The following is a 57,671-nucleotide window of genomic DNA, read 5'->3' on the forward strand; positions in this document are numbered from 1 at the left end:
GCGCTGCACACCGGAAAGGACCTCCCCGTCATTGTAACGCCTGGTCGTACCGTCAGTCGTATGCCTCACTCTTATCCAAGAGCGAAACCCTGTCAGGTCAATTAGGGGGCCACCTCACAAACCGACGCGGAGGTCCGCACAGGCCACGATCTCAAGAAAAACGGCCTCATCTACGGCCGCCTGGCGGCATCAGAGGCGAAGTGAAGCGGCAGGGAAACCATCATGGACCAGAAGCGCCCTACGCAGGTGATCGGTGCTCGCAGCCGCCGCTGCAGGACGGATGGCGGCAAGACGCCTGCCGCAAGATCGAACGGTCCGCGTGCGCCGGCTACGGATCCGATGCTGGACTCACGCGCCGATTGGCTGCAACAGCAGGAATAGCTTCGCCACGACCGGCGGACGGGCCGGCGTACAGCGCCGCGCAACGGGCCGCGCAACGGACAGTCGGTGCCACAAGCAAGGTGGTGAATGCGGATCGCCGCCTCTTTCGGGTCAGTCGCGCGACGGGGGCGGCGTCATGTGCGGCATCCCGCCCGCCGGTGTCGGCACGCCTTGTTCGCGCGTCTTGTCGCTCCGTTGCGCTGCATCCTGCCGATGACGATTACCGCAATCAGGACGACGATGTCGAGCACTACCAGGATTGCGGCGCACTCAGCCGACGTTTCCGCGATCTCCGATTGTCGCTCATTTGCAACATCATGATATTGTTGCGCTTTCATGTTTCCGCTCGGCGACTTTGGCGTTGAGGGGGGCATGTTTAGCGCGCTTTCGCACGTAATGGAGATCATACGGTGACGATCGGTTCCTCCGACCGACATGGCTCGAACGCCTGGCCATGCTGACGCTGACGCCCCAGCCGATCGTGGTTTCCGCCGACCGCGAGCGCGGTCTGAAACTGCTGGTGCGCGATGCGGTCTTCTCCGGGGGTGCCGGCGCGCTGACGTCGGGCGTCATCCTGACCGCTTTCGCCCTGCATCTCGGCGCGTCCAGTCTGATGATCGGGTTTCTCGCCAGCGCACCGTTCCTGACGCAGGTCCTGCAATTGCCCGCCATGGTGCTGGTCGAGCGCTGGCGGACCCGCAAGCGGATCGCGGTGCTGACCAGCCTGATCGGGCGGACGATGCTGGCGGTCATGGCCGGCGTCGCGTTCTTCGCTGGCAGCGGCGCGCTGCTGGTGTTTCTTGCCGCCCAGATCGTGCTGTGCGGCATGAGTGCGGTCGGCGCCTGCGCCTGGAATGCCTGGATGCGCGATCTGGCGCCGGAGGAGCGACTGGGTCAGGTGTTCGCCCGACGATCGCTGTGGCTGACCGCCATCGGTCTGGTGCTGGGTCTCGCCGCGGCACTGGCGCTGGAGGCGACGCCGCCTGCGTCCCCGGCCCGCAATTACGTGTTCGCGGGCATGTTCGCCGCGGGCTGTATCACCGGCCTGATCAGCGCTGCGGTGGTTGCGGCCATGCCCGAACCGCAGATGCCGCCCGCCGCCGGCCCGGCGTCGCTCCGCGACCTGCTTCGCTCGCCCTTCGCCGACGCCAACTTCAGACGGTTGCTGATGTTCGTGGCGAGTTCGCAATTCGCGATCAACTTCGCGACCCCCTTTTTCACGGTCTTCATCGTCCGCCAACTGCACTTCGACGTGAGCTTCGTCATGGTGCTCAACGCGGTCAGCCAGATCGCCAACATCGCCGCGGTCCGGCTGTGGGGCCGGTTGAGCGACCGGTATGCCAACAAATCCGTCCTGGCAGTGTGCACCCCCGTCTACATCCTCGCCATCGTGGCGATGACGGGGGCATCGCAGTTCGGCCCGCGCGAGGTCGTGCAACTCTGGCTGGTGTTGCTGCATGTCGTCATGGGGGCGTCGATCGCAGGACTGACGCTGGCCAGCACCAACATTGCGCTGAAGCTGTCGCCGAAGGGATCGGCCACCGCCTATGTCGCGGTCAGCGCGATGACGACCGCGGTCGCGGCGGGGATCGCACCGATCGTGGGGGGGCTGCTTGCCGAATTTTTCGGACGCCGCCGGTTCGAGCTCGTGGCGCGCTGGACCAGCCCCAACGGCATCGTCCGACTGCCGATCCTGCTTTCGCAATGGGATTTCTATTTCCTGATCGCCGGCGTTATCGGGTTGTACGCGATCCATCGGCTGTCGCTGGTCGCGGAGCACGGCGCGGTCGAACGGCGGGAGATGGTCGGCCGGGTGATCGAGGAGACCCGCCGCTCGATCCGCAACATCTCCAGCGTGGCGGGGCTGCGGGCAGCGACCGACCTGCCGGGTACTCTGCTGCGCGATGCCCGCCTGCGCGTCCGCCTGCGCCGTGCACAGGCCGCGACACACCAGCACAGGCGTTCGTAACGCAGTTTATTTCGCATGTCGTACAACAACTTAACGTCATCCGGCACGGAGGCTACGACTGATGGCGACGACAATCCGGAACGATACCAAAACCGATACGCGCCAGTCGGATGCGTCCGCCGTCGGCGCAAGCCTCCATGTCCTGTCGTTGCGCGCCGATCTGGCTGACGGGCTGAAACGGCTCGGCATGTTCACGACCGGCGAATTCGATGTCGAGGTGGGCGAAGGCAGCGATTCGATCTGGGCGGTGATCCGCCGCACGGGACGCGGCGGGCTGGCGATACGGGCGGCCTATGCCCCGGGCGGCTTCACCCGGGTGACACGGCGCAAGGTTCGGCACGGACAGGCGCTGCACCTGGAGGCGATCAGCGCGATCGGGCGCCACCGCATCGTGCTGGAGGGCAGCGGTGTCGATCTGCACCGGTTTCGCGTGCGGGTGTGGCTGACGCCGGACCGGCCGCTGCTGATCCCGTTCCTGCCCCGCGACCTGTACCCCATCGATGCCAACGACGATCCGCTCGGTGCGCTGGGCCGGGTCGAGGCGGCGCAGCGCGGACCCAACACCGGGCTGATCTACCTGACGCTCGACCAGCCGGCGTTCGGGCATATCCTTTATGTGCAGGATCTGACCGCGCTGAACGGCTATTTCCACGCGACCGGCACCGCGCCGATGGGCATGGTCGGCGGCGAATGGCCGGAACTCGGCTATCTGCCGCCGACGCCGCCGCAGAGCGGGACGCCGCCGGTCGATCCGTTGCCCGCCGACAAGGAGACCGCGATCGGCGACGCGATACTGGTGCTGCGCGACATCGCCGGATCGTCCGAACAGGAAAAGGCGCGCCGGTTCGTGCAAATGCTGGGTGTCGCCTATACGGCGATGCAACTGCCCACCGTCGTCTACCGTGACTGGTTGGCGCGCGCGGAGCGGACGCTGAAGGACCTCGACGCCGCGCCCGAGGCGACGTGCGAGGCCTATGGCCATCGCTACATCCGCCCGTACACCGCCGCGGAATATCCGGATTCGATGGTGCAGATGACGATCGTCGCGGCGCTGCACGATTATGCCCGCTGGACGGGCAAGCCGGTGCCGCTCGAAGCCGAACTGGCCAAGGGGATGGAGAAGTTCTTCGATGCCGACCTCGGCACGCTACGCCGTTATCTGCCCAATGTCGGCGACGACAAGAATGCCGACGCGGTCGATGCCTGGTATCTCTACCATCCGCTCCGCAACCTCGCGCAACTCGCGCTCGATGGCGAGGACTGGGCGCGCGACCTGTTCCTGCGTTCGGTGGAATTCGGCATCCGGGCGGCGCATCACTTCGCCTACGACTTTCCGATCCAGTACGACGTCCGCGACTTTTCGGTCGTCACCGCAAAGCGCGGCGACCAGACGCACGGTCAGACCGATGTCGGCGGCTTCTATGCCTATGTGATGATCCTCGCCTTCGAACTGACGGGCGAGGCGCGCTATCTGGACGAGGCGCGCGCCGCCATCGACGCAGCGATGGGGATGCGGTTCGAGCTCGAATATCAAGCGAACCTGACCGCGTGGGGTGCCACCGCCTGCATGCGGCTGTGGCGGATCACCGGCCGCTCCGAATATCGCGAGCAGGCCTATGTCTATCTCGCCAGCTTCTTCCATAATTGCGAGATTTGGGAATCCCAGATCGCCGCTGCCAAGCATTACAGCAACTTCTTCGGTGCGACCGCTCTGCACGATGCGCCCTACATGGCGCTATACGAATGTTTCGACAGCTTCGCCGCGTTCGAGCGCGTCCTGCATGACAGCGGGCCGGAACTGGACCCGGCAGCGCGGATGCTCATCACCGAATATTGCAAATACGTCCTGCACCGGGCGTGGTTCTATTATCCCGACGCATTGCCGAAGGTGTGTCTCGCGACCGAATGGCGCAACGGTCACGTCGATCGCGCACTCTCGTTTCCGGTCGAGGATCTCTACGCCGACGGACAGCCACCGGGGCAGGTCGGGCAGGAGGTCTACGGCGCCGGCGCACCGTTTATCTTGGCATCGCGAGCCTTCCACGTGCTCGAAGGGGCCGCGTTCCAGATTTATTGCAACCATCTGATCGTGACCGGCGAACGCACCGGCGAGCGCGCGCACAGCCTGACGCTGATCGGCGGCGATCAATGCACCGCACTGCTCGCGGTGGTGAGGCGGGGGCGGCGCGCCCTGCCCGCGTGCAAGCTGATGCTGGCCGATGGGGACAGCGTGCGGCCGTCGCAGGTGACGGACGACCGTATCGAATGGCTGGTCCCCGCCAATGCGCGGGCGATCCTGAACTGGAGCGACGCATGACGATGACGGGCAAGCGTATCCTGCTGACCGGCGGGACGACGGGCATCGGGCGGGCGATGCTGATCGCCTTCGCCCGCGCCGGCGCGCGGGTCGTGACGCTGGGCCGCGACGCCGCGGCGCTGGACGAGGCGCTGGAGGTCGCACGCGCGTGCGGCGGCGAGTTGCATGGACTGACCGCGGATCTCGCCAGGCGGGAGGATATCGCACGCATCTTCGACGCGGTCGACGAACGTCTGGGCGGACTCGACATCCTCGTGTCGAACGCGGCGCTGGGCGCGGATCCGATCGACGCCATGGCGGACGAGGCGTGGCGCTACGTCATCGATGTGAACCTCGTCGGCGCGCTCGCCTGCACGCGCGGCGCGCTCGACCGGCTCGGCAAGGGCGGGCAGATCGTCGTCATCGGCTCGATCAGCGCCGACATCCACGCGCCAGGCGAGAGCGTCTATTCCGCCACCAAGGCCGGATTGCAGGCGTTCGCCGAGACGCTGCGCAAGGAAGTGGAGGACCGCGACATCCGCGTCAGCCTGGTCGAACCCGGTACCGCCGGATCGGACATGCAGCAGGCCGATGCCGACGAACAGCGCGACAGGATCGCGCGCGCCGAAATGCTGCGGGCGGAGGACATAGCCGAGGCGGTGTCGTTCATCCTGACGCGGCCGACGCGGGTCGACATCGTGTCGCTGCGTATCGAGCCGCGGGTGCAGGCGCTTTCGTGACCCGGCGGATCGCGGGCTGCACCCGCTCTACCGGACGCCGCCTTTCCGGAGTGATCGACGCATGAAAGCCGCATTGAAGACCGCCGATGGCCGTTTCGCCATCGAAGAGGTCGAGGAACCCGCGCTGCCCGCCGCCGACTGGGCCAAGGTCCGCATCCGCGTCGCGGGCATCTGCGGCACCGACCTGCGCCACTGGAAAAAGCCGGAAGAGCAGCTGCGTTGCTGTATCATGGGCCATGAGATGGCCGGCGAGGTGGTCGAGGTCGGCGCGGATGTGACCCGCGTCAAGCCGGGGGACCGGGTGCTGGTCGAATCGGTGCTCGGTTGCGGCCGTTGCGACTGGTGTCGCGCGCGCCAGTATAATCGCTGCCCCGACCTCTATCCGACCCGCCGGGCCAGCGTGTCGCGCGCCTATGCCGAATATGTCGTCGGCCCGCAGCACAAGCTCTACCGGTTGCCCGACCATGTCGGCTTCGACGATGCGGCGCTGCTCGACACCTATGCGGTTTGCCTTCACGCGCAGCATCTGTCCGGCCTGACGATCAACGCAAAGGTCGCGATCGTCGGCGCCGGGCCTATCGGACTCGGCCAGATGATGCTGGCGAAGGCGAGCGGCGCAGACGTGCTGATCGTCGACACGGTGGCGCATTCTCTGGACGTCGCCCGCGAACTCGGCGCCGACCGGGCCGTCCTGTCGAGCGAGGCCGATCCCGTCGCTGCCGCCATGGACTTTTCGGGCGGTCGCGGCTGCGACGTGGTGTTCGAATGCGCCGGCGGCACCGCGATGCCCGTCACCCTGCCGCTGGCGACGAAACTGGTGCGGCGCGGCGGCAAAGTCATATTGGTCGGCGGGTTCGACGAGGGAGAAACCAGCATCGCGCTGGAATGGCAGCGCCTCCAGATGAGCGAGATCGCGCTGATCCCGAGCGCCAGCTTCGCCTTCCACGACATCTATCCCGAGCAGGAAGAAGTGCTCGAACTCGTCGCCCGCGGCAAGCTCCGGACGCAAAAGCTCATCACGCATCGTTTTCCTCTGGATCGGATCAACGACGCGTTCGACATCGCGCAAGACAAGGATCGCACCGGTGCGATATTCGTCGCCTTGATGATCTAGAACCGATCGACATTCAGCGTTCGGCGGACGTTTCTCTTTATATCGTCGCCCCGGAACACGTCCGGGGTGACGATGTCTCTTGGGCAGCCTTATCCATTCAAGTCCGAATGTCGATCAGCCCTAGGTCGGACCGGGCGGGTCACTGGTGCCGACCTCCTTCGGGAACGTGAATCCAACCGTCCCGCTCCGACGAGCGAAGGGGATGTCTGCCGACGTACGGCGCTTCGAAGCGGCGGCGAAAGGGAGATACCGGCTGCCCCGCCCTGTATGATGTTGCAAACGCATCGCAATAGCCTAGTAGCGCTGACGTCAACCAGTTCGGCGGGTCCCACATTGAAGACGTTCTATCGATCGGCATCGTTGCTTGCGCTCATCGCAGGCCAGCCGGCCTTTGCACAAGCGCAGGATCGGCCGTCCGAGACCTATCCGGAGATCGTCGTCACCGCGCAGCAGCAGCGCGCGCAGGTCACGAGTGAAGGCTCGCTCGGAGCGTTGGGGGAGCGGGGAGCGCTGGAGAGCCCGTTCAATGTTCGCAACTATACCTCGCAGCTGATCCTGGACCAACAGGCCGAGACGCTTGGAGACGTTCTGGAGAACGATCCGTCGGTGCGGACGACACAGGGGTTCGGAAACCAGTCCGAACTGTTCGTCATTCGTGGTTTTCCGCTGGCGGGCGACGACGTCGCGCTGGACGGGCTGTACGGCATCACGCCGCGCCAGCTCGTCTCGCCCGAATTGTACGACCGCGTGCAGGTGCTGAACGGATCCAGCGCCTTCCTGTTCGGCGCAGCGCCCGGCGGCAGTGGTCTGGGCGGCGGGATCAACCTGATCCCGAAGCGCGCGGACAGGACGCTGCTGCGGGCGACGGCAAGCTACGCCGGCGACAGCGTCTTTGGCGGCAATATCGATCTGGGTACGCGTTTCGGTGCCGATGATGCATTCGGTATCCGCGTCAACGGCGTCTATCGCGACGGAGACACCCCGATCGATGACGAGCGGCGCAGCGTGCGCGTCGCCGGAGCCGATTTCGACTTCCGTTCCGGACCTGGCCGCTTCTTCCTCGATGTCGGTTACGAAGACCAGCGCGTCTATCAACCGCGACCGCAGGTGCGCCTAGCCAACACCACGCTCGCGATCCCGCGGGTGCCGGGGGCGTATGCGAATTACGCGCAGCCCTGGGCGTTCACCAGGCTGCGCGATGTCTATGCGCTCGCGCGGGCCGAGGTGGACGTGGCGCCGGACTGGACCGTCTATCTCGCCGCCGGCCTGCGCGACGGGCGCGAGGACGGTGATTACGCGACGCCGACCGTCACCAATTCGGCAACGGGTGCAGCGACGCAGGCACGCCTGTTCGTCCCCCGCGAAGACAATAATGAAAGCGGCCAGATCGGCGTGCGTGGCAAGTTCACGGTTGCCGGTACCAGCCACGCGATCGGCGTCGGCGGGACGCTCAATCTCGCCGAGAACAGGAATGCCTTCGCGTCGGGTGGCTATCGTACCGCGACCGGCGGTATCAGCACGACCACGATCACCAACATCTACGCGCCTGTCGCCGTCGCGCGGCCGGTCGACCTGCCCGGCACCGGCGGCGATCTCGCCAACCCGCCGCGGGCGTCGCGAACGGAATTCGGCAGCCTGTTCGTATCCGACACGGTCGGGTTGTTCGACGACCGGGTGCTGGTGACGGGCGGCGTTCGCCAGCAGAACCTGACGGTGGAGGCGTTCAACCGCGTCACCTTCGGCCGGGCCAGCCGCTACGATCGATCGGCGACCACGCCGGTCGTCGGCATCGTCGTTCGTCCGACCGCGACCCTCTCGTTCTACGGCAACCGGATCGAGGGGCTGGTTCAGGGGCCGACGGCACCGGTCAACGGCACGATCACCAACCCCGGCGAGGTGTTCGAGCCCTATCGCACCACGCAATATGAGATCGGCGCCAAATTGCAGGTCCGCCGCCTGACCGCGACGCTGGCGCTATACCGGACGACGCAGCCCAACGGCTACAGCATCGCGACGCCGACGACGGCCAGTCCTGCCGCTACCACCTTCGTCGTCGACGGGCGGCAACGCAATCAGGGTATCGAACTGGGCTTCAATGGCGAGCCGGTCGACTGGCTGCGCGTCATCGGCGGGGGATCGATCAACGACGCCACGCTGCGACGCACCGCGGGCGGGCTGACCGATGGCAACGACGCGATCGGCGTGCCGGACTATCAGGTCAACCTGGGACTGGAGGTGATCCCGCCGTTCCTGCGTGCCGCGACGGTGACCGGTCGCGTCGTCCACACCGGCCGCCAGTACCTCGACGTGACCAATCGCCAGCGGCTGGACGACTGGACCCGGTTCGACCTGGGGCTGCGCTATATCCTCGTCGCCGACGACCATCCGGTCACGTTGCGCGTCAGCGCCGAGAACGTCGCGAACCGGCGCTATTGGACCTCGGCGTTCGGCGGCTATCTGTTGCAGGGGCAACCGCGCACCGCCAAGGCCTCCATCACGGTCGAATATTGATGCGCACGCGGACCGTGCGGACGTGGTGCTGGGTCCATAAATGGACCAGCCTCGTCTGCACGCTGTTCCTGTTCATGCTGTGCCTGACCGGCCTGCCGTTGATCTTCCACGACGAGATCGATGCGGCGTTCGACGATCGACCTCCGCTCGCGGCCTTGCCTGCGGGCACGCCGCAATTGCCACTCGACGCATTCGTGCGCACGGCAATGCGGATGTACCCCGGCGAACGGCCGCTGTTCATGAGCTTCGACGACGATCGGCCGGTCGCCAACGTCACCACCGGAAAGGTGGCGCAGCCAGGCCGCGGGAACCTCCACATCACCGCGATCGACCGGCGCACGGCGCAGCCGGTCGGCGCGCTGGACGAGGAAGCCGGGATCATGGCGATCATCCTGCGGTTGCACGTCGACATGTTCGCCGGTCTGCCGGGCAAGCTGTTCCTCGGCTTCATGGGGTTCCTGTTCTGCGTGTCGATCGTGTCGGGGATCGTGGTCTACGCGCCGTTCATGCGCAAACTGGCGTTCGGCGAGGTCCGCACGACCCGCAGTCGCCGCACCCGCTGGCTCGATCTGCACAACCTTCTCGGCATCGCTACCGCGATGTGGCTGGGTGTCGTCGGGTTGACCGGCGTCATCAATACGCTGTCGGAGACGCTGGTGGCGGTATGGCGCAGCGATCAGTTGACCGCGCTGACCAGACCCTATGAGAGGCAGCCGCCGCTGCCTGTGGCCGCATTCGGCCCGCTCGACGCTGCGGTCCGCACCGCCCGTGCCGCGGCGCCCGGCACCGATCCGCAGTTCGTGGCATTCCCCGGCACCCGCTTCAGCAGCGAACACCATTACGCGGTATGGCTGAAGGGGGCGACGCCGGCGACGCGCCAGCTGCTGACCCCGGCGTTGATCGATGCGCGCACCGGGCGGCTGACGGCGATGCGGTCGATGCCGTGGTACATGCTGGCGCTGCGCCTGTCGCAGCCACTGCATTTCGGCGACTATGGTGCCCTGCCGCTGAAGATCATCTGGGCGCTGCTGGACGTGATCGCTATCGTCGTCCTCGGTAGCGGTATCTATCTGTGGCTGGGCCGCGGGCGAAGGGCAGCGACGGCATGACGCGCCGGGGCGGCACGTTCGGCATCCCCGTCGCCGTGGCAGCGATCGGCCTGATCGCGCTGATCGCCGGATTGCTGGGTGACGGGGCTGTCGACTGGATCGCCTGGGCCGGTCTGACCCTGCCGCTGGCGCTGATCGCCATCGCCGTCGGCAGGACCGTCCGTCACTGACCCCCGGCCGCCCGCTGTTGCGCGGCCCGTTCCGTCAGCGTCCTGAGCGTCTCGTCGAACCGGCCCTCCCGTTCGGCCTGGCGTAGGAACTGCACCTCGTCGACTAGGATTTCGCGGGGCGTCGGTGTCTGTGCGAACTGTGCGGCGACCGCGTCCGCGAATGCCTCGAGCGGCATATAGCCCGGCCGGTTCGCCTGCCCCGGCGTCAGATCGGTCTGCACGCCCGGCGGCGCCAGCTCGATCACCTCGACCTTGCCCTCCAGCTGGGTGCGGAGCGATACGGTATAGGAATGCATCGCCGCCTTGCTGGCCGAATAGGTCGGTGCGGCGACCAGCGGCACATAGGCGAGGCCGGAGGTGACGGTAACGATCGCGGCATCGGGCTGCCGCGTCAGGTGATCGATCAGCGCGTCCGTCAGCCGGATCGGCCCGAGGATGTTGATGGCGAGGGTCGCGGCGGCGTCGGCGAGATCACGCGATGTCGTCAGATCCTCGAACGTCATGATGCCGGCATTGTTGAACAGGACGTTGAGCGACGGGAAGTCGGCAACGACCCGTTCCGCAAATGCCGCCACCGCGGCTTCGTCCTCGACGTCGAGGGTCATGGTGTGGATGCGCTCGCGCCCTGCGGCGGCGCGATCCAGCGCCTCCTGCCGGCGGCCGGCGATGATGACGGTGTCGCCGCGATCATGGAAGCGGTGCGCCAGCGCCTCGCCGATACCGCTGCCGCCGCCGGTCATCAGAATGGTATTGCCGCTGGTCTTCATCGCAGTCGCTCCGGGTCATGGTCGTGATCATGGCCCTCAATGATCGTCGACCGCGAACGTTCATCGCGGCGGACGACAGTTCGGCATAGGGTGGGGAACCGGATGGCGGCCACGCTCGCTTGCACCTCTCGGCGGTATAATCTTGTGTATTCGGTGACGTCAGCGAGTTGGCCTGTCTCCGCGATGCCTGCGACGGAGACGATCGGACCATGTTCATCCTGCTCGGTGCGGCCCTGGGGGCGGCGATGATACCCGGTCAAGCCACCCCGACGCGAAGGGAGATCACGCCAGGTACGATCGCGATCAGCACCGCCTCGACGCTGCCGGCGGAAACGAGTCGGGTGTTCGACGATGCGGTCCAGCAGGCGCTGTTGCGCCTGAGCTTCACGCCGCTGCCCGGACAGGGTCACGGACGCTATATCGCGCGGGTGGAGGTGACGCGTACGTCGCGTGGCGTCGTGGCCGCGGATATCCCGTCATCGTCCCCGCCGCTGGCGGCGCTGAACGGCAGCGTCAGCCTCGCGCTTCCGCCCGGCGGCGATCGGTTGAGCGATCTGGTGGTGACCGAGCTGACGGTCGTCATCTCGCGACGGACCGATGCGCAGATCGTCTGGTCGGGACGGGCCGTCACGGCTCGCGTCACCGGCACGCGTGCCGGTGCAATCGATCAGGTTGCCCGGACCTTGGCCGACGCCGTGCTGGCATCGTTCCCGCGTCAGGCCGGCAGCGCGATATCGGTGCCCTGAGCGGCATCGAGGATCGGCGTCAGCTCCAGTGGCGCACCGCACCGGTATCGACATGGACAAAGCCGTCGTGCGGATAATAGCCGACCCCGCCGCCGCGCAACGACAATGCGGCATCGCGCAGCCGGCCGAGCGGCACGCCGGGGATGGCGATGTCGGTGGCCTTGCCGAGCATATGCTGGCTTTTGCTGGCGACGCCGTGCGACCGGGCGTGCATCATCCCGTTGGTCTTCGGACTGCGATAGGCGGAGATCAGCTTCAGCGGCTTGTGTGGCGCCACATCGAGCCGGTCGCGGACGTGCACCAGCAGATCGAGCAACCGGGGGTCCATGACGCGCGTCGCACCCGTGCGCCAGTCACGCATCGCGTGGTTCAGCTCGGCCAGCCCATCGGCACGATAGCGGCCATCGGCGAAGAAGCAGGCGTCGTATCGTTCGCCGGTGTTCGGGTTGGTCAGCGCGAGGCGGCGTTCCGGCGTGCGGGCGGACACCCGTTCGGAAAGGGCGGCCATCACCAGAGCAGCGGTCCCGCCACCAATCAGGTTACGACGGGATAACAGGGAATGGGGCAATGTTGGATTCCGGTGATGAGAGCTGCCGCGTTTACAACATGATGCGGTGAATCTTCCGTTTACCCGCGGGACGCCGGCGGGCATTCGTCGCGGCGTTTTCACCGTTCACCCGATCGTCATCCGCGATACGCCAGACGGGCGTCCGATATCGGGTGCTGTCCGGCGTTGCCGGAGCCGACCCGGTCGGTGGCGCGTTCAGCCAGAAATTTCGGGAGTGATGTGTGCGTTCAACATGGGGAAAGTCGCTGACGCTGGGGCTGCTGCTGTCGGCATGTAGCGTCGAGGTCGTGCCGGATCAGAACACGACGGCGGCCACGGCCGAACCGGGCGAGGCGGCGGCGCCCGCCCGGTGGAGCGACCAGACGAGCGGGCAGTTGCGCAAGGCGATCGAGGGGCGCGCGGCGCATGGCCTCGATCATGTCGCGTTCGCAGCGGCCGACGGCGGTGCCGACCAGACCGCTCAGGCATTGCGCTTCGCTACCGCGTTGAGCCGCGGCGCAACCGATCCGACGAAATTGTACGAGGTCTACACCGTGCCGCGGCCGGAGGGCGACCTCAAGGCCGGGTTGGCCGCTGCGTTGCGCGCCGGCGACCTGACCGCATGGCTCGACAGCCTCGCGCCGCAGGACGACAATTACCGACGGCTGTCGGCGGCGTATCTGAAGCTGCGACAGCAGCCCGCCGCGCCGGTCGCGGGGATCGCCGTCACCGGTAAGGCGATCGAGCCGGGCGCGGCCGATCCGCGGCTTGCCGCGATCGCGCGCGAACTGGTGGTGCTGGATTACCTCGCTGCGGATGCGGCGCAGGGTGACCGCTACAGCCCCGCGATGGTTGCCGCGGTGCGGCGGATGCAGGCGGATTACGCGATGAAGCCCGACGGCATCATCGGCAGCGAGGCGCTCGCCATCCTCAACATGTCGGATGCCGACCGCAGCCGCGCGATCGCCGTGGCGATGGAACGTCTGCGCTGGCTGCAGCGCGACCCGCCGGCGACGCGGATCGACGTCAACCTTGCGGCGGCACGGCTGACCTATTGGCGCGACGGCAAGATCGTCGACAGTCGCAAGGTGATCGTCGGCGAACCGGATACGGAAACACCGCAATTGGGCTCGCCGATCTTCCGGCTGGTGGCGAACCCGACGTGGACGGTGCCGCGCTCGATCCAGGAAAAGGAGATCGCGAAGAAGGGCGCCGGCTATCTGAAGGCCAACAACATGGTCTGGAAGGACGGCTGGATCGTGCAGCAGCCCGGCCCGAAGAATTCGCTGGGGCTGGTGAAGTTCGACATGCAGAACGAACATGCGATCTATCTGCACGACACGCCGGCCAAGCCACTGTTCGCGATGGTGCAGCGCCAGCGCAGCCATGGCTGCGTCCGGGTGGAGGATGCACTCGGCTTCGCCGAGATGCTGGCCAGGGATCAGGGTGTGGTCGACCAATGGCATCAGGCGCGCGAGACCGGCAAGGAGACCTTCGTCAAGCTGCCGCGGCAGATCCCGGTGCGCATGCTGTACCAGACGGTGCTGTTCGACGACGCCGGCGAACCGGTCGTGCGCAACGATCCCTATGGCTGGGACGACCGGGTCGGTGCGGCGCTGGGATTCAAGGCGGGCAAGGCGCTGCGCGTGCAGAGCGGTGCCGCGGATGTCGGGCCCTGATCCATGCCCCGTTGCCGGCGGCGCGGTGACGGTGCGGGGATAGCGGCGGAACGGGCGCGGGGTATCATCCGTATCCCTCACGACACTGAACGGACGGGATAGACACATGGCGCTCAGCTCGCGCCTTTCCGGGCGCGTTGCGGCGCGTGCGCATCATTCGCCGGCGGCGGCGTTCCTGCAGAAGATCGAGCCGTTCTTCGCGATCGGCCAGATTTCCGGCGGGCCGCTGCTGCTGGCGTCGATCGTGGCACTGGTCGTCGTCAATTCGCCGATCGGGGCAGATTACGTACGGCTGTGGGACCGGCCGGTGGAGATCCGCTATGGCGCGTGGTCGATCGCGCGGCCGGCGGCGGAATGGATCAACGATGCGCTGATGCCGCTGTTCTTCCTGATCATCGGCACGGAAGTGAAGCGTGAATTCGTCAAGGGATCGCTGTCGTCGCTCAGGACGGCGGCATTCCCCGTGGCCGGCGCGATCGGCGGGCTGATCGTACCTGTGGCGCTGTACCTCGCGTTCAACCATGGCACCGATACGCAGCACGGCTGGGGCGTAGTCGCGGCGATGGATACCGCGTTCAGCCTTGCCATCGTCGCGATGTTCACCACCCGGCTGCCGCCCGCCGTACGGGCGGTGCTGCTGGCGTTCGCAGCGATCGACGACGTGTTCGGGCTGCTGGTGATCGCGATCGCCTATACGGCGACGATCCATCCCTGGTTCCTGGCGATCGCGGGTGTCGCCTATCTCGGCATCGTCGGCCTGCTGCGGCTGCGCTGGGTGGCGCCGATCCCCTATGTGCTGTTGGGCATCGTCGTCTGGATCGGCGTCTTCGGATCGGGCGTCCACGCGACCATCGCCGGCGTCGCCGTGGGCCTGTTGCTGCCGACCAGTTCACGCCTGTCGGAGCGGCGTTTCGCCGAGCGGGTGCAGCGTCCGGTCGACGCCTTCCAGCAGGCCCATCGCGCCGCCGAGCAGGCCGACGACGATGCGGAAGCGGAGGAACGGCGGGAGGAGGCGCAGCAGCGGCTGGGCTATATCCACGAAATGGCGGCGGCGACGGACGAGGCGGCGGAGCGACTGGTCCGCGTGCTGACGCCGTGGGTGTCGTACATCGTCCTGCCGCTGTTCGCGCTGTCCAACGTACGCATCCACTTTTCCCCCGCCCTGATCGCCGAGGCGCTGCATGCGCCGCTGAGCCTGGGCGTCGTCGCGGGGCTGGTGATCGGCAAGCCGCTCGGATTCCTCGGCGCGACGTGGCTCGCCACCAGATCGGGCCGTGCGGCGCTGCCCGAGGGCGTTACCTGGGGCATGGTGCTGGGTATCGGCGGAGTCGCGGGGATCGGCTTCACCATCTCGCTGTTCATCGCCGAGCTGGCGTTCGAGCGGCCCGAGCAGACCGAACAGGCTTCGCTCGCGATCCTCGCGGCATCACTGATATCCGGCCTGTTCGGCTATATCATGTTCTGGCGTGCCGCGGCCCGCGACGGCGACGCGCATTGATCGCTCAGCCCGCGCGGTTCGCCGCCACCAGTCCCGCCAGATAGGGGTGGGCGAGCACCCGGTCGGCGTTGCGCGACCCGGCGAGATGATCGTTGACCAGCCGATCCCCTGCCACCGTGCGATACAATGCGACACACGCATCGATCCGCCGGAAGTTCGCCCCCGCCGCAGCCGCACGGGTGTAGAAATCCCAGTCGTTGCAGTTGCGGAAGCTGGGATCGAAGCCGCCGACCGCGAACACCGTCTCGCGCCGGACGATCGACCAGGACGGGCCGACGACGCCGCCGGTGGCGAGCGCGGCGCGGATATCGCCGCCGTTCCAGCCGCATTCCGGCTCGCCCGGTGCGCTGCCATGCTCGACCCGCGCGAAATGGCCGACGACGATGTCCGCCTTGCGCATCGCCCCCGCACCGAGCAGCGCACCCGCCGCACCGGGCAGCCAGACGTCGTCGCTGTCGAGGAAGGCGATCCACGTCGAACGGCACAGCGCGGCGCCGACGTTGCGGGCGTTCGAGGCGCCGCCGTTGCGTGGCAGGATCGCCGCTTCGACCCGGCCGGGATGGGCGTCGGCAACCGCGCGGATCACGGTCGCGCTGTCGTCGTTCGATCCGTCGTCGACCACGATCACCCGGACGGGCGCATGATCCTGCGCCAGTACGCTGGCGACCCCATCGGCGACGACATGGGCGCGATCGTGACAGGGAATGACGACGTCATAGTCCGGCAGTGCGAGGTCGATCGGAAAGATATCGGTAACAAGAGACATCGGTCGGCTATGCGGGTGCCGATGCTGCCGATCAAGGGCGGCATCGGTGGATCGGTCCCCGCTTGCGCCGGCCCTCAGCGATCGCCGAAATTCATCTTTGCCCCGGCATACAGGTAGCGGCCGAGTGGCGAGATCGGCACGTTCGTCTCGAACCCGATATCCGGCTTCTGATCGGCGAGGTTGTTGACCCCGCCATAGAAACTGAAGCGTTCGCTCGCCGCGATCTCAACCTGCACGTCATGCTGCCACAGCGCCTTGTAGCGGAAGTAGCGGGGATCGACGAAGCTGGGATTGTCGTTCGTGTCGAACCGGCCGTAGCGCCGCACGCCGTTTTGCCAGCGCAGATTGTAGGACAGCGTCACCGCATCCATGCTCCACGTCGGCGAGAAGGCGGCGTTGAAGCGCGGACGGAACAGCGCGTCGACGTTGTTTTCCACGGCCGCACCGGGCGTGGCGACCTGTTCCAGCGTCGCGAGATAGCCGCCGACCAGCCGGAGATCGAACCGGCCGAACTGCGCGGTATCGATCCGCCATGCGGCGTTGACTTCCAGCCCGGAGGTGCGGAAGGCGGCGACATTCTGCGGCTGGACGACGAAGCCGTTGATGAATCCGGTGCCCTGCTGGCGGCTGATCGATCGGCAATAGGGATTGTCGAGGCTGGGCTGATCGACGCACAATTCGGCGATGATGTTGGCGTCGGGCTGGTTGATCGCATCGCGCAGGCGGATGTCGTACCAGTCGACCGCGATGCTGAGGTTGGGGACGAAGCGCGGCCGCAGCACAACGCCGGCTGTCCACGTCCGCGCGACCTCGGCCCGCAGGTCCGGATTGCCCTGCACCGTGCCGGGGATGAAGATCGTCGCGTTGGGATTGTTCGCCGCGGTGAAGCTGGCGAGATTGCCGCCGAGGCCGCCGATCAGCGTCTGGCAGTTCGCCGCGCGGAACGCGGTGCCGTTGCCGCGGTTGCCGACGTAGCAGGGATCGGAGAAGAAGTTGCTGGTGCCGGTTTGCGGACGGAAGATCTCGCCGATATTGGGCGCGCGCACCGACCGGCCGTACGATCCCCGGAAGCTGATGTCGCGCACCGGCGCCCAGACGCCGTTGAACTGATAGGCGCGGGTGCTGCCGACGGTCGAATAATCCGAATAGCGGCCCGCCGCGCCCACCGACAGGACATGCGCGAACGGCACGTCCTTCAACAGCGGCGCATTGACCTCGCCGAACGCCTCCCACACGTCGAACCTGCCGTCGGACGGGGTCGGGATGATATATTCGTCGAACTGGTAGAACAGGTTGTTCACCAGCGCGTCGGCCGGACGGAAGCGGCTGGTCTCACGGCGATACTCGCCCCCGGCAGCGAACTGGACCGGGCCACCGGGTAGACGGAAGATTTGACCGAAATCACCGGTCAGCGAAGCATTGACGACCTGCTGCGTGATCCGCGCGTTGCTGACCGGATCGCTGAGATAATAGGCCCAGGATGCGGGATCGACGGTGTTGCCGCCGAACAGGTTCACCGGCACGCAGCCGGCGGCGCGCGAACGGCAGACCGGCTGGCCGCTGACGGGATCGCGCACCACGTCGAGCGCGGCGAGGAAACGGTCGTTCAGCCGGTCGTTCAGCTTGGTCGCGCGAACGTCGGTGCGACCATAGGTGTAGGAGACATCGTAGCTGGCGTGATCGCTGATCCGCCCGGTCACGTCGATCACCCCGCGATAGGTCCGCCGGCGATCCTCCTCGCCCCGACGCGGAATGTCGAAATTGTTGCGGCTGACGTCGATCGCTGTCAGCCCCTCCTGCCGTGCGGCGGCGAGGATGGAGGCGGGAATGAACGGATTGTCGAGCGCGATCGTCGCTGGATAATTGCCGCCGAAGCCGCCGAAGCTGGTGACGGTATTCTGGACGAACTTGCCCTCGACGCTCACCTTGAACGCATCGGAGGCGTCGTACCGGCTCAGCACATTGACGGCGTGGCGGCGGGTGCGCGGGAAGATGTCGCCGATATAGCCCGCCACCGGCGTATCGTCGCCGCCGATCGAATAGCCGTCGTTGGCGAGCAATCGGCCCGGCGTATAGATGGCGCCGTCGCCGCGGAACGTGCGGTTGCCGATCGTGATATACCCCTGGTTCGAACCATAAGGGTAGCGCAGGTCGCGCACCGGCACCTGCTGGTAACTGCCCGCCCGTGTCGGGTCGTAATCGTCGGCGTTGACGAAGAACTGCCGCTGACCGAGCGCCAGGTAATCGCGATCGTCATTCGCCAGCGGATCGTCGGCGTTGTATTCGTATGCGAGGGTCAGGTTGGCGCGGCCATCGGCGAAGTTGCGACCCGCGACGATCGATGCGAAGCGATTGCCCGCATCGCCCCGGTCGGAGACGCCGAACTGGCTGCGTGCCGCGATACCGTCGAAATCGCGTCTGGTGATGAAGTTGACGACGCCCGATACGCCATCCGCGCCATAGATCGCGGACGCGCCTCCGGTCAGTACGTCGACCCGCTCGATCAGGTCGGTCGGGATCGTGTTGATATCGACCGCGGCGGAATCGGGCTGACCGGCGACGTGACGGCGGCCGTTGACCAGCACCAATGTGCGGTTCGGCCCCAGTCCGCGCAGGTCGAGCAGGTTGAGTCCGACCTGACCGACCGCGCCGTCCGCCTGCGATCGACCGGCGGTGCGCGTCGAATCGAGCGAGTTGGTGAGCGCGGGGACGCGCTGCAGGAAACTGGTGACGTTGGTCGTACCCGATTGCGCGAGCGCGGCGGCGTCGAGCGAGACGATCGGATTGGGCGATTCGTAATCCGGGCGGCGGATGCGCGTGCCGGTGACGACGATCTCCTCGCCCGCGGGATCGGTGGCGGCCGCGGCCGGATCGGGCGTCGCGGGCACCGGTGTTTGCTGCTGGGCCTGTGCGGGCAGGGCGAACAGCATTGCCGTGGTCGCAGCCAGCGCGACCCGCATCATCGACATCGTCATTTCCGGCAATCCCCTGTCGTCCCGCACCCTGTCGCGAGACACCCGTTCTCCGGGCTTCTGAGTAAGAAAACGCCCCTCATCTAAATCGGTTGCGCTGGCGCTAACCTATATGACCTGCGAAGACGCTGTGATGGGGAGCGAAGCGCAGCGGATCGAGGAGCCAACGCGCAGGCGGGTGCTGGCGACCAGTGCCGCCGCCCTCGCGCTCGGCGTCGCGGGCTGTTCGCGCGGAAGCGATGCCGTGCCGCTGCGGTTCTGGGCGACGAGTTACGAGGGCGATTATTCGCCGCTGCTGATGCCGGACTTTACCCGCGCCACCGGCATCCCGGTCGATGTGCAGTCGGTACCGTCGACGGCGGCGCATGAGAAGCTGCTGACTGCGCAAGCGGGGGGCGGGCTGCCCGACGTACTGATGCTGCCGATGACGTGGATCGCCGAATTTGCGATGATCGGGGCGATCCGGCCGGTCCCGAACGATGCGCTGGTCGACGATGTCGTGCCGCAGGCGCTCGCGCAGACGAGGGCAAGCGGGCGACCATGTGGCGTGCCATGGTCGGTGGCGCCGATGGTGCAATATTTCCGCCGCGACCTGTTGTCCGTCGCCGGCTACGCCGATCCGCCGATGGACTGGGCGGCGTGGCGCACGATGGCGCGCGCGCTGAAGCGGCGGCGGCCCGACGATTTCGTGATCCTGACGCTGCTCAACTGGCCCGATACGCTGTTCACGATGCTGTTCCAGACGGGGGCGACGCTGCTGCGCGACCGGAACACGCGCGGCAATTTCCAGAGCCCGGAGGCGCGGGCCGCCTTCGAATTCTACCTGTCGCTATTCACCGAGGGGCTGGCACCACGGGCGCTGTCGACCGAGGTGCAGGATGCCTTGGGGGCGTTCGCGCAGGGCCGCTTCGCGATCTGGCCGAGCTGGCCGACGACGCTGCTCGATCTCGACCGACGCCGTGCCGAGGTGCCGGCGGCGGCTTGGGGCGTGGCGCGCATGCCCGGTCCGCATGGTCCTGGACCGGGATCGCGGTTCGACGCCGCCCTGTGCGTATCGACCGGTACGCCGCGACCGGCTGCGGCATGGTCCTTGGTCCGGCACCTGACGTCCGCGGCGAACGAGCTGCGGTTCCAGCGGCTGATCGGCGTGCTGCCGGCCCGCGAGAGCGCCTGGGCGACGCCGCAGCTCAACACCCCTTTGCTCGCGCCATTCGCTGAACAGATACGCGAAGCCGTAACGGCCCCGCCGGTGATCGAATGGGAACGGATCAAGATCGAGGTGCAACTGGTCGCCGAGCGGATCGTCCGCGGCCTGTCGACGATCGATCAGGGGCTGGTAGCGATCGACGATCGGGTCGACCGCATCCTTGCCAGGCGGCGGGCGCTGGTCTCGGCGGGGCGGATCGTATGACGCGGCAACAGCGCACCGCCTGGTGGTTCGTCGCACCGGTGCTGGCGATCATCGCGCTCGTCTTCATCCTGCCGACGCTGCTGGCGCTGGCGCTGAGCGTGACAGACTATAGCATCTACGCGTTCGCCGACTGGTCGAACCTGCGCTTCGTCGGGTTCGACAATTTCACCGGGTTGCTCGCGACTCCGTTGTTCTGGCGGGCGCTGGGCAATACCGCGCTGTTCGCCGGGCTGGGCGTGCCGATGGCGATCGGCGCCTCGCTGGCGGCGGCGCTGTTGCTGCACGATGCGACGGTGCGGTGGAAGCCGTTGTGGCGCGTCGCGCTGTTCGCGCCGTACGTGACCAGCGTGGTGGCGACCGCGATCGTGTGGCGGTTCCTGCTCAACACCCGTTACGGCCTGATCAATCATGCGCTGGGGCTGGTCGGCATCGGCCCGGTAGACTGGCTGGGCGATCCGCATGCGTCGATCCCGGCGATCCTGCTGTTCGTCACGTGGAAGATCTTCGGCTACAACATGATCGTCTTCACCGCGGCGCTGTCGGTGGTGCCGCAGGATCTGATGGAGGCGGCGCGGCTGGATGGCGCGTCGCGCTGGGGCCGGTTCCGCCACGTCACGCTGCCGGCGATCGGGCCGACGCTGCTGCTCGCCGCGGTGATGAGCGTCGCAGGCTTCCTGCAATTGTTCGCCGAACCCTATGTGATGACGATGGGCGGGCCGGCGCAGAGCACGGTGACGATCCTGTATTTCATGTTCGACGAAGGCTTCAAATGGTGGAACCTCGGCCAGTCGTCGGCGGTGGCGCTGATCCTGTTCCTGCTGATCCTCGCGGTGACGGCGGTGCAGACGCGGATCGGCCGGCGGTACGAATGGCTGTGACCGAGGCCCCGGAAAGACCTGCCAATCGGCGCAAGGCGGTGCGGACGCTCGTCGCCAACACCGCCGTCGCGCTGCTGACTGCGGTGACGCTGGTACCGCTGATCTGGATGGTCACCGTGTCGTTCATGCCGCGCGGCGAGTCGAGCCGGTTCCCGCCGCCGTTCTGGCCGAGCCGCTGGTCGTGGGAGAATTATCACGAACTGCTGGTCCGCCGGCTGATCGACGGCGCATGGTTCGACTATCGGATCGTGCCCGCGCTGTGGAACAGCGTCGCGATCGCGGCGATCTCCACCGCGCTGGGGCTGCTGCTGACGGTGCCGGCGGGCTATGCGTTTGCCAAGCTGCGCTTCACCGGGCGCGAACGGCTGCTCAGGGTGCTGATCGCGGCGCTGGTGGTGCCGGGGCAGGTCGCGATGCTGCCGCTGTTCCTGATGTTCAGGGAACTGGGGCTGGTGAACAGCTATGCCGGCGTCATCCTGCCGGGTTTGGCCGGAATCTTCGCGATCCTGTTCGTGCGGCAGGCCTGCCTGCGCATCCCGGACGAGATGATCGATGCGGCGCGGATGGACGGGGCGAGCGAGGCGCGCATCTTCGTCTCGATCGTGCTGCCGCTGCTCGCGCCGATCACAGTGACGCTGGCGTTGTTCCTGTTCCTGGGCAGCTGGAACGACTTCCTGTGGCCGCTGATCGTCCTGTCGGACCAGCACCGCTACACCCTGCCGGTGGCGGTCGCCGCGATCGTGCGCGAACATGCCGCGGACGGCGAATTGATGATGGCCGCGGCGGTGGTCACGACACTGCCGGTGCTGGCGCTCTTCGTCGCGCTGCAACGCTATTACATGCGCGGCCTGCTCGGCGGCAGCGTGAAGGGTTAGGCGGGCAGGCGCGGCAGCGCACGTCCGTCGGGTCCGAACAGGTGGACGCGATCGGGTGCGATGCCGAAGGCCAGCGTCTCCCCCAGCGTCACCCGCCGGTCGCCGGGCAGTTGCGCGACCACCGTACCGATCGCCCCGCGCGCGCCGAGGTGCGCAAACGACAATGGCCCCAGCCGTTCGAACAGCTCCACCGGACCGGCGAATGGCCCTGCGGCATCGGGGACGAGATGCTCGGGGCGCACGCCCAGCATCACGGTCGTGCCGGCCGCACCCGCCACCGAAGCGCGCACCGCATGGCCATCGGGCAACCGCACCGTCACGCCGTCCGCATCCGCCTCCTCGATCATTGCGGGCATCAGGTTCATGCCGGGCGATCCGATCGCCCGCGCGACGTGCAGCGTCGCCGGCGCCGCATAGAGGTCCAGCGGTGCGCCGACCTGTTCGATGCGACCTTCGCTCATCACCACGATCCGGTTGGCGAGCGTCATCGCTTCCAGCTGGTCGTGCGTCACATAGATCATCGTCGTCGCCAGCCGCGCATGAAGGCGGGCGAATTCGTGCCGCATCCGCACCCGCAGCTCGGCATCCAGATTGGACAGCGGCTCGTCGAGCAGCAGCACCTGCGGCTCGCGGACGATCGCGCGCGCGATCGAGACGCGCTGGCGCTGGCCGCCCGACAGCGCCCCCGGGCGTCGCGCCAGCAGCGTCGTCAGGTCGAGCGATTCCGCGACCGCGGCGACGCGCGCGGCGATGTCCGCCCCGGGCCGTTTCGCGACCTTGAGCGGAAAGGCGATGTTCTCGGCGACCGTCAGGTGCGGGTAGAGCGCATAGGATTGGAACACCATGGCGAGACCGCGATCCGCCGGCGCGGCGTGCGTGACGTCGCGGCCGCCGATCGCGATGCTGCCCGTGCTCGGCTCCTCCAGCCCCGCGATCAGCCGCAACAGCGTCGACTTGCCGCAGCCCGACGGCCCGACGATGACGACGAACTCGCCATCCTCGATCGACAGGTCGGTTGGGGCGAGAACCGTCGTGGTGCCGAAACGCTTGCTGAGTCCTGCGATCGCGACGCTGGCCAAGACCTTCTCCTTCACCCCCTCCTCCACGCAAGGATCGCCGAGCGCAAGCGGTGGGTGACACGACCGTTGTCGGCATCGCGACGGCGGCCTAGACCGGCCGGATGACATGCTTCCGCCTCGCGCTCCCCATCGTCCTCGCTCTGGCGCCTGCCTTGGCGTTCGGCACCCCCGCGCTGGCGCAGGCGGCGAAGGATACGACGGCGGGGCGCCTGACCGAGACGGTCCGCACGCTGGCATCCGACGCGTTCGAGGGACGCGCGCCGGGGACGGTGGGAGAGGCGAAGACGATCGATTACCTGGTCGGCCGCTTCAAGGCGCTGGGGCTGGAGCCCGCGGGCGCGAAGGGCGGGTGGGTGCAACCCGTGCCGCTGCTCCACACCCGGCTGGGTGCGACGAAGCGGCTGTCGTTGAAGACGCCCGCCGGCACGACGCCGCTGGAGGCGGGCAAGGACCTGTACGTGTCCACGATCCGGCCCGACGACGTCGCGCGAATCGATGCGCCGCTGGTCTTCGTCGGTTACGGCGTGACGGCCGCCGAGCGGACATGGGACGACTTCAAGGGCGTCGACGTCCGCGGCAAGGTGATCGTGTTCCTGGTCAACGACCCCGATTTCCATGCACAGGCGGGCGAACCCGTGGCGAGCCGGTTCGGCGGGCGGACGATGACCTATTACGGCCGCTGGACCTACAAGTTCGAGGAGGCGGCACGACGCGGCGCGATCGGTGCGCTGATCGTCCACGACACGGCGGCGGCGGGCTATGGCTGGAACGTCGTCGTCAGCCCGGGGGGCGAGAATTACGACATCGTTCGCAAGCCCGCCGACGTGACCAGCGTCCGTCTGCAAGGCTGGATCGCGGAGGCTGCCGCCCGCCGGATGTTCGCATCCGCCGCGCTGGACCTCGACACCCTGAAAGCGGCGGCGCGGTCGCCCGACTTCCGGCCGGTCGAGCTCGACGGCGTGCGCCTCGATGCGGAACTGCCGGTCGCGCATGAGGTGGTGACGAGCCACAACGTGCTCGCGCGGATTCCCGGCACCACCCGGCCTGATGAGGTCGTGATGTTCGGCGCGCATTGGGACGCCTATGGCAAGGGCAAGCCCGATGCGGCGGGCCACGTCTATCGCGCCGGCGCCAACGACGATGCGCTGGGCGTCGCCGGGTTGCTGGAGATCGCGCGCGGCATGAAGGCGGCGCCACCGCCGGCCCGCAGCGTGGTCTTCGCCGCCTGGACGGCCGAGGAGCGCGGGCTGCTGGGATCGGAATATTATGCCGCCAATCCGCTCTATCCGATCGACCGGACGGTCGCGAACCTGACGCTCGACATCCTGCAGACCGATGGTCTCGCGAACGACGTCATCCTCGTCGGCAAGGGGCAGAACACGCTGGAGGATGCGATGGCGCGGGTCGCCGCCACACAGGGGCGGCGGGTAACGCCGGAGGGGCTGCCGGAGCGTGGGCTGTTCTATCGCGCCGATCATTTCTCGTTCGCCAAGCGCGGCGTACCGGTGATGCTGCTGATGGGCATCGCCGGGGCGTCGGACATGAAGCAGGGCGGCGTGGCGCGCGGGCAGGCGTGGATCGATGCCTATACCGGGACCTGCTATCATCAGGCATGCGACCGGTGGAGCGAGGACTGGAACCTCGCCGGTGCGATTCAGGATATCGCGCTGGTCGGCACCGTCGGCGGCGAGCTGGCGCGATCCGACGCGTGGCCGCAGTGGAAGGCGGGATCGGAATTCCGGCACCTGCGTCCGACGCCGGGTCGCTAGCGGCGCCGGCCGCTTTCGGGCGCGGGGCACGACATATGTGTATCCGTCGGGAGCGATCCAGCCAAGGCGTGCATCGATCCATCGCGGCTTTGGTTTGGACCCCGCCGCGTCGTCACCGTACCACGCTGTCCAAGACCCGCGATGCATGAATGACGCGGGGGCGACAGGAGAGTGCAGTGACCAGTTCGGCGACGACGATGAGCCCCACCGACATGGCGCGCCACCTGGGCGGCGGCCTGTTGTCCTTCCCGGTCACGCATTTCGACGAGGACGGCAATTTCCTCGAAGCGCCGTATCGCGAACATTGCGCCTGGATGCTCGGCCATGAGCTGACCGGCCTGTTCGCGGCGGGCGGCACCGGCGAATTCTTCTCGCTGACCCCGGCCGAGGTCGCAACGGTCGTCGCCGCCGCCGTCGCCGAAGCGGGCGGCAAGCTGCCCGTCATCTCCGGCTGCGGCTATGGCACCGCAATCGCCACCGGCATCGCGCGCGACGCCGAGCGGGCCGGCGCGGACGGCCTGCTGCTGCTGCCGCCCTATCTGGTTGGGGCGAAGCAGGAGGGGCTGGAACGGCATATCGAGGCGGTGTGCCGCGCCACCGGCCTCGGTGTCATCGTCTACAATCGTGACAATGCAGTGGTGGACGACGAGACGCTCGCCCGGCTGTGCGACCGCAACCCCAACCTCGTCGGCTTCAAGGACGGCGTCGGCGATATCGAGTTGATGACGCGCATCTACGCCCGGATGGGCGACCGGCTGACCTATATCGGCGGCCTGCCCACCGCGGAGACCTTCGCGACGCCGTACCTCACCATGGGCGTTACCACCTACTCCTCCGCGATCTTCAACTTCATGCCCGAATGGGCGCTCGCCTTCTACAAGGCGGTGCGCGCGGGCGATCATGCCGAGACGATGCAGCAATTGCGCGATTTCGTGCTGCCCTACATCACGCTGCGCAACCAGGGCCGCGGCTATGCGGTGTCGATCGTCAAGGCGGGCATGCGCATCGTCGGCCGCGATGCCGGCCCGGTGCGCTCGCCGCTCACCGATTTGTCCGATGCCGAGCATGACCAGCTGCGCGTGCTGATCGAGCGGGTGTCGCCCAAGGCCCTCGCGGCCGCCGCCTGACCGCGATAGGCTGGGCCATGTTCGAACTCAGCCAGCTCCGTTGCTTCGTCGCCGCCGCCGAGGAACTCCACTTCGGCCGCGCGGCGCAGCGGCTCAACATGACGCAATCGCCGCTCAGCCGGCAGATCCAGTTGCTCGAACGCATCCTCGACGTGACGCTGCTCGAACGCACCAGCCGCAACGTCGCGCTGACCCCGGCAGGCCGCGTGTTCCTGATCGAGGCGCGGCGAATCGTGCGACTGGCGGAAAGCGCCCAGCTCTCCGCGCGCCGCGTCGCGAAGGGCGATGCGGGCAAGGTCGCGATCGGCTTCACCGCCGTATCGGGCTACAACCTCGTGCCGCAGATCGTCGCACAGGCGCGCGCGGCGCTGCCCAACATCGACCTCGAACTGCGTGAGATGGTGACGACCGATCAGGTCGATGCGCTGCTTACCGGGCTGATCGACATCGGCTTCGTCCGCCCGCCGCTCGCCCGGCAGGAGTTCGACACCGCCCTGGTGCTGCACGAACCCTTGGTGGTGGCGCTGCCCGCCGGCGATCCGCGGCAGGCGAAGTCGGCACTGGAACCGGCGGACTTCGACGGCCAGCCGCTCATCATGTACGCGCGGCAGGGCGCGGGGTACTTCCACGACATGCTGATCCGCCTGTTCGACGAAGCGGGGGTCAGCCCGCAATACGTCCAGCACGTCACGCAGATCCATTCGATGCTCGGCCTCGTCCACGCCGGGCTGGCCGCGGCGATCGTGCCGGAATCGGCATCGGGGCTCCACCTGATGGACGTCCAGTACCGCCGCTTCGCCACCGATCCGGAGCGACCCGTCGAGCTGTTCATGGCGTGGCGGCGCGACAACCATAACCCGGCGCTCGCCCCGATGCGCCGGCTGTGCGAGGAAACCGCGGGATGATCGATCGGCGCGCGGTTCTGGCCGGCATGGCGGCGCTGCCCGCCACCACCGGCGCACGCGGGGCCGACCCGATCGCGACGACGACCTACGGCCGGGTACGGGGCCTGCGCGAGGACGGCGTGCTGGTGTTCCGCGGCATCCGCTACGGGGCCGACACCGCACCCCGCCGCTTCCGCCGCGCGCTGCCGCCGCAACCGTGGACCGGCGTCGCTGATGCGACCCGCTACGGCGCGGCCTCGCCGCAGACGAAGGCCGAAGAGCCGACGTCGGAGGACTGCCTGTTCCTCAACGTCTGGACGCCCGCGCTCGATGCCGGAAAGCGGCCGGTGATGGTCTATTTCCATGGCGGCGCGCACGCGCATGGCTCGGGATCCGACCCGCTGTACGACGGCAAGCGGCTGGTGCGGCGCGGCGACGTGGTGGTGGTGACGCTCAACCATCGGCTGGCGGGACTGGGCTACGCGTATCTCGCGCAGATTGGTGGCCCGGCGGAGAGCGGCAACGTCGGCAACCTCGACATCGTCCTCGCGCTGCAATGGGTGCGCGACAACATCGCGCGCTTCGGCGGCGATCCGGAGCGGGTGATGATCTTCGGCCAGTCGGGCGGCGGCGCGAAGGTGGTGACGCTGATGGCGATGGCGGAGGCGCGCCCGCTGTTCCACGCTGCCGCGACGATGAGCGGCCAGCACGTCACCGCCGCCGGCCCCAACCACGCCACCGCACGCGCCAAGGCGTGGATGGCGAAGGCCGGCGCGCGCGATGCGGCGGAACTCGCGACGCTGCCGGTCGAGCGGCTGGTCGCGGCGATGGCGATGACCGACCCGCTGGAGGGCAAGGGCGAGATCAGCTTCACCTCGACGCTCGACCACACCATTCTGCTGCGCCACCCCTTCTACCCCGACGCCCCGCGCGAGGCAGCGCATATCCCCCTGATCGTCGGCAACACGCACGACGAGACCGGCCTGTGGATCGAGGCGATGCTGAAGCGCGGCGACACGACCTGGGCGAACCTGCCCGAACGGCTGATGACGCAGATGACGCGCGATGTCGGCGTCGATCACGTCATCGCACGCTATCGCGAACTCTATCCGCAACGCACGCCGGGGCAGGTATTGCTCGCCGCCTCGACCGCAGGACGATCATGGCCGGGCCATCTGATCCAGGCGGAGGAGCGCGCGAAGATTGGCGCGCCGACATGGATGTACCAGCTCGACTTTCCCGCGCCGGAGGCGGGCGGCGTGCTCGGCGCGTTCCACTCGCTCGACATCGGGCTGGTGTTCGACAACACCGCCATCACCAACGCGCGGACGGGCAACGGCGTCGATGCGCAGAGGCTGGCGGGGCGGATGGCCGATGCCTTCATCCGCCTGGCGCGGAAGGGCGATCCGAACGGCGCAGGCCTGCCCGCATGGCCGCACTACGATCTGGCGCGCCGGTCGACGATGATCTTCGACCGGCAGATACGGGTGGAAAGCGACCCCCGCCGCGACGAACGCCTCCTCTTCGCGGTCGCGCCGTACATCAAACCCGGCGGCTAATTGCCAATCCCGACGTCCGCCAAACCCCTCCGTCACCCCGGACTTGTTCCGGGGTCCACCGCGCAGCAACGGACTCCCTCGAGCCTCTGGCTTTTCCCTCGCGGATACGTGGACCCCGGAACAAGTCCGGGGTGACGAGGCGCCGACCGTCCGCCGCAAACCCACCCGTGCTCCTGCCTACGCAGGAGCACGAAGCTATCGATCCCACGGAAACGCCAGCATCGGCCGGTTGGCATAGCGCGTCATCGCCAGCGTCATCCGCGCCCCGCATCCCGGCTCCAGCCTCACGGTAAAGTCCCGCCCGCCAACATCCCGCGCAACGCCGTCCACCGTCACCGCATCGATCCGATGCTCGGCATAGCTCCCGCCCTGCACCACGACGGTCCGCGCCACGCGCCCGGTGTTGACCAACGTCACCTCGGTGGACCGATCTCCCAAGGCATGCACCAGAGCCGCGACATCGTCCGGCACCCCCGCCCGCCGCCGCTCCGCATCGAAATAGCGCAACCGGCAATGCAGCGGCACGCCCCCTTGAGGCGGGGAGGTCGGCGACCACGACGGCCGGGCGATGTGCATCCCGCCCGTCATCGTCTGGATCAGCGCGGTCGCGCTCGCCGGGTTGATATCGATCGTCCAGTCCGCCAGCCGCTCCATCCGCGTGGTGCGGTCCGCCTCCCGCTTCGCCACCCGCTCCGCCACCCGCGCGAGATCGGCAGCCAGCGCCTTTTCCGCATAGCCGGTGTTGCGCCCGTGCAGGAAGGCGACCCACGGGTTATCCCCCGCCGCCGCCAGATCGGCCGGGTCCTGCGTCGCATACCAGATCTCGAACCCGCTGCTGCGATACGGCCCCGGCTTCCACCCGTACCAGCCGTCCGCGCCATACATGCTGGGAGCGGACATCGCGCCGTCGACGCGCTTCGCCGCCGCATTGATCCGCGCCGACTGCCGCCGCCACAGATGGATATACTCACGGTCGCCGGTCAGCAGCAGCCCATTGTAGAAAGCGGTGATCGATCGCGGCACGCGGTTGCGATTCTCGCGCACCCCCGTCTGCGGCACCTTCGGCGAGAAGCCCCAGCCGTAGACGCCCTTCCACCATTCCTTGCCCACCTTGCCGTCGAGCCCGACCCTGCTCGGCACGATGTCGCCATTCGCCCGCGCCCGCTCCATCCATGCATCGAGATAGTCGAGCGCCCAGCCCCGAAACCGCTCGCCCGCGCCCAGCGCATAGGCGTTGAGACCCAGCGTCGTCGCTTGCAGATTCAGCGGATTGTCGCCGACCACGTCGCCATATTCGTCGTAATGGGCCAGCGTTTGCGCGTAATTCTGCTCGCCATGCTCCATGTGGAACGGCCGCGTGTCGAACGGATCGCCGGTCCAGTCGAGCGGCGTCGCCTGCCGCAGCATCGGTCCCTTGCTGCCGTTGAGCACGCTGCGGATCACCCGCGCTTTAGCGTCGTAATTGGCGACCGACCGGTCGCGCCCGGTGTAGAAATCGGCGAAGCGCCGCGTCCGCTCGATCAGCCTCGCATCGCGCGGCGCGCTCAGCCCCATGACGTTGAAGCTGGTGAGTCCCTCGCTGTTGTGCTGCCAGTCCATCTGCACCGGAAACTCGCGGTAGTACATGCCCTGCCGCGCGATCGGCACCTCGACCGTCTTCGCCGCGGTATATTGCCGGATGTGCCCCTCCCAGAACCGCTGCGCCAGCGTCAGCAGCCGGTCGGACGCCCCGAGCGCGTGCAGCGTCACCCAGTCGTTGGTCGCCTCCGCCGCATCGTCTGGCCCGTCGTTGGCACCCCAGCGCTCGAACACCTGCAACGCATCGCCCGGCCCGACGTACTTCGCGAAGAACGCCTCGCACGCCGCGGCATTGGCGGCGAGCAATTGCCGTTGCAGCAGCGCCCAGCGCGGCGCGGCCATCGGCGTGTTCACCACCAGCGGCTGCGGCTTTCCCTTTGCGGCGGCGGGCAGCAGGGTCAGCGCCGCCCCGGCGGTCAGCAGCGAACGGCGGTCGATGCTCATGCCGGCAACTCCAGCCGCCGGATCGGCCCGACGATCACCAGAAACGCAAAGATCGTCAGCAGGCAATGCGCGCCCACGAACACCAGCGCCCAGTCGAACGACCCGGTCGCACCGACGATGAAGCCGACGACGATCGGCGTGACGATCCCGGCGATGTTGCCGAACATGTTGAACACGCCCCCCGACAGACCGGCGAGCTGTTTCGGCGCGACGTCCGCCATCACCGCCCAGCCGAGCGAGGCAACGCCCTTGCCGAAGAACGCCACCGCCATCAGCACGATGACCAGCCATTCCGCCTCCACCCAGACGCAGGCGATGATCGCCGTCGCCAGCAGCATCCCCGCGACCAGCGGCCCCTTGCGCGCGAGGTCGAGGTTGCCGGTCCGCTTCAGGATGGCATCCGACGCGAACCCGCCGACCAGCCCGCCGACGAAGCCGCACATCGCCGGCGCGGCGGCGGCGAACCCCGCCTCCATGATGTTCAGCCCGCGCTCCTTGACGAGGTAGATCGGGAACCACGTCACGAAGAAATAGGTCAGCACATTGATGCAATATTGGCCGAGATAGATGCCGAGCATCATCCGATTGGCGAGCAGCCGCCGCACATTCGGCCAGGTAAAGGTGCGCGGACCGGCCACGGCCTCCTCCATACGGATCAAACCGCCGCCCTCCTCGATATGATCGAGTTCGGCCTGGTTGATCGCGGGATGCCGGACTGGGCTGTGAATGTAGCGGAGGAAGGCGAGCGCGGCGAGGATACCGAGCAGCCCCATCGCCCAGAACACCGACCGCCAGCCGAAGCTGTGCGCCAGCCATCCCATCAGCGGCGCGAACGCGACCAGCGAGAAATATTGCGCGCTGTTGAAGATGGCGGATGCGGTGCCGCGCTCCGGCCCCGGAAACCACGCCGCGACCAGCCGCGCATTGCCGGGAAACGACGGCGCCTCCGCCAGCCCGACGAGGAAGCGCAGCACGAACAGCGTCGCAACCGCGGAGATGACCGGAAACCAGCCGACGAACCCCTGCATCGCGGTCATCACCGACCAGAGCGCGATCGCGCCCGCGTAGATGCGCTTGGTCCCGAACCGGTCGAGCAACGCGCCGCCCGGAATCTGCGCCAGCACATAGGCCCAGGCGAAGGCGGACAGGATGAACCCGGTCTGCACCGGCGACAGCCCCAGCTCGCCCGACGCCTGCGTCCCCGCGATCGAGAAGGTCGCACGATCGGCATAGTTGATCGAGGTGATGAGGAAGATGAGCGCGATGATCCGGTAGCGCACACGCGTCGGCGGCTGCCCGGTGGCGGGGCTGGCGACGGCCTTGATGGCGGCGGCGGTCATCGATCGCTCTCCTGTGTGACGTAACGCCCGTCTGCGCGGGCTGATGGAGGACGCTAACGGAGGCGAGGGATGGGGTCCAAGTCGAAAACCGGGACGATCGAGCCAATGCATGGCTGGATAGGGGTCCCCTGCCCCATGTTCCCCCGTCACCCCGGACGTGTTCCGGGGTCCACTCGCCCCACTTCCCCCGTCACCCCGGACTCGTTCCGGGGTCCACCGCGCGGCCAAGGGAAAAGCTTGAGCCTCTTGTCTTGCCTTCGCGGCGGAGTGGACCCCGGAACAAGTCCGGGGTGACGGAGGCGCGGATCACACCAATGCAACACCCGCAACGACCTACACCTCTCCGCCGTCATTCCCGCGCAGGCGGGAATCCATACCGGCAGACGCTGCGGCTCCATTCCCGACCGTCATGATGATGATCCCCGCCGACGCGGGGATGACAGAGAGACGACAGGAGTCACACCCATGCACGACCCGCAACGATCCATGCCGTTTTGAGGTTGGCTTTGCCCATCCCCCCGGCGCTACCCCAGCATGACAGAACCGACCCCGGTTACGGCAAGGTCGGACATAGTAACGAGGGGATCGATGATGGGCATGTCCGGCATCCGTGGACTGAAGATCGCGCTGGGGCTGACCACGGCCGCGATCGGCCTGACCGCAGCGCCCGCCTTCGCGCAGGCCGCACCCGAGACCAATGCCGAAAAGGCCGCCCGCGCGCCCGGCAACCAGCAGGACACGGCCTCGCCGCCCGCCTCGCCCGCGGTCGCTCCCGAACCGCAGGTCGCCGACGCGCCACCGCTGAATGACGGCGGGCAGGACATCGTCGTCACCGGCTTCCGCGAAAGCCTGAGCAGCGCGATCAACATCAAGCGCAACCAGACCGCGACGATCGACGTCATCAAGGCGGAGGACATCGCCGAATTCCCCGATCTCAACCTCGCCGAATCGCTCCAGCGTATTCCCGGCGTCGCGATCAGCCGCGTCAACGGCGAGGGCCGCAACATCTCGGTCCGCGGCCTCGGGCCGGAATATACCCGCGTCCGCATCAACGGCATGGAAGCGATCGGCACCACCGGCGGCACCGACAATTCCGGCGGCGTCAACCGCGGTCGCGGCTTCGATTTCAACATCTTCTCGTCCGACCTGTTCAACAGCCTCGCCGTCCGCAAGACCGCGACCGCGGACGTCGAGGAAGGATCGCTCGGCGCGACCGTCGACCTCCAGACCTCGCGCCCGTTCGACTACAAGAAGCCGACCGCGGTGATCTCGGCGCAGGCGAGCTACAACGACCTGCGCCGCAAGGCGACGCCGCGCTTCTCGGGCCTCGTCACCACCTCGACCGAGGATGGCCGGTTCGGCGTGCTGCTGTCGGTGGCGTACGAAGAGCGCAAGCTGCGCGAAGAGGGCGCGAACATCACGCGCTGGACCTATGGCGGGTTCAACGGCGGCTTCAACGCGGCATCCACCCTGCCCGGCTATACGCTAGGGCAGATCAACTACGGATCGGTGGCCACCCAGACCGATTATGCCGGCCAGGGCCTGTTCCACCCGCGCATCCCTGGCCTCGTCACCTACGAGATCGACCAGAAGCGACTCGGTGCGGCGGGATCGGTGCAGTTCCAGCCGACCGATGCGACGCTGATCTCGCTCGACGGCCTCTATTCGCGCCTCGATGGCAGTCGCGCGGAATCGCAGATCCAGGCGATCAGCTTCAGCCGGTCGGGCACCGGCAAGCCGCAGACGATCATCCGCTCGGGCGTGGTGGACGACAAGCGCAACATCATCAGCGGCACGTTCGACAACGTCGATGTCCGCTCGCAAAGCCGCTACGACATCCTGCGCACCGATTTCTATCAGGGCACCGCCAACCTCGAACAGAAGTTCGGCGATGCGGTGAAGTTCGTCGGCACCGTCGGCTACGCCAAGTCGGAATTCAGCAACCCGACCCAGACCACCGTCACCATCGACGCGGTCAATTCCAACAACTTCTACTACGACTTCTCGACCCGCTTCCCGACGATCCGCCCCGGCTTCGACGTCACCAATCCGGCCAGCTACACCTTCACCAACGGCAACAGCGAAGTGCGCGTCCGCCCGCAGACGGTCGACAACAGCTTCAAGACCGCCAAGGGCTATCTGGAGTGGACCGCCAGCCCGATCGTCAAGCTGAAGGCGGGCGTCGACTGGCGCGAGTTCCAATATTCCTCGACCGAGGGCCGCCGCAATGCGGGCGAGACGGTGGTGCAGACGCTGACCCCGGCGCAGCTTGCCGCGGCGACGACGCTCCACACCAATTTCGGGCGCGGCATCGACCTGCCCAACGGCACGCCGACGTCGTGGCTGGTGCCGGACATCGACAAATTCGCCGCGCTCTACAACATCTACACCGATCCACTCTACGCCGTTGGCCGGCTGGACAATGCGACCGCGCGCGGATCGTACATCACGGTGCGCGAGCGCGACACCGGCGGATGGGGGATGACCGAATTCAACCTGGCCGATGCGGGCATCCGGCTGCGCGGCGATGCGGGTGTGCGTTATGTCCACACCAACCAGGTCTCGACCGGCTATACCGGCGTCGGCACGTCGGTCAGCCTGCTGACGGCAGAGCGCAGCTACAATCGCTGGCTGCCGTCCGCCAACCTCGTCTACGATCTGACCGATACGTTGCTGGTCCGCTTCGGCGCGGCCAAGACGCTGTCGCGTGCCGGCATCGCCGCACTGACGCCGGGCGGCAACCTCAACATCTCGGGCGGCAACCGCGGTTTCAGCTCGGGTAATCCGGATTTGAAGCCGACCGAATCGACCAATCTCGACGCCAGCCTGGAATGGTATCCGACCAAGGGCGCGGTCTATGCGATCTCCGGCTTCCAGAAGGATATCGGCACCTTCGTCCAGACATTGAGCGTCAACGTGCCGTTCGCCGATCTCGGCCTGCCAGCATCGCTGCTCGCCGGCAGCGCGGCATCGGCGAACGACATCTTCACCGTGACGCAGCCGGTCAATTCGAGCGGCGGCAAGCTGCGCGGGTTCGAGGTGAACGTGCAGCAGCCCTTCACCTTCCTGCCCGGCTTCCTGCGCGATTTCGGCGTGCTGGCGAACTACACCTACGTGAAGTCCGACATCAAATACCTGCTGTCGGCGACCAGCACCGCGACGGTGACGCAGCCGCTCGTCGGCCTGTCGCGCCATGCGGCCAATGCTACGCTCTATTACGAGACGAAGCGCTTCTCGGTCCGGGGATCGATCGCCTATCGCGACAAATATCTGACGGCGGTGCCGGGGACCGAGGGCAACAGCTTCAACGGCACCAATTCGACCACCAACGTCGATGCGCAGGTCAGCTACAACATCACCGACGCGCTGAAATTCAGCCTCGAGATGATCAACCTGACCGACCAGTTCAACGACCAGTATGTCGATGCCAGCAACCGGCTGAACGTGCTGACCCACAGCGGCCGGCAATTCATCTTCGGCGCCCGCTACGCCTTCTGACGGCGGAGCGTCCCTTTCCTCCCGCCGTCCGGCTCGATACAGCCGGCGGCGATGGACACGATCAGCAGGCGTAACGTCATCGTCGGCGGCGGGGCCGGTATCGGGCTGGTCGTCGCCTGGGCCTTGTGGCCGCGCAGCTATCGTCCCAACCTGTCCGCTGCGCCCGGTGAGGCGACGTTCGGCGCGTGGCTGAAGATCGGCAGCGACGGCCACGTCACCGTCGCGGTGCCGCAGCTCGAACACGGGCAGGGCGTCTACACCGCGCTGCCGCAGATCGTCGCCGACGAACTGGGGGCCGACTGGCGGACCGTCGGGGTGGAGGCGGCACCGGTGAACCCGCTCTACGCCAACCCGCTCAGCCTCGATTATCTGTTCGAGGGGACGTTCACCCGCCTGCCCGACGATCTGCGACAGGCGTTCGCGGAACGCGCCGGGCTGATGATCACCGGCGGATCGACATCGGTCCGCATGTTCGAGGAGGGCTGCCGCACCGCCGGCGCTGCCGCCCGGGCCTTGCTGTGCAAGGCCGCCGCGCGCCGATGGAGCGTGGCGTGGACCGATTGCGGCGTCGAGGCCGGGTTCGTCGTGCATCGGGGAAAACGCCTGCGTTTCGCGGAGCTCGCCGCCGACGCTGCCGCAGAAGCGGTGCCCGACCCGTTGCCGATCGGCGTACAGGGCGCGGGCCAGCTGACCGGGCGATCGTTGCCGCGGATCGACGTCCCGGCCAAGGTCGATGGATCGGCGACGTTCGCGGGGGATATCCGCCTGCCGGACATGGTTCATGCGGCGATCCGGCAAGGGCCGATCGGCGATAGCCGGCTGGTGCGGGCCGATCGCGCCGCCGCCGATCGCATCCGCGGCGTGCTGGCAGTGGTCGAAAATCCGGGCTGGGTCGCGGCGGTCGCGACCACGTGGTGGGCGGCGAACCGGGCCCTGGAGGCGATGGCGCCACGCTTTGCGACGCCGGGACCGCTGGTCGACACTGCGGCGATCGCCCGCAGCCTCGATACTGCTCTGGCCGGGGAGGGCAAGGCGATCGCGATGGTCGGCACCATCGGTGGCCTGCTCGACGGTGCCGGTGTGATCGCCGCCGATTACACCGCCGCCGCCGGCGTTCACGCAGCGATCGAGACGGTCGCGGCCGCTGCCGCCTATCGCGACGGCATATTGGAGATATGGCTGCCCACCGCCGCGCCAATGGCCGCCCGCGCCGCCGCCGCGCGGGCCGCGAACCTTGCCGAGGGGGCGGTGGTGATCCACCCGACGCTGGGCGGAGGCAGGTCCGGCGCCACGCTCGATCCACTGGTGGCGGAGCAGGCGGCCTTGCTGGCGATACGGCTGAAGCGTCCGGTCAGCCTCGTCTGGTCGCGCGGCGAGGATGTGCTCCACGATCGCTTCCGCCCGCCGGCGAAGGCGCGGATGCGCGCGCGGCTGTCGAGCAACGGCGCTATCGCGGCCTGGGACGCGAGCATCGCCGCGCCTGCCAGCGGCCACATATTGGCGCGCCGGTTGGTGCCTGCCGCCGCCGCGTTCGCGCTGGGCGGGACCGATCCGTATCCGGTCGCAGGCGCGCTGCCGCCCTATCGCATCCCGGCGCTGGCGATCCGCCATCACGTCGCCGATATCGCCGTGCCGACCGGCCACCTGCGCGGCGGCGCGCATGGCTATACCGCCTTCTTCACCGAATGTTTCATCGACGAGCTCGCCCGCGTCGCCGGGACCGAACCGCTGTCCTACCGTATCGGCATGCTCGGCGGCGATGCGCGGCTGGCGCGGTGCCTGACGACGGTCGCTGCGCTCGGCGGTTGGGGTGGCGGTGCGCCGGGGACGGGGCAGGGCATCGCCTGTCACAGCTTCCGTGGCAGTCATATCGCCGTGCTCGCCGAAGCCGAGATGGGGGAGGGCGGCCGCCCCCGCGTCGAACGGCTGGTCGCCGCGGTCGATTGTGGGCGGATGATCAACCCCGATATGGTGCTGCAACAGATCGAGGGCGGGCTGATCTTCGGCCTTGCCCAGGCGATCGGGGCGTCGACCGGATTCACGGCGGGTCGCACCGACGTGCGCGGGTTCGAAGGCCTTGCGCTGCCGCGGCTCGCCGACACCCCCGACATCATCGTCGAATTTGTCCGATCGGACGAAGCGCCGGGCGGTGTCAGCGAGTTGGGGGTGCCGGCGGTCGCGCCCGCCATCGCCAACGCGCTGCATGCCGCCACCGGTATCCGCGTGCGCAACCTGCCGCTAAGGTCGACGGCATGACGCTTCCCGCCGACCATCCCCCGATCCCGCCCCGCAAGATCGGCGTCCTGCTGACAAACCTCGGCACTCCCGACGCGCCCGATGCCAGATCGGTGAAGCGGTATCTGGGCGAATTTCTGTCCGACCGGCGCGTCGTCGAGATTCCCGCCATCGCATGGCAGCCGATCCTGCGTGGCATCATCCTCAACACCCGGCCGAAGAAGTCTGCCCACGCTTATGGCCTGGTGTGGAGCGACGAAGGGTCGCCGCTCGCCGCGATCACTCGCCGCCAGTCGCAGGCGCTGCAGGGCGCGTTCGGTGAGGCGGTGCTGGTCGACTATGCGATGCGCTACGGCAATCCCGCGATCGCCGACCGCCTGATCGCGATGAAGGACGCCGGCTGCGAACGCATCCTGATCGCGCCGCTCTATCCGCAATATTGCGCCGCGACGACCGCGACCGCCAACGACAAGGCGTTCGCGGCGCTGGCGGGTCTGCGCTGGCAGCCCGCGATCCGGACGCTGCCGCCCTATCACGACGATCCCGCCTACATCGAGGCATTGAAGACGCAGCTCGAAACGCAGCTGGCTGCGCTCGACTTCGTGCCCGATGCGATTCTCGCCAGCTTTCACGGCATGCCCAAACGGACGCTGGAACTGGGCGATCCGTATCACTGCCACTGCCGGAAGACCGCGCGGCTGCTGTCGGAGGCGATGGGACGCGAACTGGTCGTCGCCTTCCAGTCGCGCTTCGGTCCGGCCAAATGGCTGGGTCCGGCGACGGATGACACGCTGGAGGCGCTGGCGGCCAGGGGGGTGCGCAAAATTGCGGTGATCGCACCCGGCTTTTCCGCCGACTGTCTGGAAACGCTGGAAGAACTGGCGATCCGTGGGCGTGAGAGCTTCATCGCGGCGGGGGGCACCGACTTCGCCTATCTGCCCTGTCTCAACGATAGCCAGCCGGGCGTGGCGATGCTGCGCGCACTGATCGGACGCGAGCTGCGCGGCTGGGTGGACTGAGGGACACGTAAAATTACCTTACGGCCATTGCCAGTCCATCTCCCCCTGCCCTAGCTTCCGCGCAACCAGAACGGGAGAGATACTGATGGCCAGAGTAGCGATCGTCACGGGCGGCACGCGTGGGATCGGCGAGGCGATCAGCCTTGCTCTCAAGGAAGCCGGAGTCACTGTGGCCGCCAATTATGCGGGTAACGATGAACGCGCGCGCGAATTCACCGAACGCACCGGCATCACCGCGTACAAATGGGACGTCGCGGATTTCGATGCATGCCAGGAAGGATGTGCGAAAGTCGCGGCCGAACTCGGCGACGTCGATATCGTCGTCAACAATGCCGGCATCACCCGCGACGGCACGATCCTGAAGCTGACCTATCAGCAGTGGAAAGAGGTGATCGACACCAATCTGGGCGGTTGCTTCAACATGGCCAAGGCGACGTTCCCCGGCATGCGAAACCGTAAATGGGGACGGATCGTCAACATCGGGTCGATCAACGGGCAGGCCGGCCAGTACGGACAGGTCAATTATGCCGCGGCGAAGTCGGGCATTCACGGCTTCACCAAGGCGCTGGCACAGGAAGGCGCGCGGGCCGGCGTCACCGTCAACGCGATCGCTCCGGGCTATATCGACACCGACATGGTCGCGGCGGTCCCGGCGGACGTGCTGGAGAAGATCGTCGCCAAAATCCCGGTCGGGCGCCTAGGCCAGGCGAGCGAGATCGCACGCGGCGTCGCCTTCCTGTGTTCGGAAGAGGGTGGTTTCGTTACCGGATCGACGCTCAGCATCAATGGCGGGCAGCATATGTACTGACGAGCGAAGCCGCGTCGGCCAAGGTCGAACCCGTTCGACGGCAACTTCGCCGGCTTTCGCCTGAAGCACACCAACCACACAACAAAAGGGAGCCGGCTCTTGCGAGCCGACTCCCTCCGCCCTCAAACGCTACGCGAGGGACAAGCACTGCCGCCTAGCGGCGGCAGTATCCGGGACGATCCGAACGATCGATAGCTCGGCCGGCAAGCGCACCGGCGCCGGCGCCGAGCACAGTGCCGAGCAGGCGATCGCCGCGGGTGTCGATCGTGCGGCCAAGCAGGCCGCCGGCGATCGCGCCGACGATGGTGCCGCCATCGCCATCGTTGCACTTCTGGCGGGCGCGGTAGTTGCGGTCGTTGTAATAGCCACGGTCACCGCGATAGACGCGCTCGTTACGATAGCCGCGGTCGCTGCGGTAACCGCGGTCGTAGCCACGATCATAGCCACGTTCGCCGTAATAGCGGCTCTGCGCCACAGCGGGGGTGATGGGGACCAAAGCGGTTGCGGTCATCGCAAGGGCCGCACCGGCAAGGCTCAGGGTCTTCAGCATGGGTGTTCTCCCGAAAAATCCGTCCAACTCGGCGGCGGCCCGGTAGAGGACCTTCCCGTCGTCGATGCACATCATCTGCCCGATTCGCGTTGAGCGAAGCCTGAATGCGCCCGTTATCCGCCGTTCAGGCTATCGCTGCCCCGCACGCCGCTTATGGAGGCGGCCATGCGCGTCCTGTTCGTCATCCTTGCGGTATTGCTGCTCGTCCCCGGTTGGACCGGGGGGCAGCGGCTCGCCCTGCTGGGCGACAAGCCCCAGCTGATCGCGACGCGGGTGGCGATCGACCCGTCGAATCCGAACCGCACCCGCGTCGGCGCGCTCACCTATCTGGGCGGCGTCGCGCTCCGCAGCATCGATCCGGCGTTCGGCGGCTATTCGGCGCTGACGGTGGTGCCGCAGGCGGACGGCGATCAAATCACCTTGCTCAGCGACGGCGGCAACGTCGTCGCGTTCACGATGGCAGCGGACTGGAAGCCGCGGCGGCTGCGCTTCCTCAACCTGCCTGCCGGTCCCGGCATCGGCTGGGAAAAGCGTGAACGTGATAGCGAATCGATGGCGATCGATCCGGCGACGGGCTGCATCTGGATCGGGTTCGAGCGTGCCAATGCAATCTGGCGCTACGCTCCGGGCCTTGCGAGGGCAGAGGCGCAGCGCGCACCCGGGCAGATGGACGCCTGGCCTGACAACGGTGGTCCCGAATCGCTGGCTCGAATGCCGGATGGCCGTTTCGTGGCGATCGGCGAAGACCGCCACGTTCCCACCCGACGCTGGCGGGGCGCCGAGGCGGATCGTTTGCACAGTCGCGAAGCACTAATTTTTCCGGGCGATCCAATTGTCACCCGACCGGTGCCGTTCGCCTATATGCCCTATGGTCGATTCGACCCGGCGGATGCGACCGCGCTCCCCAATGGCGACCTGCTGATCCTCGATCGGGCATTCCGGTTGCCCTACCGGTTCAGCAATCGCCTGTCGTTGGTGCCGGCGGCGATGATTCGCGGCGGTGCGGTTGCGCGGGGCCGGTTGCTGGCGACGCTCGATTCGCCACTGATTCACGACAATTTCGAAGGCGTCGCGACGACGGTAGAAGACGGCGCGACGATCGTCTGGCTCGTTTCCGATGATAACCAGTCGGTGTTGCAGCGGACGCTATTGCTCAAGTTCCGGTTGGACTGAGCCCCCTGCTCGATCCATCCGAATGTCATTGCCGGACGGCACGACAAAAGCCCGCAGCTCGTCGGAGCAGCGGGCCTTCGTACCTCGCGAACCGTGACGATCAAGCGAAGCGCATTGCGCCCCGCTCACCGCATCAGGCGGCTTCGGCGGTCGTGGTAGAACGCTTCTTCGCGATCTCGCGCTTCAGGCGGCGGCAACGCAGCGAGAGCTTGTCCTCACTCGTCTTCACCAGCCAATTGTCGAGCCCGCCGTTATGCTCGACCGAACGCAGGCCGTGCGTCGACACGCGCAGGCGCACGCTCTTCTCGAGCGAATCGGACATCAGCGTGACGTTCTGCAGGTTCGGCAGGAACGTGCGCTTGGTCTTGTTGTTGGCGTGGGAAACGTTGTTTCCAACCTGCCGGCCCTTGCCGGTCAGCTCGCAGATGCGCGACATGGTTTTTGATCCTGAATTCGGTTGCCCGGAAAGTCGGCGCCACTAACCCTTCCCCGACTTTTCGTCAACCTTTGGCAGCGTGAAAGCCACGAGGCCGGACGCCGATGCAACGGAGTCGGAGCGGCAGCGTTGTTACGGCATCGTAAAGGTAATCGAAAAGGGGATGCAAGGATGCGCACGTTGCTGGCATTGATCGGGGTGATCGCACTCGTTGCCGTGGCGCTGATGTACTTCGGCCTCGTCAACATCGACCAAACCCGCCCGGCCATGGTGCAGGCCCCCCAGTTCAAGGCGGACGTCGCTCGCGTTAGCGTGGGAACGGAGGACAAGACCGTCTCGGTGCCGACGGTGAATGTCGAGAAGCCGGGTAACGCGCAATAGAGCGGGGCCGCTTTACCTGACGTCGCGAGTTGGGCAGGGCGGATGCGATGTTCCCTCTGCCGATCCCGATGCGCCGCGCGCTCGACGCCGCGGCGGCGGCGGCGCAGGCCGGCGAGGTGCCGGTCGGCGCCGCATTGGTCTGGCGCGGCGATGTAATCGCGGTCGCCGCGAACGCGCCCCGTGCGCTGTGCGACCCGACGGCTCACGCCGAAATGCGGGTGATTCGCGAGGCTGCGGCGGAACTGGGCCGTGACCGACTGGAAGACTGCGAATTGTGGGTGACGCTGGAACCCTGTGCGATGTGCGCCGGCGCCATCGCCCACGCCCGGATCGCGCGGCTATATTATGGCGCCAGCGACCCGAAGGGCGGCGCGATCGAACATGGCCCGCGATTGTTCGGGCAGCCGACGGTGCATCACCGGCCCGACGTATATGGCGGTATCGGCGAGGTCGAGGCAGCGGACCTGTTGCGAACGTTCTTCAGGGAACGGCGCACCGTATAGTTTTTCCTGTTGGATAGGGGGGTAAGCGCTCAGCTTCCCGTTAAGCACGACGCTTACCCCCCCCCCTCATCCACGGCTTCGCCGCGGCATCTTTCCCTTGTCGGGGAAGATCAGCGCAGGTCGCTTTGCGAGATCGGGACGATCTTTACTTCGACGCGGCGGTTCGCGGCGCGGCCCGCATCGGTATCGTTCGAGGCGATCGGCTGCGATTCGCCGAAGCCGCGGGTGCCGATGCGGGCCGGCTGCACGCCGCGACCCGCCAGATAGTCCGCGACCGCCGTTGCGCGGCGTTCCGACAGCGTCTGGTTGTACGCATCCGAACCGGTCGAATCGGTATGGCCGTACACGTCGATATAGGTCTGGTTGTATTGCGACAGCGTGTCGGCGACCTGATCGAGCGTGCGACGGAACTGCGGCTGCACGTCGGCACTGTCATAGGCGAAGGTGATGCCCGACGGAATGTTGAGCACCAGATTGTCGCCCTCGCGCGTCACCTGCACGTCCGTGCCGGCGGTGCGGGCACGCAGGTCCCGCTCCTGCTTGTCCATATATGCGCCGATGCCTGCACCGGCGAGGCCACCGATCCCGGCACCCAGGATTTTCTCGGTCCGGTCACGCCGCCCACCGACGAGGTCGCCGAGCAGATACCCGCCCAGTGCGCCGCCGATGCCGCCGATCGCGGTCTTCGAGATGCGGCGTTCGCCGGTTTCCGGATCGGTCGTGCAGGCGCTGGTGGTGACGAGTGCCGCGAGCGCGGTGACGGCGAGCAACTTGGACTTCATGACATCCCTTTCGTGGTCGATTGGCTGTTAAACTCAGGTCCGAAGCGGCTTGTTCCGCTTGCGATCTGAATGCGTGCTGACGGCTTATCGTCTTTCGGGCAACACAGGCTGTTGTCGTCGCGCCACTTGTGCGGCAAAGACGGCGTCGCCGATGGCACCGCTCCCGCCCTTCCCCTGGATTGATGTCTTCATCATCCTCGCTCTCGTCGCGCTCAATGGCGTGTTCGCGATGAGCGAGCTGGCGATCGTCTCGTCGCGGAAAGCGCGGCTGGAAGCGATGGCGCGATCGGGCAGGAAGGGACCTGCCGCTGCACTGAAGCTGGCGGCGGACCCCGGCAAGTTCCTGTCCTCGGTCCAGATCGGCATCACCCTGATCGGCATCCTGGCCGGCGCCTATTCGGGATCGAGCCTCGGCAGTCCGACCGCGGCACGCCTGCAAACGCTCGGATTGTCGCCGGAGACCGCCGAAACCGCCGGGTTTGCGCTGGTTATCGGCCTGACGACCTATGCGTCGCTGATCATCGGCGAGCTCGTCCCCAAGCAGTTCGCGTTGCGCAAGCCGGAAACGGTTGCCTCACTGGTGGCGCTGCCGATGCGCTACATCGCGGTGGTCTGCGCACCGCTCGTCTGGTTGCTCGACTCATCCAGTGCGCTCGTCTTCCGCGTCCTGGGCCTCAACCGCGAATCGGAAGATCAGGTCACTGCCGAGGAACTGCACCTGATCGTCGCCGAAGCCAGCAAGTCGGGCGTGATCGAGGAGCATGAGCGCACGATCATTTCCGGCGTCGTCCGCCTCGCCGACCGGCCGGTGCGCGAGGTCATGACCCCGCGGACCGAAGTCGACTGGCTCGACTGCAATCTGGGGCCGGAGGGGATTCGCGATACGTTGCTCGCCACGCCCCATACGCGGTTGCCGGTGGCGGAGGGATCGATCGACGCGGTGATCGGCGTCGTGCAGGCGCGCGATATCGCAGCGGCGCTGTTTCGCGGGCAGGCACTCGATCTCAAGGTGCTGATGCGCAAGGCGCCCGTAGTGATCGACCGGATCGACGCGATGGATGCACTTATCGCGCTGCGCCAGGCAGAGGTGCCGATGGCGCTCATTCATGACGAATACGGCCATTTCGAAGGGATCGTGACTCCGGCCGATCTGCTCGCCGCGATCGCTGGCGAGTTCGCGAGCGATACCGATCCCGATGACGCGCCCTCGGTGGTGGTGCGCGACGATGGATCGCTGCTGGTCGCGGGGACGATGGCGGCCGACGCACTTGCCGAGCGCCTCGGCATCGACCTGCCCGAGGATCGCGACTACGCCACGGTGGCGGGTCTGGCGCTCGCCGCATTCCGCCACCTGCCGGGCGAAGGTGAAAGCTTCGAGGAACAGGGCTGGCGATTCGAAGTCGTCGACCTCGATGGCCGCCGCATCGACAAGATGCTCGTCAGCGAGGTGTAAGCCACTGACGCATGACGGGACGGACGAGCCCCGTCAGACGGCGATACCGTTCAGTCCGCGTCAACCCCCATCCGGCAGGAAGCGGAAGTGTCGCAGGCAGGAGCATCGTACCCGTGAAGCCGCTTGCTCTCCTGACCGTCAGCCTGCTCTACTGGTTCCTCGTCGGTCGCATCGCGGGTGTCACCGAGCCTTGGGACGCCCCGGCCTATTGGCGCCTCTGGTATCCGGCGTCGTTCCTTTTCGCAGCGATCGGGGGCTACGTTTTCCGGCGGCGACACTGGAGTGCAGGGGCGATCGTCACCTTTGCGCAACTCCCGGTGCTGTCGGCGAACACCGGCATGGGTATCTTTTCGCCGCTCGCGCTGGCGCTGCTGACGCTGCTGGCCGTTCCCTGTGTCGCTATGTCCGCATTCGCCGGCCGGGTCGCCATGTCGAGAGATCGTACGGCCTGACACAGGGGAACCTGCCCCCTCGAAGGCTGTCCGCGGGTCGCCAGTCTACAGCCGGCCGAACACCGATTCGAAACCTGCCTGATCGCCTGCCGCCAGGAAACGCGCCTGTTCGATCCAGCGGTCGCGCGCCAGCCGGCCGGTAAAGGGGCCGAGTTCCGCGTCGAGTCGCATGGCCTCGTCATCGGTCAGCGCCGCGATCTGTCCCACCGTGCTCACGCCCAATTCGCCCAGCCGCGAGGCCAGTTTGGGACCCAGGCCCTTCAGCGTCGTCACCGGTGCGTCGGCAGGATTGCCGCCGGTCGCGACAGGCGTCGAGGCAGCTTCCGTCGCCGGGCTGGCGTCGAGCGATGCGCCGGCGGCGATCGGTTCGTCGGCCAACGGTACTGCCGGCGATGGCGGAACCGACGGTTCGAGCCTTGCCGGCTCGGGCGCGGCGGGTAGGGCCTGTGGCACCATGACCGGTTCGGATGCGGGCGGGGTGGCTGGCGGCGGCGAAACGGGTCGCTCTACGACGGCCGGTGCAGGCGCTGCTTTCGTCGGTTCCGCTGCATGCTCCACCTCATCATTGCGTTCGGCGATATCGTGCTCGGCCGTCTTGCGCTGACTCTTGAGACGCATGCCCCAGACGATCGCGACGATCACCACCACGGCGAAGATCGCAATGACGATGAGGTGCGCGTAGGTGAAGGCGTCGGTGGTGCTGGGGATCAGACTGGCGCCGGAGGCGCCGCCGGTGGTGGCGGTATCGTTCATGGGTGCGATCCTAGCGGTGACGCTACGGCGCGGCGAGGGGAAACATCGCCGTCGCCGATCAGCTGCCCGGATCGAACGACTGCAATGGCAGGATCATGCCCGCGACGACAAACACCGTCCGATCCACCCGCGCCGCCACCGCCTGATTCAGTCGCCCAGCCTCGTCGCGAAACGCCCGGCCAAGCGGGTGTTCGGGGACGATGCCCAGCCCCACTTCGTTGCTGACCAAGAACAAGGGCACTCGCGCGGCATCGATCGCGGCAAGCAGATCGGCGGATCGCGCCGCGACGTCGTGGTTGCCCAGCATCACGTTGGACAGCCACAGGGTCAGGCAATCCACCAGCATCGCACCCTGCCGTCCCGCGCCGATCGCTTCCGGCAGCGCGAGCGGGCATTCGATCGTGGTCCAGCGCGCATCCCGATCGGCCCGATGCCGCGCGATGCGATCGGTCATCTCGTCGTCGAAGGCCTCGGCCGTGGCGAGGTAGGCGAGCGGGCCTGCATATGCTTCCGCGGCCGCTTGCGCCAGCCGGCTCTTGCCCGATCGCGCGCCCCCCAGAAAGAATGTCGTCGCCACCATCGTCTTGCCTTCCACCCGGCTCGCCTCTAGGGGCGCGGTCGCGACAGGTTTCCAGAGATGGAATGAAAAGGGAACCCGGAAGCGAGCGATCCGCTCGTCATCCGGGGCTGTCCCCGCAACTGTGACCGGCGAGCCCTGCTCCATCGTGTGCCACTGGATCATCCGATCCGGGAAGGCCGGGCAAGGCGACGACCCGGAAGCCAGGAGACCTGCCTGTCGCGGTTGTCCTTCGTGCGGACGGGGTGTTCCGGGCGATCGAGGGTTTCCTCGCGTGACGACGGTGTTGGGGTCGTGCGCGACGGATCATCGGTTCCGGCGAGCCGTGGCGCGTGTCCCCGTTGTTGAACGAAGGGGACTCACCGTGAAGAATTATGCCTGTCTGATCCTGTTGCCGTGCATCGCCGCCGCAACCCCGTCATTCGCCCAGACCATTCCGACCGCCAGGAGCGCCCAGTCCACGGGCGGGCTGGCGCAGGCCGCCGAGGCGGACGAGTCCATCGTCGTCACCGCTAATCGCGCGGCGCGGCCTGCTTCCACCGTCGGCCAGTCTGTTACCGTCTTGGACGAAGAGACGATCCGCACGCGTCAGGCGGTGGTTGTGTCCGACCTGCTGCGCCAGACGCCCGGCGTCACCGTGGTGCGCAACGGCGGCGCGGGCACCGCCACATCGGTCAACATCCGTGGCGCGGACAGCGACCAGACGGTCGCGCTGATCGACGGCATCAAGCTGAACGATCCGTCCTCGCCCGGTGGCGGCTTCAACTTCGGCAATCTGCTGGTCGGAAACATCAGCCGGATCGAGGTGCTGCGCGGCGCGCAATCGGTGTTGTGGGGCAGCCAGGCGATCGGCGGCGTCGTCAACCTGATCACCCGCCCGCCGACCGAGCAGCTCAGCGTCAACGCTCGCGCCGAAGGCGGCTGGCACGACACCGGTCAGGCGTTCGCCAACGTATCGGGCAAGGCCGGGCCGGTGTCCGCCAGCCTGGGCGGCGGCTATTTCACCAGCGACGGCGTCTCGACCTACGCCCTCGGCAAGGAGCGTGACGGGTTCCGCAACTATGCCGCCAACGGCAGCCTCGGTATCGACCTGATGCAGAATGTGTCGATCGACCTGCGTGGTTTCTACAGCAACGGGCGGACCGATATTGACGGCTTCCCCGCGCCGCGCTTCACGTTCGGCGACACCCGCGAATATGGCGATAACGAACAATGGGTCGGCTATGCCGGCCTGAATGCCGCGTTGTTCGACGGCCGTTTCCGCAATCGCTTCGGCTATGCGCACACCGACACCGATCGCCGCAACATCGATCCCGAGGGTATCCCGACCGAGACGTTCCGCGGCATCGGTCGCAACGACCGGCTGGAATATCAGGGGACGGTAGACCTCGATTCGGCGGTGTTCGCGACCTTCGGGGCGGAGCGGGAGGTGTCGCGCTTCTCGACGTCGAGCTTCGGGGGGCCGGTGACCCGTGGTCGCGCGCGCATCTTCAGCGTCTATGGCCAGTTGGCGGTGACGCCGATCGCCGGACTGACCGCGACCGGCGGCGTGCGCCACGATGACCACAATATCTTCGGCGGCGAGACGACCTTCTCGGGTAGCGGCGTCTATTCGCCCAACGGCGGCGCGACGGCATTCCGGGCCAGCTATTCGGAAGGGTTCAAGGCACCGACGCTGTACCAGTTGCAGAGCGAATACGGCAATGCGCGGCTCGATCCCGAACGGTCGAAGGGCTGGGACGCGGGTGTGACGCAGCGGGCGCTGGATGGCGCGGTGGAAGTGGGCGCGACCTATTTTCGGCGGACGTCGACCGACCTCATCACGTTCGTGTCGTGCACCGCGCCATTGACCGGCATCTGCGCGGGTAGGCCGAACGGCACCTACGGCAACATCGCGCGCACGCGGGCGCAAGGGGTCGAGGCGACGCTGACGTTGCGCCCGGTCGAGGCGCTGACCTTCGCAGCTAGCTACACCTATCTCGATGCGAAGAACCGGTCGACCGGCACCGCGAACTTCGGCCGCGATCTGGCGCGGCGGCCAGACAGCAGCGTGACGGTGAACGCCGATTATCGCTGGCCGTTCGGGCTGACCACGGGGGCGACGATCACCGCGATCGGCGACAGTTTCGACAATGCGTCGAACGCGCGCCGGCTGGACGGCTATGTCGTCACCGACGTCCGCGCCGCATTCCCGGTCACCCGGAACATCGAGGTCTATGGCCGGATCGAGAACGCGTTCGATGCGCGTTACCAGACGATCTATCAATATGGTCAGCCCGGCCGCGGTGCGTTCGGCGGCGTGCGGCTGACCTATTGATGATCGACGCCAGCGCCCTTGCCACCTTCTGCGCGCATGGCGGGCGGGTGGCGGAGGCGCGCGTGCTGTTCGGCGGCGACGACTGGCTCGACCTGTCCACCGGCATCGCGCCCTGGGCGTGGCCGGTCGGGGACGTGCCGCTGCACTTCGATCGCCTGCCCGAACCGGGGGGGATCGCCGCACTGGAAGCGGCGGCGGCGCAGGCGTTCGGGGTCGCCGACCCGGCGCAGGTGGTCGCAGTGCCAGGAACGGATATGGCGATGCGGCTGCTTGCCCCGCTGCTGGCGGTGGAGCGGCCCGCGGTGGTGCAGCCCGGTTATGCGGGCCACCGTGCCGCGTGGCCGGACGCTACCCCCGTCGTGACGCCGGACGTCGTGACGGATCACGATCTGCTGGTGCTGGCCAATCCCGCCAATCCGGATGGCCGGGTCGTCGGTCGCGACACCCTGTTGGCGCTCGCTGCGCGGCTGACGATCGTCGTGGACGAAGCCTATGCCGATCCCGCCGGTGGCCTCTGCGATCGGGCGAACGACCGGCTGATCGTGCTGCGATCGTTCGGCAAATTCTATGGCCTGCCCGGGGTGCGGCTGGGGTTCGTCGTCACCGGCGGGAACCTTGGCGGTCGATTGCGGGCGATGCTGGGCGACTGGCCCGTGTCGTCGGCGGCGGTCGCCATCGGCACCACGGCCTATCATGACGCGGCGTGGCGGCGGGCGCAGCAAGCACGCATCGACGAGACGGGTGCGTTGCTCGACCGCCTGCTCGATGGTGCCGGTCTGGGCATCGTCGGCAGCGCGCCGTTGTTCCGCCTGATCGCCTGCGAAAGCGCCATCGATCTGTTTGATCTGCTCGCGCGCCATGCCATCCTGACCCGGCCGTTTGCCGATCGCGACGACCGGTTGCGGATCGCTCTGCCGCGCGGTGCGGCGGGACTGACCCGACTGGCCGCCGCCCTCGAGGAGTTTCGTCGATGACCGAAGATCATGCCCGTCACAACGCCCGCATGGCGCGCGTCGCCGCGGCGCGCGAGAAGATGCAAGCCCGCCGCACGCTCGAGCGCGGGCTGCTGATCGTCCACACCGGCAACGGCAAGGGCAAGTCGTCCTCCGCGTTCGGAATGGCGATCAGGAGCATCGGCTGGGGCCTGAAGGTCGCGATCCTGCAATACGTCAAGGGCAAGTGGGAGACGGGGGAGCGCAACTTCTTCGACGTGCATCCCGAACTGGCGACGTTCGAGGTGATGGGCGAAGGTTTCACCTGGGACACGCAGGACCGCGCGCTCGACATCGCCGCGGCGCAGGCTGCGTGGGAGCGATCGAAGGCGATGATCCTCGATCCGGACGTGGATTTCGTCATCCTCGACGAACTCAACATCGTACTGCGCGACGATACGCTGCCCATCGCCGAGATCGTCACGTTCCTGAAGGAGCGGCCGCTGACCAAGCATATCTGCATCACCGGCCGCAACGCCAAGCCGGAATTGCTGGAGATCGCCGACCTGATCACCGACTTCACCGAGGTGAAGCATCCCTACAAGGCCGGGTTCAAGGCGCAGAAGGGGGTCGAATATTGATCCGACGACTTGCATTGGCGATTGCGCTGTTGCCGCTCGTGTCGGCGGCACCGCTGCCGCGGATGCCACGGATCGTGTCGATCAACCCGTGTATCGATGCGGTGCTGATGCAGGTTGCCGACCGCGCGCAGATCGCCGGGATCAGCCATTATTCGCAGGACCCGCGCGCGACGTCGATCCCGCTGGCGCTGGCGCGGCGGTTCCGCGCGACGTCGGGGACGGCGGAAGAGGTGGTGGCGCTCGCCCCCGACATGGTCATCACCGGGCCGCACGTCGAACCCGCGACGCTCGCCGCGCTCAAGCGGATGGGCATCGCGATCGTGCAATATCCGGTGCCGGATTCGGTCGAGGAGAGCGAGGCGCAGGTGCGCGACATCGCGCGGGTCGCCGGTCATTCGGCGCGGGGCGAGGCGCTCGCCCGGCGTATCGCGGTGGCGGCGCGGCCGGTGGCGGGTGCGACGGTGCCGGCGTTGATCTGGCAATCAGGCGGGCTGGTGCCGGGGGCGGGAACGCTGTCCGACGACCTGCTGCGCCGCGCCGGTTTCCGCAACATGAGCGCGGTCTATGGCCTGAAGAAATGGGATGTGCTGCCGTTGGAATATCTGATCGCCAGGCCGCCGCGCGTGCTGCTGTCGATGGGCGCGGCCGAGGTGGGGGAGGATCGCGTGACCGCGCATCCGGCGGTGAAGCGGCTGGGCCAGCGGATCGCGATCGCGCCCTATCCTACGCGGCTGATGAATTGCGGCGGGCCGACGATCATCGCGGCGATGACGCGGCTGCGTGCCATCCGCAAAGGCTATGGCGTATGAGCCGGCTCAACCTTCTACTGCTGGTCGGCGTGGTCATCGTCGCCGCGCTGTCGGTAGCGTCGGGCAAGGTGTGGGTGCCGCTGGATGCGTGGACGGCGGCCGATCCGCGATCGATCATCATGGTCGAATTGCGTTTGCCACGCACCGTGCTGGCGTTGCTGGTGGGGGCGGCGCTGGGGCTGTCGGGGGCGGTGATGCAGGGGTATCTGCGTAATCCGCTCGCCGATCCCGGGCTGTTCGGCGTGTCGTCCGGCGCGGCGCTGGGCGCCGTGCTGGCGCTGTATTTCGGCTATGCCGCGCAGCTGTGGCTGCTGCCTGGTTTCGCGCTGCTCGGCTCGGCGGGGACGATGGCGTTGCTGGCGGTGATTGCCGGACGATCGGGCAGCCTGATCCTGTTCACGCTGGCGGGGATGATCCTGACGAGCATCACCGGATCGCTCACCAGCCTGGCGATCAGTCTTGCGCCGACGCCGTTCGTCTCGTCGCAGATCGTGACGTGGCTGCTCGGCGCGCTGACCGACCGTAGCTGGGACGACGTCAAGGTCGCGCTGCCGCTGATCGTGATAGGTGCGGCCCTGCTGGCGACGACGGCACGTGCGCTGGATGCGCTGACGCTGGGCGAACAGGCGGCGCGGTCGATGGGCGTCGATCCGGGGCGGCTGCAATATGTCGTCATCGCCGGCATCGCGCTGACCGTCGGCGCATCGGTGGCGTCGGCGGGGGTGATCGGCTTCGTCGGGCTGATGGTGCCGCACCTCGTCCGGCCGCTGGCGGGCAACCGGCCTTCCGCTATCCTGCTGCCCTCCGCACTCGGCGGCGCGCTGTTGCTGACGCTGGCGGATAGCCTCGTGCGGCTCGCGCCAACGGTCAGCGAACTGCGACTCGGAATAGCGATGTCGATGCTGGGCGGGCCGTTCTTCATGTATTTGTTATTCCGCATGCGCCGGAGGCTCGCATGAGCGTGCTCGCTGCCGAAGCGATCGGCCTGTCGCTGGGCGGCAATCGCATACTCGACGACGTCAGCTTCGCCTTCCGGCGCGGACGGGTGACGGCGCTGCTCGGTGCGAACGGTGCCGGCAAGAGCACGTTGCTCGCCTGTCTCGCGGCGTTGCGGCAGCCGGACAGCGGCCGTGCGACGCTGGACGGGCGCGACGTGCAGACGATCGACCGGCGCGAGCGGGCACGGGCGATCGGGCTGCTGCCGCAGGCGGCCGACGTGCATTGGGATGTCGATGTCGCGACGCTGGTCGGGCTCGGCCGGTTTCCGCATCGCGGGCGCTGGGGCGAGACGGATGCCGACCGCGCAGCGGTGGCGCGCGCGCTGGCGGCAACGGACATGACCGCACTGGCGGATCGCGGCGTGGAGCGATTGTCGGGCGGTGAACGCGGCCGGGCGCTGCTGGCGCGGGTGCTGGCGGGGGAGCCGGACTGGCTGCTCGCCGACGAGCCGCTCGCCAGCCTCGATCCCGCGCACCAGCTCGATGTGCTCGCGCGGTTGCGCGGCGTGGCGGCGGCGGGCGGCGGCGTGGTGCTGGTGCTGCACGACCTGCATCTGGCGGCGCGGGTTGCGGACGATGCGGTGCTGCTGCGCCATGGTCGCGTCATCGCCGCCGGTCCCGCCGACGCGGTGCTGACCGCGCCGCTGATCGCCGAAGCCTATGGCGTCGAGGTCGAGATCGGCACCACCCCCGCCGGGCAGCGATTCATTCTGCCGATCGCACGGTGAACCATGCCGCGCTCCTGCTGCCCATGCTGATCGCGGAGGCGGCGCTGGGCTATCCGCGCCGCTGGCCGCATCCCGTGATGGCAGTGGGTGCGCTGATTGGCCGGGTGGAGCGGTCGTGGAACCGGGGGAGCAGGTCGCTACGTCGTGCGGGTGGGATCGGCCTGCTAGTGCTGCTGGTCGCGCTTTCGGTTCTGTCGGGTCGTAGTATCGAAGGGCTTGCGGGATCGGGCTGGGGCCTGATCGCCGTCGTCGCGATCGGCACCACCGGCCTCGCGCAGCGCAGCTTGTACGATCACGTTGCCGCCGTGCTCGGCCCGCTCGCGAACCGCAACCTGCCCGCCGCACGGCAGGCCGTGGCGATGATCGTCGGCCGCGACACCGCGAGGCTGGATGAGGCGGGCATCGCCACCGCCGCGATCGAGAGCCTGGCCGAGAGCTTCTGCGACGGCGTCGTCGCGCCGGCCTTCTGGTTCGTCGTCGCCGGACTGCCTGGCCTGTTCGCAGCGAAGGCGATCAACACCGCAGATTCGATGGTCGGGCACCGCACGCCGGAGCTGCGCTGGTTCGGCTGGGCTTCGGCGCGAGCGGACGATGTCGTCAACTGGTTGCCCGCGCGCCTGTCCGGCATGCTGGTGTGCCTTGCGGGGGGTGGCGGGTGGCGGGTGATGTTGCGCGACGCGCGCCATCATGCCTCGCCCAATGGCGGCTGGCCCGAAGCGGCGATGGCGGGCGCGCTCGTCTGCCGGCTTGGCGGTCCGGTGCGCTATGACGGCGAACCGTCGCCGCGGGCATGGCTTGGCGAGGGGCGCGCACCCGATGCGGGTGACTTGGGCGAGGCGCTGCGTGTGTATCGTCGCGCGTGTCTGTTGCTCTGGCTGCTGGTCGGGGGCCTCGCATGCCTGCCGTGATGCTGCAGGGGACGGGATCGGACGTCGGCAAGTCCGTGCTGGTCGCGGGCCTGTGTCGCGCCTTTGCCAATCGCGGGCTGACCGTCCGGCCGTTCAAGCCGCAGAACATGTCGAACAACGCGGCGGTGACTGCCGATGGCGGCGAGATCGGTCGGGCGCAGGCGTTGCAGGCGATCGCAGCGCGGGTCGATCCGACCGTCGACATGAACCCGGTGCTGCTGAAGCCGCAGAGCGACCGTACGTCCCAGCTGGTCGTCGCGGGTAAGGCGCGCGGTACGATGCGGGCGGGCGATTACTGGCGGCGCAAGCCCGCGCTGCTGGGCGAGGTGCTGGATGCCTATCATCGTTTGTCTGCGCAGGCCGATATCGTCGTGGTCGAGGGGGCGGGGTCGCCGGCGGAGATCAACCTGCGCGGTAACGACATCGCTAACATGGGCTTCGCGCGCGCAGCGAACGTACCGGTGGTGCTGGTCGGCGACATCGACCGCGGCGGCGTGATCGCGGCGCTGGTCGGCACGCAGGCGGTGATCGATCCGGCAGACGCGGCGATGATCCGCGGCTTCATCGTCAACAAGTTCCGTGGCGACCTGTCGCTGTTCGACGACGGCCTGTCTGCGATCGTCGCGCGCACCGGCTGGCAGAACATCGGCGTGGTGCCCTGGCTCGCCGACGCAGCCCGCCTGCCGGCCGAGGATGCGGTGGCGCTCGGTCGCGATACCGGGGCGGGCGAGGGGCCGCTGATCGCAGTGCCGATGTTGTCGCGGATCGCGAATTTCGACGATTTCGACGCGCTGGCGCATGAACCCGCCGTACGGCTGGCGATGATCCCGCCGGGGCAGCCGTTACCCGGCGATGCGGCTCTGATCGTGCTGCCGGGCACCAAGGCGACGATTTCCGATCTGGCGTTCTTTCGGGCGCAGGGCTGGGACGTGGATCTCGCCGCGCATGTCCGGCGCGATGGGCGCGTGCTGGGTATCTGCGGCGGTTATCAGATGCTCGGCCGGACGATCGCCGACCCCGACGGGATCGAGGGCAGCGCCGGCAGTGTCGCCGGGCTGGGCCTGTTGCCGATCGATACGGTGATCGGTGCCGCGAAGCAGACGCGGCAGGTCGACGGCGGCTTCGTCGGTGTGGACACCCCTTTCCGCGGCTATGAAATCCATGCCGGCATCACGACGGTGGATGCGGACGTCCCGCCCCTGCTGCGCTTTGCAGACGGCCGTACTGACGGGACCACGGCGGCCGGCGGGCGGATCGCAGGCTGCTACGTCCACGGCCTGTTCGACCGGGCCGAAGCGCGCGGCCATCTGCTGGCCCGACTCGGCACCACATCCGACGGAGTGGAGCGCGGCGATGTCATCGACGCCGCGCTCGATGGCATCGCCAGGATTCTGGAGCAGGTGCTCGATCTCGACGCGATGATACGATTCTCAAGGGAGGCGGGATGATCGACGAAGCCAGTATCTGGGCGCATCTCGACGCGCTCGCCAAGCCGCACCGCAGCCTTGGCCGGCTGGAGGCGATCGCCGTGCGATTGGCGATGACGCAGCAGCGGGTCGACCCGCGCACGCGTCCGCGGCGGATCGTGCTGTTCGCGGGGGACCATGGCTGTGTAGCGGACGGTGTGTCGGCCTGGCCTTCGGCGGTTACCGGCATGATGGTCGGGACGATCCTTGCTGGCCGTGCGACCAGCAACGCACTGGCCGGGGTGCACGACTGCCCGTTGCGGCTGGTCGATGTCGGCGTAGCCGCCGATCGCCCGGTCGACCCGCCACCCTTCTATCGGAATGCGCGGATCGCGGCCGGCACGGCCAGCCTCGCGCATAGCCCTGCGATGGACGCGGAACGGTTCGCCGCCGCCTGGGCGATCGGTACGGACGAGGCCGATCGTGCGGTGGACGAGGGTGCGGCTGTGCTGATCGCCGGCGAGATGGGGATCGGCAATACCACCCCAGCCGCGGCATTGACCATGCTGCTGACCGATGCCTCCGCCGCGGATGCGGTTGGTCGCGGGGCGGGTGCTGACGATGCGATGCTGTCGCACAAGACGCGGATCGTGGCGGACGCCGCGAACCGCGCGCGGGCGCTGCTGGTGGAGGATCCGGCGGCCGCAATCGCTGCGGTCGCCGGGTATGAGATCGCTGCGATGGCGGGATTCTTCGCGCGCGGCGCCGCGCGCGGCGTGACGCTGCTGCTGGACGGCTATGTCGCCACCGCCGCTGCGCTGATCGCCGAACGGCTCGCTCCCGGTACGGCGCGGGCGATGATCGCCGGCCACCGGTCTGCCGAACCCGGTCATGCCGCCGCGCTGCAAAGGCTGGGGCTGGAGCCGCTGCTCGACTGGGGCATGCGGCTCGGCGAGGGGAGCGGTGCGCTGGTGGCGTTGCCGTTGCTCGACTCCGCCGCGGCCTTGCTGCGCGACGTTGCGCGGCTCGACGCGATCGGAGCGGAGCGGGCCGACTGATGCGCGCGCCGGGCTGGGCGCCGCCGCTGCTGGCGGTGCAATTCCTGACGCGCGTGCCGGTGCCGCTATTGTCACGGCTGACGAAGGCGCAAGCCGACGACGGGCTGGCGCGGGCGATGGCGTGGTTGCCGCTGGTGGGCACGCTGATCGGCGCGGGCACCGCGGCGGTGTTCGTGTCGGCGAGTACGATCTGGCCGCCGATCGTCGCCGCATTGCTGGCGCTGGCGGTCGAGGCGCTGCTGACGGGCGCGTTCCACGAGGATGCGGTCGCCGATTTCTGCGACGCGTTCGGCGGCACCGCCCGCGGCGAGATGGCGCTGCGCATCATGCACGACAGCCGGATCGGCAGCTACGGCACCCTCGGCCTCGGGCTGGCCGTGGGATTGCGGCTGGCGGCGATCGTCGCGCTGCCCGCGGACATCGCGGTGGCGGCGATCGTCGGCGCGGCGACGTTCGGGCGGTTATGGGCGGTCCTGCTTGCCACCATCCTGCCGCCACCGTTGGACGCCGGCGGAATTTCGGCGCGGCTGGGCCGCGGCGTACCGTGGTTGAGGACGGCGGCGGCGCTGGCTTTAAGCATACCGGGCGTGTTGCCGCTGCTTCTGTTGCAGCCGGCGGCGCTGGCGATCGGTGTGGGAGCCGGGCTGCTGTTCCTGTGGTGGCTGACGCGATTCCTGCGCGGTCGCATCGGCGGCAGCACCGGCGATTGCCTGGGCTTTGCCGCATATATGGGGCAGCTGGCGGTGTTGCTGGCGGCCGGCACGGCGTGAGCGCGACCGTGCTGCTGATCCGCCATCCGCCGGTGGCGAAGGCGTGGGCGGGGCGATGTTACGGGCGTTCGGATATGGGCTTGAGCCGCGAGGGGATGGCGATCGGCCGCAGTCTCGCTGGCCGGTTTCCCGCCGGCACGGTCGACGCGATTGTACATTCCGGCGCCATTCGGACGCGTCGTCTCGCACTGGCGATCGCGGCGCAGGCCGGCGTATCGGCACAAGCCGATCCGGGCTGGCTCGAACGCGATTTCGCCAACTGGGAAGGGCGGCGA

At 67.7% G+C, this 57,671-nt stretch carries 49 protein-coding genes and 1 riboswitch (1 of these 50 running past the window's edge); of the genes, 37 read left to right on the forward strand and 12 right to left on the reverse strand.

The window, feature by feature from the left end; genetic code table 11:
- Positions 1-835: 835 nt before the first annotated feature.
- The 7 genes from LRA87_RS17180 to LRA87_RS17210 all read left to right on the forward strand — a co-directional run bounded on the left by LRA87_RS17180 (position 836) and on the right by LRA87_RS17210 (position 10,290).
- Positions 836-2,350 (forward strand): MFS transporter, encoded by a 1,515-nt coding sequence (locus tag LRA87_RS17180; protein ID WP_230781938.1) that lies wholly within the window; start codon positions 836-838, stop codon positions 2,348-2,350.
- A gap of 61 nt (positions 2,351-2,411) precedes the next feature.
- Positions 2,412-4,667, forward strand: a complete 2,256-nt coding sequence (locus tag LRA87_RS17185; protein ID WP_230781940.1) for a hypothetical protein — start codon at positions 2,412-2,414, stop codon at positions 4,665-4,667.
- Positions 4,664-5,386, forward strand: coding sequence for an SDR family oxidoreductase (locus LRA87_RS17190; RefSeq protein WP_230781942.1), 723 nt, complete (start codon positions 4,664-4,666; stop codon positions 5,384-5,386). The genes LRA87_RS17185 and LRA87_RS17190 overlap by 4 nt, the downstream gene beginning before the upstream one ends.
- 61 nt (positions 5,387-5,447) lie before the next feature.
- A complete protein-coding gene (locus tag LRA87_RS17195) occupies positions 5,448-6,500 on the forward strand; it encodes a zinc-dependent alcohol dehydrogenase (RefSeq protein ID WP_230781944.1) in 1,053 nt (350 codons plus the stop codon).
- A 360-nt stretch (positions 6,501-6,860) separates the two neighbouring features.
- Positions 6,861-9,011 carry a TonB-dependent receptor gene (locus LRA87_RS17200; protein WP_230781946.1) on the forward strand — a complete coding sequence of 717 codons (2,151 nt, stop codon included), beginning with the start codon at positions 6,861-6,863 and terminating at the stop codon, positions 9,009-9,011.
- Positions 9,011-10,120, forward strand: coding sequence for a PepSY-associated TM helix domain-containing protein (locus LRA87_RS17205; protein ID WP_230781955.1), 1,110 nt, complete (start codon positions 9,011-9,013; stop codon positions 10,118-10,120). Before LRA87_RS17200 ends, LRA87_RS17205 begins: the two co-directional genes overlap by 1 nt.
- Positions 10,117-10,290: a hypothetical protein gene (locus tag LRA87_RS17210; RefSeq protein ID WP_230781957.1), complete on the forward strand. Its 174-nt coding sequence runs from the start codon at positions 10,117-10,119 to the stop codon at positions 10,288-10,290. Before LRA87_RS17205 ends, LRA87_RS17210 begins: the two co-directional genes overlap by 4 nt.
- Here the strand turns inward: LRA87_RS17210 and LRA87_RS17215 are convergent.
- Positions 10,284-11,057, reverse strand: coding sequence for an SDR family oxidoreductase (locus LRA87_RS17215; protein WP_230781959.1), 774 nt, complete (start codon positions 11,055-11,057; stop codon positions 10,284-10,286). The genes LRA87_RS17210 and LRA87_RS17215 overlap by 7 nt on opposite strands.
- A 209-nt stretch (positions 11,058-11,266) precedes the next feature.
- Between LRA87_RS17215 and LRA87_RS17220 the strand changes: the two genes are divergently transcribed.
- Positions 11,267-11,803 (forward strand): hypothetical protein, encoded by a 537-nt coding sequence (locus tag LRA87_RS17220; protein WP_230781961.1) that lies wholly within the window; start codon positions 11,267-11,269, stop codon positions 11,801-11,803.
- Positions 11,804-11,822: 19 nt separating this feature from the next.
- Here the strand turns inward: LRA87_RS17220 and LRA87_RS17225 are convergent, their stop codons facing one another.
- A complete protein-coding gene (locus LRA87_RS17225) occupies positions 11,823-12,311 on the reverse strand; it encodes a DUF882 domain-containing protein (protein ID WP_230782218.1) in 489 nt (162 codons plus the stop codon).
- A gap of 281 nt (positions 12,312-12,592) precedes the next feature.
- Between LRA87_RS17225 and LRA87_RS17230 the strand changes: the two genes are divergently transcribed.
- Together LRA87_RS17230 and nhaA are read left to right on the forward strand one after the other, a co-directional pair.
- Positions 12,593-14,029 carry a L,D-transpeptidase family protein gene (locus LRA87_RS17230; protein ID WP_230781963.1) on the forward strand — a complete coding sequence of 479 codons (1,437 nt, stop codon included), beginning with the start codon at positions 12,593-12,595 and terminating at the stop codon, positions 14,027-14,029.
- 106 nt (positions 14,030-14,135) lie between these two features.
- Entirely contained in the window at positions 14,136-15,527 is a 1,392-nt protein-coding gene (gene nhaA / locus LRA87_RS17235; RefSeq protein ID WP_230781965.1) for a Na+/H+ antiporter NhaA, read from the forward strand.
- 4 nt (positions 15,528-15,531) lie between these two features.
- On the opposite strand, the gene LRA87_RS17240 is transcribed toward nhaA, so the two are convergent.
- The gene (locus LRA87_RS17240) at positions 15,532-16,293 is read right to left on the reverse strand and encodes a glycosyltransferase family 2 protein (protein ID WP_230781966.1); all 762 of its coding nucleotides are present in this window, start codon (positions 16,291-16,293) and stop codon (positions 15,532-15,534) included.
- A 74-nt stretch (positions 16,294-16,367) separates the two neighbouring features.
- On the reverse strand, positions 16,368-19,268 hold the full coding sequence (locus LRA87_RS17245; protein ID WP_230781968.1) for a TonB-dependent receptor plug domain-containing protein: 2,901 nt from the start codon (positions 19,266-19,268) through the stop codon (positions 16,368-16,370).
- A gap of 109 nt (positions 19,269-19,377) precedes the next feature.
- On the opposite strand from LRA87_RS17245, the gene LRA87_RS17250 reads away from it, so the two are divergent.
- Genes LRA87_RS17250 through LRA87_RS17260 form a run of 3 tightly spaced genes read left to right on the forward strand, consistent with a single transcriptional unit; the run spans position 19,378 to position 22,429 of the window.
- On the forward strand, positions 19,378-20,676 hold the full coding sequence (locus LRA87_RS17250) for an extracellular solute-binding protein (RefSeq protein WP_230781970.1): 1,299 nt from the start codon (positions 19,378-19,380) through the stop codon (positions 20,674-20,676).
- Positions 20,673-21,554, forward strand: coding sequence for a carbohydrate ABC transporter permease (locus LRA87_RS17255; protein WP_230781972.1), 882 nt, complete (start codon positions 20,673-20,675; stop codon positions 21,552-21,554). Before LRA87_RS17250 ends, LRA87_RS17255 begins: the two co-directional genes overlap by 4 nt.
- Entirely contained in the window at positions 21,545-22,429 is an 885-nt protein-coding gene (locus LRA87_RS17260; protein WP_230781975.1) for a carbohydrate ABC transporter permease, read from the forward strand. Before LRA87_RS17255 ends, LRA87_RS17260 begins: the two co-directional genes overlap by 10 nt.
- On the opposite strand, the gene LRA87_RS18460 is transcribed toward LRA87_RS17260, so the two are convergent.
- Positions 22,426-23,508 (reverse strand): ABC transporter ATP-binding protein, encoded by a 1,083-nt coding sequence (locus LRA87_RS18460; RefSeq protein WP_329958610.1) that lies wholly within the window; start codon positions 23,506-23,508, stop codon positions 22,426-22,428. The genes LRA87_RS17260 and LRA87_RS18460 overlap by 4 nt on opposite strands.
- A 101-nt stretch (positions 23,509-23,609) precedes the next feature.
- On the opposite strand from LRA87_RS18460, the gene LRA87_RS17275 reads away from it, so the two are divergent.
- The 4 genes from LRA87_RS17275 to LRA87_RS17290 all read left to right on the forward strand — a co-directional run bounded on the left by LRA87_RS17275 (position 23,610) and on the right by LRA87_RS17290 (position 28,847).
- Entirely contained in the window at positions 23,610-25,277 is a 1,668-nt protein-coding gene (locus LRA87_RS17275; protein ID WP_230781977.1) for a M28 family metallopeptidase, read from the forward strand.
- Positions 25,278-25,474: 197 nt separating this feature from the next.
- On the forward strand, positions 25,475-26,404 hold the full coding sequence (gene kdgD, locus LRA87_RS17280; protein ID WP_230782229.1) for a 5-dehydro-4-deoxyglucarate dehydratase: 930 nt from the start codon (positions 25,475-25,477) through the stop codon (positions 26,402-26,404).
- A gap of 17 nt (positions 26,405-26,421) precedes the next feature.
- Positions 26,422-27,309 carry a LysR substrate-binding domain-containing protein gene (locus tag LRA87_RS17285; protein ID WP_230781986.1) on the forward strand — a complete coding sequence of 296 codons (888 nt, stop codon included), beginning with the start codon at positions 26,422-26,424 and terminating at the stop codon, positions 27,307-27,309.
- The gene (locus LRA87_RS17290) at positions 27,306-28,847 is read left to right on the forward strand and encodes a carboxylesterase/lipase family protein (RefSeq protein WP_230781995.1); all 1,542 of its coding nucleotides are present in this window, start codon (positions 27,306-27,308) and stop codon (positions 28,845-28,847) included. Before LRA87_RS17285 ends, LRA87_RS17290 begins: the two co-directional genes overlap by 4 nt.
- A gap of 195 nt (positions 28,848-29,042) precedes the next feature.
- Here LRA87_RS17290 and LRA87_RS17295 read toward each other — a convergent pair whose 3' ends face one another.
- Positions 29,043-30,869, reverse strand: coding sequence for a hypothetical protein (locus LRA87_RS17295; RefSeq protein ID WP_230781997.1), 1,827 nt, complete (start codon positions 30,867-30,869; stop codon positions 29,043-29,045).
- Entirely contained in the window at positions 30,866-32,209 is a 1,344-nt protein-coding gene (locus tag LRA87_RS17300) for an MFS transporter (RefSeq protein WP_230781999.1), read from the reverse strand. Before LRA87_RS17300 ends, LRA87_RS17295 begins: the two co-directional genes overlap by 4 nt.
- 588 nt (positions 32,210-32,797) lie before the next feature.
- On the opposite strand from LRA87_RS17300, the gene LRA87_RS17305 reads away from it, so the two are divergent.
- From LRA87_RS17305 to phbB, 4 genes are all read left to right on the forward strand, one after another.
- Positions 32,798-35,707 carry a TonB-dependent receptor gene (locus LRA87_RS17305; RefSeq protein ID WP_230782001.1) on the forward strand — a complete coding sequence of 970 codons (2,910 nt, stop codon included), beginning with the start codon at positions 32,798-32,800 and terminating at the stop codon, positions 35,705-35,707.
- A gap of 51 nt (positions 35,708-35,758) precedes the next feature.
- Positions 35,759-37,963, forward strand: a complete 2,205-nt coding sequence (locus LRA87_RS17310) for a molybdopterin cofactor-binding domain-containing protein (protein ID WP_230782023.1) — start codon at positions 35,759-35,761, stop codon at positions 37,961-37,963.
- Complete coding sequence (hemH, locus tag LRA87_RS17315; protein WP_230782025.1) at positions 37,960-38,961, forward strand: ferrochelatase; 1,002 nt, start codon at positions 37,960-37,962, stop codon at positions 38,959-38,961. Before LRA87_RS17310 ends, hemH begins: the two co-directional genes overlap by 4 nt.
- Before the next feature lie 85 nt (positions 38,962-39,046).
- Positions 39,047-39,769 (forward strand): acetoacetyl-CoA reductase, encoded by a 723-nt coding sequence (gene phbB / locus LRA87_RS17320; protein WP_230782028.1) that lies wholly within the window; start codon positions 39,047-39,049, stop codon positions 39,767-39,769.
- A 154-nt stretch (positions 39,770-39,923) separates the two neighbouring features.
- On the opposite strand, the gene LRA87_RS17325 is transcribed toward phbB, so the two are convergent.
- Entirely contained in the window at positions 39,924-40,319 is a 396-nt protein-coding gene (locus LRA87_RS17325) for a glycine zipper 2TM domain-containing protein (protein ID WP_230782030.1), read from the reverse strand.
- 165 nt (positions 40,320-40,484) lie between these two features.
- On the opposite strand from LRA87_RS17325, the gene LRA87_RS17330 reads away from it, so the two are divergent.
- Positions 40,485-41,492, forward strand: coding sequence for an esterase-like activity of phytase family protein (locus tag LRA87_RS17330; RefSeq protein WP_230782032.1), 1,008 nt, complete (start codon positions 40,485-40,487; stop codon positions 41,490-41,492).
- Between the two features lie 133 nt (positions 41,493-41,625).
- Here LRA87_RS17330 and rpmB read toward each other — a convergent pair whose 3' ends face one another.
- On the reverse strand, positions 41,626-41,928 hold the full coding sequence (rpmB, locus tag LRA87_RS17335) for a 50S ribosomal protein L28 (RefSeq protein WP_230782034.1): 303 nt from the start codon (positions 41,926-41,928) through the stop codon (positions 41,626-41,628).
- Between the two features lie 171 nt (positions 41,929-42,099).
- On the opposite strand from rpmB, the gene LRA87_RS17340 reads away from it, so the two are divergent.
- Entirely contained in the window at positions 42,100-42,309 is a 210-nt protein-coding gene (locus LRA87_RS17340; protein ID WP_230782036.1) for a hypothetical protein, read from the forward strand.
- A 68-nt stretch (positions 42,310-42,377) separates the two neighbouring features.
- Positions 42,378-42,812 carry a nucleoside deaminase gene (locus tag LRA87_RS17345; RefSeq protein ID WP_230782231.1) on the forward strand — a complete coding sequence of 145 codons (435 nt, stop codon included), beginning with the start codon at positions 42,378-42,380 and terminating at the stop codon, positions 42,810-42,812.
- A 110-nt stretch (positions 42,813-42,922) separates the two neighbouring features.
- Here the strand turns inward: LRA87_RS17345 and LRA87_RS17350 are convergent, their stop codons facing one another.
- Complete coding sequence (locus LRA87_RS17350; RefSeq protein WP_230782038.1) at positions 42,923-43,594, reverse strand: OmpA family protein; 672 nt, start codon at positions 43,592-43,594, stop codon at positions 42,923-42,925.
- A 151-nt stretch (positions 43,595-43,745) separates the two neighbouring features.
- Here LRA87_RS17350 and LRA87_RS17355 point away from each other — a divergent pair, with 151 nt between their 5' ends.
- Together LRA87_RS17355 and LRA87_RS17360 are read left to right on the forward strand one after the other, a co-directional pair.
- Entirely contained in the window at positions 43,746-45,047 is a 1,302-nt protein-coding gene (locus tag LRA87_RS17355; RefSeq protein WP_230782046.1) for a hemolysin family protein, read from the forward strand.
- Positions 45,048-45,160: 113 nt separating this feature from the next.
- Entirely contained in the window at positions 45,161-45,499 is a 339-nt protein-coding gene (locus LRA87_RS17360; RefSeq protein WP_230782048.1) for a hypothetical protein, read from the forward strand.
- Positions 45,500-45,544: 45 nt separating this feature from the next.
- Here LRA87_RS17360 and LRA87_RS17365 read toward each other — a convergent pair whose 3' ends face one another.
- Complete coding sequence (locus tag LRA87_RS17365) at positions 45,545-46,252, reverse strand: hypothetical protein (RefSeq protein ID WP_230782050.1); 708 nt, start codon at positions 46,250-46,252, stop codon at positions 45,545-45,547.
- 58 nt (positions 46,253-46,310) lie between these two features.
- Positions 46,311-46,832 carry a bifunctional adenosylcobinamide kinase/adenosylcobinamide-phosphate guanylyltransferase gene (cobU, locus tag LRA87_RS17370; protein ID WP_230782239.1) on the reverse strand — a complete coding sequence of 174 codons (522 nt, stop codon included), beginning with the start codon at positions 46,830-46,832 and terminating at the stop codon, positions 46,311-46,313.
- A 28-nt stretch (positions 46,833-46,860) separates the two neighbouring features.
- Positions 46,861-47,063, forward strand: a riboswitch (cobalamin riboswitch).
- 130 nt (positions 47,064-47,193) lie between these two features.
- On the opposite strand from cobU, the gene LRA87_RS17375 reads away from it, so the two are divergent.
- The 11 genes in view from LRA87_RS17375 to LRA87_RS17425 are tightly spaced (each overlapping or abutting the next) and all read left to right on the forward strand, a layout consistent with a single transcriptional unit that may run on beyond the window.
- Positions 47,194-49,146 carry a TonB-dependent receptor plug domain-containing protein gene (locus LRA87_RS17375; RefSeq protein ID WP_230782058.1) on the forward strand — a complete coding sequence of 651 codons (1,953 nt, stop codon included), beginning with the start codon at positions 47,194-47,196 and terminating at the stop codon, positions 49,144-49,146.
- Positions 49,146-50,120: an aminotransferase class I/II-fold pyridoxal phosphate-dependent enzyme gene (locus tag LRA87_RS17380; protein WP_230782061.1), complete on the forward strand. Its 975-nt coding sequence runs from the start codon at positions 49,146-49,148 to the stop codon at positions 50,118-50,120. Before LRA87_RS17375 ends, LRA87_RS17380 begins: the two co-directional genes overlap by 1 nt.
- On the forward strand, positions 50,117-50,719 hold the full coding sequence (gene cobO / locus LRA87_RS17385; RefSeq protein ID WP_230782062.1) for a cob(I)yrinic acid a,c-diamide adenosyltransferase: 603 nt from the start codon (positions 50,117-50,119) through the stop codon (positions 50,717-50,719). The genes LRA87_RS17380 and cobO overlap by 4 nt, the downstream gene beginning before the upstream one ends.
- A complete protein-coding gene (locus LRA87_RS17390; RefSeq protein ID WP_230782065.1) occupies positions 50,716-51,528 on the forward strand; it encodes an ABC transporter substrate-binding protein in 813 nt (270 codons plus the stop codon). The genes cobO and LRA87_RS17390 overlap by 4 nt, the downstream gene beginning before the upstream one ends.
- Entirely contained in the window at positions 51,525-52,487 is a 963-nt protein-coding gene (locus LRA87_RS17395; RefSeq protein WP_230782067.1) for a FecCD family ABC transporter permease, read from the forward strand. Before LRA87_RS17390 ends, LRA87_RS17395 begins: the two co-directional genes overlap by 4 nt.
- Positions 52,484-53,254: an ABC transporter ATP-binding protein gene (locus LRA87_RS17400; protein WP_230782069.1), complete on the forward strand. Its 771-nt coding sequence runs from the start codon at positions 52,484-52,486 to the stop codon at positions 53,252-53,254. Before LRA87_RS17395 ends, LRA87_RS17400 begins: the two co-directional genes overlap by 4 nt.
- The gene (gene cbiB / locus LRA87_RS17405; RefSeq protein WP_230782079.1) at positions 53,251-54,162 is read left to right on the forward strand and encodes an adenosylcobinamide-phosphate synthase CbiB; all 912 of its coding nucleotides are present in this window, start codon (positions 53,251-53,253) and stop codon (positions 54,160-54,162) included. The genes LRA87_RS17400 and cbiB overlap by 4 nt, the downstream gene beginning before the upstream one ends.
- Complete coding sequence (locus LRA87_RS17410; protein ID WP_230782081.1) at positions 54,150-55,610, forward strand: cobyric acid synthase; 1,461 nt, start codon at positions 54,150-54,152, stop codon at positions 55,608-55,610. Before cbiB ends, LRA87_RS17410 begins: the two co-directional genes overlap by 13 nt.
- Entirely contained in the window at positions 55,607-56,626 is a 1,020-nt protein-coding gene (gene cobT / locus LRA87_RS17415) for a nicotinate-nucleotide--dimethylbenzimidazole phosphoribosyltransferase (RefSeq protein ID WP_230782083.1), read from the forward strand. The genes LRA87_RS17410 and cobT overlap by 4 nt, the downstream gene beginning before the upstream one ends.
- Positions 56,626-57,396 (forward strand): adenosylcobinamide-GDP ribazoletransferase, encoded by a 771-nt coding sequence (locus LRA87_RS17420; RefSeq protein ID WP_230782086.1) that lies wholly within the window; start codon positions 56,626-56,628, stop codon positions 57,394-57,396. The genes cobT and LRA87_RS17420 overlap by 1 nt, the downstream gene beginning before the upstream one ends.
- On the forward strand, positions 57,393-57,671 hold the 5' portion of the coding sequence (locus LRA87_RS17425) for a histidine phosphatase family protein (protein ID WP_230782088.1). It continues 294 nt past the right edge of the window; only the first 279 of its 573 coding nucleotides appear in the window; its start codon is at positions 57,393-57,395; its stop codon lies beyond the right edge, outside the window. The genes LRA87_RS17420 and LRA87_RS17425 overlap by 4 nt, the downstream gene beginning before the upstream one ends.

Origin of the sequence: Sphingomonas sp. Leaf37, assembly GCF_920939475.1 — a bacterium.
Lineage (GTDB): Bacteria > Pseudomonadota > Alphaproteobacteria > Sphingomonadales > Sphingomonadaceae > Sphingomonas.

Coding starts and splice junctions, on each gene's coding strand:
- LRA87_RS17215 (WP_230781959.1), bottom strand. CDS start 11,057: ATGAAGACCAGCGGCAATACCATTCTGATGACCGGCGGCGGCAGCGGT.
- kdgD (WP_230782229.1), top strand. CDS start 25,475: ATGAGCCCCACCGACATGGCGCGCCACCTGGGCGGCGGCCTGTTGTCC.
- cobU (WP_230782239.1), bottom strand. CDS start 46,832: ATGGTGGCGACGACATTCTTTCTGGGGGGCGCGCGATCGGGCAAGAGC.
- LRA87_RS17300 (WP_230781999.1), bottom strand. CDS start 32,209: ATGACCGCCGCCGCCATCAAGGCCGTCGCCAGCCCCGCCACCGGGCAG.
- LRA87_RS17410 (WP_230782081.1), top strand. CDS start 54,150: ATGCCTGCCGTGATGCTGCAGGGGACGGGATCGGACGTCGGCAAGTCC.
- LRA87_RS17395 (WP_230782067.1), top strand. CDS start 51,525: ATGAGCCGGCTCAACCTTCTACTGCTGGTCGGCGTGGTCATCGTCGCC.
- cobT (WP_230782083.1), top strand. CDS start 55,607: ATGATCGACGAAGCCAGTATCTGGGCGCATCTCGACGCGCTCGCCAAG.
- LRA87_RS17345 (WP_230782231.1), top strand. CDS start 42,378: ATGCGCCGCGCGCTCGACGCCGCGGCGGCGGCGGCGCAGGCCGGCGAG.
- nhaA (WP_230781965.1), top strand. CDS start 14,136: ATGGCGCTCAGCTCGCGCCTTTCCGGGCGCGTTGCGGCGCGTGCGCAT.
- LRA87_RS17380 (WP_230782061.1), top strand. CDS start 49,146: ATGATCGACGCCAGCGCCCTTGCCACCTTCTGCGCGCATGGCGGGCGG.
- LRA87_RS17355 (WP_230782046.1), top strand. CDS start 43,746: ATGGCACCGCTCCCGCCCTTCCCCTGGATTGATGTCTTCATCATCCTC.
- LRA87_RS17205 (WP_230781955.1), top strand. CDS start 9,011: ATGCGCACGCGGACCGTGCGGACGTGGTGCTGGGTCCATAAATGGACC.
- LRA87_RS17245 (WP_230781968.1), bottom strand. CDS start 19,268: ATGACGATGTCGATGATGCGGGTCGCGCTGGCTGCGACCACGGCAATG.
- LRA87_RS17305 (WP_230782001.1), top strand. CDS start 32,798: ATGATGGGCATGTCCGGCATCCGTGGACTGAAGATCGCGCTGGGGCTG.
- LRA87_RS17340 (WP_230782036.1), top strand. CDS start 42,100: ATGCGCACGTTGCTGGCATTGATCGGGGTGATCGCACTCGTTGCCGTG.
- LRA87_RS17250 (WP_230781970.1), top strand. CDS start 19,378: ATGACCTGCGAAGACGCTGTGATGGGGAGCGAAGCGCAGCGGATCGAG.
- cobO (WP_230782062.1), top strand. CDS start 50,117: ATGACCGAAGATCATGCCCGTCACAACGCCCGCATGGCGCGCGTCGCC.
- LRA87_RS17285 (WP_230781986.1), top strand. CDS start 26,422: ATGTTCGAACTCAGCCAGCTCCGTTGCTTCGTCGCCGCCGCCGAGGAA.
- LRA87_RS17330 (WP_230782032.1), top strand. CDS start 40,485: ATGCGCGTCCTGTTCGTCATCCTTGCGGTATTGCTGCTCGTCCCCGGT.
- phbB (WP_230782028.1), top strand. CDS start 39,047: ATGGCCAGAGTAGCGATCGTCACGGGCGGCACGCGTGGGATCGGCGAG.
- LRA87_RS17220 (WP_230781961.1), top strand. CDS start 11,267: ATGTTCATCCTGCTCGGTGCGGCCCTGGGGGCGGCGATGATACCCGGT.
- LRA87_RS17365 (WP_230782050.1), bottom strand. CDS start 46,252: ATGAACGATACCGCCACCACCGGCGGCGCCTCCGGCGCCAGTCTGATC.
- LRA87_RS17210 (WP_230781957.1), top strand. CDS start 10,117: ATGACGCGCCGGGGCGGCACGTTCGGCATCCCCGTCGCCGTGGCAGCG.
- LRA87_RS17310 (WP_230782023.1), top strand. CDS start 35,759: ATGGACACGATCAGCAGGCGTAACGTCATCGTCGGCGGCGGGGCCGGT.
- LRA87_RS17195 (WP_230781944.1), top strand. CDS start 5,448: ATGAAAGCCGCATTGAAGACCGCCGATGGCCGTTTCGCCATCGAAGAG.
- rpmB (WP_230782034.1), bottom strand. CDS start 41,928: ATGTCGCGCATCTGCGAGCTGACCGGCAAGGGCCGGCAGGTTGGAAAC.
- LRA87_RS17275 (WP_230781977.1), top strand. CDS start 23,610: ATGACATGCTTCCGCCTCGCGCTCCCCATCGTCCTCGCTCTGGCGCCT.
- LRA87_RS17350 (WP_230782038.1), bottom strand. CDS start 43,594: ATGAAGTCCAAGTTGCTCGCCGTCACCGCGCTCGCGGCACTCGTCACC.
- LRA87_RS17180 (WP_230781938.1), top strand. CDS start 836: ATGCTGACGCTGACGCCCCAGCCGATCGTGGTTTCCGCCGACCGCGAG.
- LRA87_RS17225 (WP_230782218.1), bottom strand. CDS start 12,311: ATGGCCGCCCTTTCCGAACGGGTGTCCGCCCGCACGCCGGAACGCCGC.
- LRA87_RS17325 (WP_230782030.1), bottom strand. CDS start 40,319: ATGCTGAAGACCCTGAGCCTTGCCGGTGCGGCCCTTGCGATGACCGCA.
- LRA87_RS17255 (WP_230781972.1), top strand. CDS start 20,673: ATGACGCGGCAACAGCGCACCGCCTGGTGGTTCGTCGCACCGGTGCTG.
- LRA87_RS17420 (WP_230782086.1), top strand. CDS start 56,626: ATGCGCGCGCCGGGCTGGGCGCCGCCGCTGCTGGCGGTGCAATTCCTG.
- LRA87_RS17260 (WP_230781975.1), top strand. CDS start 21,545: ATGGCTGTGACCGAGGCCCCGGAAAGACCTGCCAATCGGCGCAAGGCG.
- hemH (WP_230782025.1), top strand. CDS start 37,960: ATGACGCTTCCCGCCGACCATCCCCCGATCCCGCCCCGCAAGATCGGC.
- LRA87_RS17295 (WP_230781997.1), bottom strand. CDS start 30,869: ATGAGCATCGACCGCCGTTCGCTGCTGACCGCCGGGGCGGCGCTGACC.
- LRA87_RS17190 (WP_230781942.1), top strand. CDS start 4,664: ATGACGATGACGGGCAAGCGTATCCTGCTGACCGGCGGGACGACGGGC.
- LRA87_RS17185 (WP_230781940.1), top strand. CDS start 2,412: ATGGCGACGACAATCCGGAACGATACCAAAACCGATACGCGCCAGTCG.
- LRA87_RS17290 (WP_230781995.1), top strand. CDS start 27,306: ATGATCGATCGGCGCGCGGTTCTGGCCGGCATGGCGGCGCTGCCCGCC.
- LRA87_RS17240 (WP_230781966.1), bottom strand. CDS start 16,293: ATGTCTCTTGTTACCGATATCTTTCCGATCGACCTCGCACTGCCGGAC.
- LRA87_RS17400 (WP_230782069.1), top strand. CDS start 52,484: ATGAGCGTGCTCGCTGCCGAAGCGATCGGCCTGTCGCTGGGCGGCAAT.